The organism is Nonomuraea sp. NPDC002799, assembly GCF_053592075.1.
The window spans coordinates 1-56,361 of the sequence record NZ_JBSFVA010000047.1 but is presented as its reverse complement, the minus strand read 5'-3'; the positions used below and the strand labels follow the sequence as shown (position 1 = coordinate 56,361).

Genomic DNA, 56,361 nt, shown 5'->3' with positions numbered 1-56,361 from the left:
AACCCCGCTACCGCGCTGGCCACGGTCTTGGTGGACGAGCTGGTGCGCTGCGGCCTGACCGACGTGGTGGTGGCGCCCGGCTCGCGCTCGGCCCCGCTGGCGCTGGCGCTGCACGCGGAGTCGCGGGTGCGCCTGCACGTGCGCGTCGACGAGCGTTCCGCCTCGTTCCTGGCGCTCGGGCTGGCCAAGCGCTCCGAGCGGCCGGTCGCGCTGATCTGCTCCTCCGGCACCGCCACCGCCAACTTCCATCCGGCCGTCATCGAGGCCAGCGAGTCGGGCGTGCCGCTGCTGGTGCTCACCGCCGACCGCCCGCCGGAGCTGCGCGGCACCGGCGCCAACCAGACGATCGACCAGATCAGGCTGTACGGCACCGCGACCCGCTGGTTCGCCGAGGTCGGCGTGCCGGAGAACCGCCCCGGCCAGGTGGCCTACTGGCGCTCGCTGGCCTGCCGCGCCTACCAGCGCGCCTCCGGCCCGGCCAACCCCGGCCCGGTCCACCTCAACCTGGCCTTCAGGGAGCCGCTGATCCCCGACGGCGACACCACGTGGTGCGAGCCGCTCGACGGCGCCGCCAACGGCCCCTGGGTGCGGGCCAGGGTCGCGCCCCCGCCGATCGCCCTGCACATCCCGCCGACCCGGCGCGGCGTGCTCGTGGTCGGCGACGGCGCCGTCAACGTGCGCCGCTACGTCGCGGCGGCGGGCATGGCGGGCTGGCCGGTGTTGTCGGAGCCGAACGGCGGCGGCCGCTACGGCGACCACGCCATCTCGACCTACCACTACCTGCTGGGCACGCCGGAGTTCGCCGACGCGCACCGGCCCGACGTGGTCGTCACCCTCGGGCGGCCGGGGCTGAGCCGGCCGTTGTTGTCGTGGCTGCAACGGGCCGGCGAGCACATCGTGGTGGCCCCCGACCTCGACCGCTGGCCCGATCCGACGCGGTCGGCCACGCAGGTGGCGCAGGCGGTGGAGATCCCGGTGGCCTCCGGCGACGACACCTGGCTGCACGCCTGGCGGCAGGCCGACCGGGCGGTCAGATCGGCCCTCGACGAGGCGCTCGACGTGTCGGGCACCAGCGAGCCGCGCCTGGCCAGGGACCTGGTGGACCTGCTGCCGAACGGCGCGCTGCTCTACTGCGGCTCCTCGATGCCGATCAGGGACCTGGACCAGGCGATGCGGCCGCGGCGCGGCATCCGGCTGATGGCCAACCGGGGCGCCGCCGGCATCGACGGGCTGGTCTCGGCGGCGATGGGGGCGGCGCTGGCGCACAACGGGCCCTCCTACGCGCTGCTGGGCGACCTGTCGTTCCTGCACGACCAGAACGGGCTGATCCTGGGCCCCCGCGAGCCCCGGCCCGACCTGTGCTTCGTGGTGGTCAACAACGACGGGGGCGGCATCTTCTCCCTGCTTCCGCAGGCGGCGGTGCGCGATCCGTTCGAGCGGGTCTTCGGCACGCCGCACGGGGTGGACCTGGGTTACGTGGCGGCGGCGACCGGCACGCCGTACACGCTGGTGAGCGACATCACCGAGCTGCCCAAGGCGATCCGCGGCGAGGGGCTGCGCCTGGTCGAGGTGCGCACCGACCGCGAGGAGAACGTGCTCGTGCACGCCCGCCTGCGCGAGGTCGCGCAGGAGGCCGTCCGAGGCGTCGCCGGGGAATGGCACGCGGCGGAGACCCCGGAGACCGGCGCGGGGGATTAGGCGCTCAGGGCGTCGAGCAGCCGGTTGAGCGGGCTGTCCAGGCCCCAGCGGTCGGCCAGGCGCACCAGCGCGTCGCCGTCGCGCGGCTTGGCGGGCAGGGCGAGGTCGGCGGCGGGCAGCGGCGCGTCGGGAGCCACCTCGACGACGGCCGGAGCGGCGCTGAGATAGTCGCGGGCGGCGGCCAGCTTGGTGCGGCTGCCCGCGGGGAAGCCCTCGGCCGCGCCCGCGTCCAGGGCCGCCAGCAGGGCGTCGAGGGTGCCGAACCGGGTGATCAGGGCGGCGGCGGTCTTCTCGCCGACGCCGGGCACGCCGGGCAGGCCGTCGCTGGGGTCGCCGCGCAGGGTGGCGAAGTCGGCGTAGGCGCGCCCGGGGATGCCGTATTTGGCGGTGACGAACGCCTCGTCCACGATCTGCAGGTTGCGGATGCCGCGGGCGGTGTAGAGGACGCGGACCGGGCGGGCGTCGTCGACGAGCTGGAACAGGTCGCGGTCGCCGGTCACGATGTCGACCGCGCCCCGCGCCCGGTGGGTGAGCGTGCCGATCACGTCGTCGGCCTCGTAGCCGGGCGACTCCAGGCGCGCGATGCCGAGCGCGTCGAGCACCTCCTCGATGACGGCGATCTGCGGCACGAGCGTGGCGGGCACCTCCTCCACGTCGCCGTGGGCGACGCGGTGCGCCTTGTACGTCGGGATCGCCTGGACGCGGAAGGCGGGCCGCCAGTCGGCGTCCATGGTGGCCACGAGCTCGGTGGGCGAGTGCCGGCGCACGAGGGTGGCGATCATGTCGATGAGGCCGCGGACCGCGTTGACCGGCGAGCCGTCGGGCGCCTTGATCGACTCCGGGATGCCGAAGAAGGCACGGAAGTAGAGGGACGGGGTGTCCAGAAGCATGAGCACGCCTCTATGGTCGCATTCCTCGCGGCTCCGCGCCGGTGCGCGCCCGTGGGGGCTGCTCGCCGCCCAGGACGCCGACCGCCAGCAGGCAGGCGTCGTCCTCCGGGTTGGGGCCGCCGATGTCGATGAGGAGGCGATCCAGCCCGGCGTCGAGGTCGCGGCCCGGCACGTCGCGGGCGGCGGTCAGGGCCAGGCCGAGGCCGACGTCGATGTCGCGGGTGCGCCGCTCGACCAGCCCGTCGGTGAACATCAGCAGCAGGTCCCCCGGCAGCAGCTTCGTGGTCGCCAGCTCGTACGGACGGCCGGAGGTGGCGCCGAGCAGCACGCCCCTGGGCTGGGCGAGCTGGCTGGCGACGCCGTCGCGGACCAGGATGGGCGCCAGGTTGCCCGCCTGGCTCCAGGCGAACACGCGCGTCTCCGGATCGAGGTGGCCGATGATCGCGGTGGCGGTGGTGTCCTTGAGCTGGTGCAGGACGAGGTCGTTCAGCCAGGCCAGCAGCCGGTGGGCGGGCCGGCCGGTCATGGCCAGGCCGACGAGGGCGTGGCGGAGCTGGGCCATGTGGGCGATGGCGGGCAGGCCGTGGCCGGAGACGTCGCCGATGGCCAGCAGCAGGCGGCCGTCGGGCGTGGGGGCGGCCTCGAACCAGTCGCCGCCCAGGTTGGCGGTCTTCTCGGCCGGGACGTAGCGCACCGCGATCCTGGTGTGCGGCAGGTCGTGGCAGACCGGCTCGGGCAGGATCGCGTCGCGCAGGGCGAGCATGACGTGGCGCTCCTCGGCGGCCCGCTCACGGGTCTCCAGGAGCTGGCGGCGCGACGCCGACACCATGCGCTCGGCGCGGCGGCGGCCGGTGATGTCCTGGATGACGCCGTGCAGGCCGGCGGGGCCGTCCGGGGCCGTCAGCGGTTCGAGCACGACCCGCAGGTCGCGCAGCTCGCCGCTCCTGCGGATGCGGAACTCCGCCTGGACCGGCTCGACGCCCTGCGCGGCCGACCACAGCAGCCGGTCGAGCGAGCCCACGTCGGCCGGCTCGACGTACTCGGCCAGCTCGGGCAGGGAGACGGGGCCGTCGGCCGGGTCCCGGCCGAAGATCACGTAGACCTGGTCGGACCAGATCGCGCCGCCGGTGTGGAGGTGCCACTCCGCCCAGCCCATGTTGCCGAGCCGCTGGGCGTGCGCCAGCCGTACGGCGAGCATCTCGGCGTCGCTCTCGTGGCCGAGCAGCTCGGCCGCGCCTATGACGTCGACCATCGTCTCACTCTCAACTACGGGTGGATCTGGACAATTGACCCCACACTACGTGACCGTCATGGGACAGAGCGTGGTGATGGGTTGCCGTGTTGTGAGACCTTTTCGCGGATTTTAGGAGGCGTGGTCCGAGTAGATTATCCGCTGTGACGTCCTCAGACTTGTATCCCGTGTCCCGTCTGGCCGCCGTTCAGGAGGCCACCGCCAAGGCCGGGCTCGACGCCCTGCTGCTCACTCCCGGCCCCGATCTGCGTTACGTGAGCGGTTACGAGGCCAAGCCGCTGGAGCGCCTGACGTGTCTCGTGGTGCCCGCGGCCGGGGAGCCGTACATGATGGTGCCGCGCCTGGAGCTGCCGGCCGCGCAGGCATCGCCCGCCTCCCGGCTGGGGCTCGATTTCGTGGCGTGGGACGAGACCGACGACCCGTACGCGATCGCGGCGGCCCGCCTGGGCCGGGTGGCCAAGGTCGGGCTGGCGGACCGGATGTGGGCCATGTCCTCGCTGCGCTTCCGCGCGGTGCTGCCGGAGGCCGAGCAGGTGCTGGCCGGAAGCGTGCTGCGGGAGTTGCGGATGCGCAAGTCGCCCGCCGAGACGGCGGCGCTGCGCGAGGCGGGCGAGGCGATCGACTCGGTGCACCGGCTGGTGCCCGGGCTGCTGCGCGCCGGGCGCACCGAGCGGGAGGTGGGCAGGGACATCGCCGAGGCGATCCTGGCCTCCGGGCACGACACGGTCGACTTCGTGATCGTCGCCTCCGGCCCCAACGCCGCCAGCCCGCACCACGAGGTGTCCGACCGGGTGATCCAGGCAGGCGAGCCGGTCGTGGTCGACATCGGCGGCCAGCTCCACAACGGCTACTGCTCCGACTCCACGCGCACCTACGGCGTGGGGGAGCCGCCCGCGGAGTTCGCCGCCTACTACGAGGTGCTGCGGCGGGCGCAGGACGCGGCCTGCGCGGCGGTGCGGCCCGGCGTGTCGTGCGAGTCGATCGACGCGGCCGCCCGCGACATCATCGCCGAGGCCGGCTACGGCGACTACTTCATCCACCGCACCGGGCACGGCATCGGCATCGAGACGCACGAGGAGCCCTACATCGTCTCCGGCAACGGCGAGCCGATGGAGCCCGGGTTCGCCTTCTCCGTCGAGCCGGGCATCTACCTGCCGGGCCGCCACGGCGCCAGGATCGAGGACATCGTGGTGTGCGGGCCCGACGGCGGCGAGCGGCTGAACAACACGCCGCGTGAGCTGGTGATCGTCTGAACGCGGGCGGGAGCGCCCGTCAGGCCGGGGCTGCGGACCGCTGACCCGTCATGTTCGCTGAGGTCGTGTACGCCACCAGCCCCGGCTCCCGGCGGCCCAACGAGGACCTGGTGATCGCCGGGCCGTCGTGGATCGTCGTGCTCGACGGGGCCACGGCGGCCGACGGGGTGGACGGCGGGTGCGCGCACGACGTGCCGTGGCTGGTCGCGCGGCTCGGCGGCGCGCTGTCCGCCGGGCTGTCCGCCGATTCCGGCACGCCGCTGCCCGCACTCCTGGAGGCGGCCATCGTGGACACCATGGCCGCGCACGGGGGCGCCTGCGACCTGGCCGACCCCGACTCGCCGTCCGCGACCGTGGCCCTCGTCAGGAGCGGCCCCGAGCGGGTGGAGTGGCTCGTGCTGGGCGACTCGCCGGTGATCCTGTCGCGCGCGGGCGGCGGGATCGAGGTGATCGGGGACGACCGGCTGGAGCGGCTGCCGGGCGGGCGGCCGTACTCGCTGGAGCTGGTGCGCCGGACGCGCAACGCGCCCGGCGGGTTCTGGGTCGCCGGCGCCCGGCCCGAGGCGGCCGGCCAGGCGGTGCACGGCGCGGCGGACGCGCGGGAGGTGGCCGCCGCGGGGGTGTGCACCGACGGGGTCACGCGGCTCGTCGAGTGGTACGGCTGGAGCTGGGACGACCTGGCGGCGGCGCTGGCCGGGCCGGGCCCCGAGGCGGTGATCCGGGCGGTGCGCGACCTGGAGGGCGCCCGCGGGCCGGTGCGCGGGAAACGGCATGACGACGCCACCGCGGTCTGGGGCCGGGTGCGTCCGCGCTGAGGTGTATCAGAGCAGACCTCCGGTGCTCTGGGAAGGCGAAGGGCGGCGGAGGAGGTGCGCCATGTTCGTCGGCAGGACGGCGGAGACGTCCCTGCTGCGCGCGGAGTCGCGCGCGGCGGGCGCGGGCCGCGTCAGAAGGGTGGTCGTCGAGGGCCCCGAGGGCATCGGCAAGACCGCGCTCGTCCACCACGCGCTCGGCGGGGAGGCGGGCGTGCGGGTGCTGGCCGCCAGCGGCGAGCAGAGCGAGCGCCGGCTCTGTCTCGGCGTCGTGCGCCAGCTCGCCGACGAGGCGGGCCCGCGCAGGGTGGCGCCCGCGCTCGGCGGCGCCCGGCGTGACCCCTGCGCCGCCGGGCAGGCGCTCTGCGACGTCATCGGCACCCTGCAGGCGGACGCGCCGCTGGTCGTGCTCGTCGACGACGCCCAGTGGGCGGACCGGCCGTCGTTGCGCGCCCTCGGCTACGTGCTGCGCCGCCTGCGGACCGGCCGCGTGCTCGTGCTCATCGTCTGCCGCGACCTCACCGGCCCGTGGCTGCCCGACGGCCTGCGGCGGCTGCTGACCGGCGACGACACCGTCCGCCTCACGCTGGACGGCCTGAGCGCCGCCGACCTGACCGCCCTGACGCCCCTGACCGGGCAGATCCGGCCGACGGGACCGACGGGACCGACGGGATCAACGGGATTGACGGGACCGGCAGCGTCGGCGGGCCGGATCGGGCCGTCCGGCTCGGCCGGTCCGGAGCCGGGCCTCAGCGCCGCGGCGGCCACCCGGCTGCACGACCACACCCTGGGCAACCCGCTGCACGCCCGCGCCCTGCTGGCGAGCGTGCCCGCGCCGGTGCTCGGCGACCCCGGCGCCCGCCTGCCCGCCCCCGCCACCTACCTGCGGTCCTTCCTCCGCCGCCTCAGCGCCTGCACCGACGGCGCCCGGCAGCTCGTCGCCGCCGCCGCCGTGCTCGGCGGGCGCTGCCCGCTGCACGTCGCCGCCACCGTCGCCACCGCTCCCGGCGAGCCGCTGATCGCTCTGGAGGAGGCCGTCGCCGCCGGGGTGCTCCGTGAGCTGCCCGGCCGCCTGGTCGACTTCCCCGAGCCGCTGGCGCTGGCCGCCGCCTACGACACCCTCGGCGCGGGCACCAGGGCCCGCCTGCACCTGACCGCCTCGCTGCTGGCCGACGACACCGGCACGGCGCTGCGGCACCGGGCCGCCGCCGCGGGCGGCCCCGACGAGGCCCTGGCCGAGGAGCTGGCCGGCTTCGCCGCCGAGGCCGCGCGGCACGGGCGGTGGCCGGACGCCGCCGCCTGCCTTGACCTGGCCGCCGGGCTCACCGAGTCGGCGGCGCGCCGCGACGAGCTGCGCACGGCCGCCCTGGAGCACGTCCTCATCGGGGGCGATGTGATCCGGGCGACCGAGCTCGCCGCCGTGCGCAACGCCGACCCGCGCCCGGTACGCGGATATGTGCTGGGGCGGCTCGCGCTGGTGTCCGGACGCTTCGAGGAGGCGTCCGAGCTGCTGGCCGGGGCGTGGCGGCACAGAGAGCCCGGATTCGCCGCCGACGTGGCCGAGCAGCTCGCGTGGCTGCATCTGGTCACGGGAGAGCGGGGGGCGGCGGTGAGCTGGGCCCGCCTGGCGCTCGAGCAGCCCGTCGAGGGCGCGGTCGCCCGGCCGTACGACGTGCTGGCGCTGGGAGGGGCACCCAGCGCCGGCGCGCCCGCCGACAGCCTGGCTGCGGCGGTCGCGCACCTGGCGCGGGACGCGCCCGAGCAGGCGGTCGCGGTGCTCAAGCGGGTCGTGGCCGCCGCCGCGCGGGCGGGGGTGCCGCATCACTGGCTGCAGGCCGCCGCGCTGCTGGCCGTCGCCGAGCACAGGACCGCCCGCTGGGACGGCGCCGCCGCCCGGGCCGAGCAGGCGCTGCGTGAGGCGGCGGCCCTCGGGCAGCGCTGGCTGCTGCCGTGCCTGGAGGCGGTGTGCGTGGCGCCGCTGGCCGCCCTGGGCGAGCACGAGCGCGCCCGCGCCCACGCGAGCGCCGCCAGGACCGCCGCCCGCGAGCTGCGGCACGCGCTCGGCGAGCATCAGGCCGACCTGGCGGCGGCGCTGCTCGGCGTCGAGGGCGCCCCGGCGGGGGCCGATGACGCGTTCGTGCCCGACCCGAGGCCGGTCCGGATCGAGGCGCTGGTCGCCGACGGGCGGCTGGAGGAGGCCGAGCGGACACTCGCCGCGTTCGACCAGAGCGGCTCGGCGCGGCGGGCCGGTCCGCGCGGGCAGGCCGAGCGGATCAGGCTGGGCGGCCTGCTGCTGGCCGCCAGGAACGTTCCAAGACAGGCCGAGGAGGGCTTCGCCCGCGCGCTGGCGCTGGTGGAGTCGGGGGTGTGCCCGCTGGAGGAGGCGCTGGTGCTGCTCGACCTCGGCCGGCTGCTGCGCCGCACGGGCCGGCGCAAGGCGGCCGCGGAGCGGCTGGCCGCCGCCCGCGCCATCTTCGAGCGGCTCGGGGCTCGGCCGCTGGTGGACCGGTGCGCGCGCGAGCTGGAGGCCTGCGGGCTGGAGCCGCCGGCCACAGTACGCCTCGGGCTGACGCCGCAGGAGCTCAGCACCGCCACGCTGGTGGCCGGCGGGCTGACGAACCGGCAGATCGCCAGGGAGCTGCTCATCAGCGTCAAGACCGTCGAGTACCACATCGGCAAGATCTACACCAAGCTCGGCATCGGCTCGCGCGTCGCCCTGGCCGCCAAGCTCGCCGCGATCGGCCAGGCGGCGAGCTGAGGCCCGCGCTCACCCCCCGCCGCCGGAGGGCACGAGGTGTCGTTCACAGCCATCGGAGCAGGCTGAACGGCCACGCTGCTGATACCTTGATCGATACTGTGTGATCATGAAACAATTCTCAGCAGGTGTGCACCTCCGGCTGTTGAAGGGTCGTCGCCCATGACGCGCGAGCCGAGCGAGCGGCGCTAGGGTGCCGGACGACGGGCTGGACGACGCGTTCGAGCTCGGCAGGACCTGCGCGCTGGCCGCCGAGTGCGGCAGGGATCTGCGGCACTGCGCGCAGATGTACGGCGGTCTGTTCCCGCCCGCCGCCTTCGGCGCCGATCTCTACCACGCCCTGACCCTGGGCACGGCCTTCAGCGCCCCCTGGGCCGCCGCCTCCCGCCTGCGGGTCGTCAACAGGAGCACGTTGTGGGTGCTGGCCCTCGACCGGCTCGTCGACCACACCGCCACCACCCGCGAACAGGTCAACCGCCTCACCCGCGAATGCCTGTCGGTCGCCGACGGCGCCGTGCCCCGCTCGGCGGTCACCCGCTTCCTGGCCGACCTGCGCGACGAGCTGGCCACGGTCAAGGACTTCGAGGACCTGCAGTGGTTGTGGCGCGACCAGCTCGCCCGGATGCTGGCCGGCATGGCCAGGGGCTGGGTGTGGCGCGACACGCAGGCCGTGCCCACGCTGGCCCGCTATCTCGACAACGCCGACAGCCGCGGCACGTGCTTCGTGGACGTCTCGCACTGGATCTACACGGCCGACGACTGGACCAGGGCGCATCTGGAGGACCTGCGGGCGGTCAGCAGGCACGTACAGCGCTATCTGCACCTGCTGGGCGACGTCGCCTCCTATCGCAGGGACGTGAGCTGGGGCGATCTGAACGTGCTGGCGCTCGGCGTCAGCCGCGCCGAGGTGACGGAGGCGATGGCCGGCCTCGCGCACGAGGCGGCCCACCTGATCGAGCCGGTACGCGAGCACAGCCCCCGCACGGCCGCCTACCTAAAACGACAAATGGGATTCCACGCTGGTTTTCACGGCATTTCCGGCTAGTTCCGGACGCGGTTATGGTCTTGTCGGATAGCATGACAACGCCCTTTGACTGCGGCGCGGCCGGGTCGGCGATTAACGGGGCTAGAGACGACAAACTGTGACATTTTGTTTCTTGTAAAAAATTGCGACTTGAGTGCAAAATGTGGCGTTGCTAGGGTGGCTCGTTGCCAGGCATGTGGATCGACCTTCTCAACGCGCCTTGACAGGTACCACTGACCACGGCACCTCAGGGGCGGGGTTGAGCTTGCGCGGAAATGTACGGGCGGTGCTGCATGGAATTCGGTCGCTCTGACCATTGGCGGCTGCCGACGGCGATCAAGATCTTGGTCGCCGGAGGATTCGGCGCGGGCAAGACCACCATGGTGACCGCCGTCTCCGAGACGCGGCCACTGCGCACGGAGGAGGCGCTCACCCAGATCGGGACGCACGTCGACGACCTCGACGGGGTCGAGCGCAAGCTCACGACCACGGTGGCCATGGACTTCGGGCGGATCACGATCCGCGACGACTACATGCTCTACCTGTTCGGCACGCCGGGCCAGGAACGGTTCTGGTTCGTGTGGGACGAGCTGGCCATGGGCGCGCTGGGCGCCGTGGTGCTGGCCGACACCCGCCGCCTCGACGACTGTTTCCCGGCGGTCGACTACTTCGAGAAGCGCGAGCAGCCGTTCATCGTGGCGCTCAACGCCTTCGACGGCGTGATGCCGTTCACCGTCGGCGAGGTGCGCGGCGCGATCGGCCTGGAGCCGGACATCCCCATCGTGCGCTGCGACGCCCGCAGGCGCGACTCCGGCAGGGAGGTGCTCATCACGCTGGTGGAGCATGCCATGCGCAGGGGCGCCACCCCGGTCGGGACCATGTCGTGACCATGACCGGCTACCTTTGACCGATGGAGGAGATCGACCGCCGGATCGTCACGCTGCTGGCCCAGGACGGCCGTATGAGTTTCACCGACCTGGCCCGGGAGACCGGGCTGTCGGTCTCAGCGGTGCACCAGCGCGTACGCCGTCTGGAGAAGCGCGGGGTCGTCCGCGGATACGCCGCGATCATCGACCATGACGCGGTGGGGCTGCCGCTGACCGCGTTCGTGTCGATCAAGCCGATCGATCCCGCCGCGCCCGACGACGCCCCCGAGCGGCTGGCCCACCTGCGGGCCATCGAGGCGTGCCACAGCGTCGCGGGCGACGAGAGCTACATCCTCAAGGTGCGGGTCGCCTCGCCGGTGGGGCTGGAGGACCTGCTGCAGCAGATCCGCGCCTCGGCCAACGTCTCGACGCGCACCACGGTCGTGCTCAGCACCCCCTACGAACATCGTGCCCCCGAGGTCGCCGGCGAGCCCGCGGCCACTCCGGACGGACACGTCTGACGGGGCCCTGACGGCTTCCCAGGGCTCTACAGGCTCCACCCAAGGGCGGCAACGGCTTCAGGCCGCCCCCGAGGGCGCGTAACAGGCGCGCCGCGGCGCCCTCGGCCGCCCCCAGCCGCGGCGACCGCCAGAGGGACGAAGCGCACGGGGGTGCCTCCTGCCAGGCGGATGGATCAGGTGGGATCGGCGCGCGCCGATCGCGGCGGGCCGGTCGTGGAGCCGAAGATCTCCTCGCGCACGGTGTCGAGGGCGAGGTCGAGCGCGCCGGCCAGCACGGGATTGCCTTCGACGCTCGACAGGCGGACCTGGGGCTGGGGGATGGTCAGCGCGTGCAGCTCGTGCTCGACCAGCTCGCGCAGGGTCTCGCCGCCCGGCAGCACGACGCCGCCGGTCAGCACGATCAGCCCGGGGTCGATGACGGAGGTGACGGCCGCCAGGCCCACGGCCAGCCGGGCGGCGACGTCGCGCAGCCCGGCCCGGGCGTCGTCGGACCGCTGGCCGGAGCCCTGGGCCGCCCGCACGGCGTTCGCGACGGCCTGGCCGAAGCCCGCGCCGCGCACGCCGTACGAGCGCAGCAGCTTCAGCACGGCGGGGCCGCCGGTGAGCGCCTGGTAGCCGTGGCTGGCGTAGCGGCCGGACTCGCGGGCCGTCGGCGCGCCCGGGGTCGGCATGTAGCCCACCTCGCCCGCGCCGCCCGTCGCGCCCCGGTGCATGCGCCCGCCGAGCACGATGGCCGAGCCGATGCCCTCGTCGGCCCAGAGCAGCACGAAGTCCCGATGACCCCGGGCGGCCCCGTGCGCCTGCTCGGCGAGGGCGACGAGGTTGACGTTGTTCTCCACGCTCACGGGCACGCCGAGGCCGGCGCTGAGCGCGGGGACCAGGTCGGGGATGTGCCAGCCCGGCACGTCCTTGGCCGCGGCGTACCCGAGCCCGCCGGTGGACGGGTCGATCGCGGCCTGCACCCCGATCACGACCCGGCGCAGCTTGTCCGGCGGGTCCGCGCCCCGCAGGGCGGCGCCGAGCCGCTCCACCAGGTCGCCGTGGGGGCGGCGCGGCGTCGGCAGGACGTGCTCGCCCACGACCGTGCCGGTGATGTCGGCCACCTTGGCCTCGATCCGGCCGGGGGTGACGTCGAGCGCGCCCACGTACGCCGCCGCCGGGTTGATCCGGTAGACCTCGGCCGTACGCCCCGGCAGGCCCTCCCTGATGCCGTCCAGAACGACCAGCCCCGCCTCCTGCAGCCGGGACAGGAGCTGGGACGCCGTCGGCTTGGACAGCCCGGTGAGGACGCCGATCTCGGGGCGGGTCAGCGGGCCGCGGTCGAGGAGGGCCCGCAGCGCGGCGCGATCGTTGATGGCGCGTAGCAGACTGGGGGTCCCCGGCACCGGACCGCTCACGGCGACTCCTTGATCGTGAGTTAGGAAACTTTCCTAACTGCTCACGAACATAGGAAGGCTCTGTGTAACGGTCAAGGGGCGAATGTCAGACGTAATCGGAGGAGCGTTAGGGGGAAAGAAGGGGAGAGTGCCTCAACAGGCATGCTAATGTCGTCGTTTGTCGTAACAACAAGCAGAATGGCCCGGAGTGTCCCATTAACCACAATAATGGTCAGGCGGCAACTCGTCAAACAGAGCTCGCCAGAGAGCAGGCGTACGTCACCCTGCTCTACGACCGGCTCGACGAGCTGCGCGAACGTACCCAGCGGCAGCTCAAGGAGGTGCTCGCCACGGGCGCTGTCGGCACGCTGCAGAACCGGTCGGAGCGCGACACGTTCGCCGACATGTACGCCGCCCGGCTCGCCCGCCTCTGGGCGGTCGAGCGCGGCCTCGTCTTCGGACGTCTCGATCACGTCGACGAGGGCCGGCTGTACATCGGCAAGCTCGGCCTCACCGACGACGAGCAGCAACGCCTGCTCATCGACTGGCGGGCGCCGGTGGCGCAGCCGTTCTACCGCGCCACCCCGGCCGCGTCCATGGGCGTGACCAGGCGGCGCCACCTGCAGACCAAGGGGCGGGCCGTGGTCGGCGTGGACGACGACCTGCTCGACTTCGACTCGCTCACCGACGACGACCGCGCCACCCTCAACGGCGAGGCCGCGCTGCTGGCCGCGCTCGACGAGCGGCGCACCGGCCGCATGCGCGACATCGTCGCCACCATCCAGTCCGAGCAGGACCGCGTCATCCGCGCCGACCTGAACGGCGTCCTGGTCGTGCAGGGCGGCCCCGGCACCGGCAAGACCGTCGTGGCGCTGCACCGCGCCGCCTACCTGCTCTACACCCACCGTGAGCGCCTGGAGCGCCGGGGCGTGCTCATCCTCGGGCCCAACCTCACCTTCCTGCGCTACATCGAACAGGTCCTGCCCTCGCTCGGTGAGACCGACGTGCTGCTGTCGACGGTCGGGGAGCTCTATCCCGGCGTGACCGCCACCACCAGGGAGCGCCCCGAGGTGGCCGCGCTCAAGGGCGACCTGCGGATGGCCGAGGTGCTGGCCAATGCCGTGCGCGACCGGCAGAAGGTGCCGCGCAAGCCCATCGACCTCACGATCGGGCGCATCACCCTCACCATCGACCGCTCCATGCTGGAGGGTGCCAGGAACAAGGCGGCCCGCACGCGCCGCCCGCACAACCAGGCCCGTGCCGTGTTCGTCAGGTCGCTGCTCAACGCCCTGGCCAGGCAGCAGGCCCGCAAGATCGGCAAGGGGCTCATCGACGATGACGACCTGGCCGATCTGCGCGAGGAGTTGCGGACCGAGCCGGTGGTCAAGTCCGCGCTCAACCGGCTGTGGCCCTACCTGACGCCACAACGCCTCCTGCTCGGCCTCTACGGCTCCCCCGAGCGTCTCGGTTACGCCGCCGCCGATCTGAGCCCTCAGGAGCGTGCTCTGCTGCGCCGGGACGGCGGCGCGTGGACCGAGTCCGACGTGCCGCTGCTCGACGAGGCCGCCGAGCTGCTCGGCGAGATCGACGAGCAGGTGCTGCGGGCCAGCGCGCTGCAGGCCGAGGAGGAGCTGGCCGCCGCCAGGCAGGCCGAGGAGAGCGAGCGCGAGGCCGAGCTCTCCTACGCCCGCGAGGTGCTGGAGCTGACCGGCCTGTCCGACGTCGTGGACGCCGAGCGCCTGGCCGAGCGCCAGCGCGGCGGGGGCCCCTACCTCACCACCGCCGAGCGCGCCGCCGCCGACCGCACCTGGGCCTACGGGCACGTGATCGTGGACGAGGCGCAGGAATTGTCGCCGATGGCGTGGCGGGTGCTCATGCGGCGCTGCCCGACGCGTTCCCTGACGATCGTCGGCGACATCGCCCAGACCGGTTCCGCGGCCGGGGCGCGGTCGTGGAAGGAGGCGCTCGACCCGTACGTGGCCGGGCGCTGGCGCCAGGAGCGGCTCACCGTCAACTACCGGACGCCCGTCGAGCTGATGGCCGTCGCCGCCCGGGTGCTGGCCACCATCGACCCCGGACTGCGGGCGCCCACCTCCGTCCGGGAGGTGGGCGTGGAGCCGTGGTCGGCGCCGCTGTCGGCCCTGCCCGAGCTGGTCAAGGCCGAGGTCGGCGAGGGCGGCAAGATCGCCGTGGTGGTGCCGGACGCGCTGCTGTCCGCTGTGGGGGAGCAGGTCACGCGGGCCGTGGCCGGGGCGGTCGTGGTGACGCCGGGAGAGGGCCGGGCCAAGGGCGCGGCGGCTCTCGACGCGCCGGTGGCGGTGCTGGGCGTGACGGACGCGAAGGGCCTGGAGTTCGACTCGGTGATCGTGGCCGAGCCGGATCTCATCGCGGCCCAGTCGCCGAGAGGTCCCAGCGACCTGTATGTTGCTCTGACCCGGGCCACGCAACGGCTCGGGGTCGTTCACGAGCGGCCGCTGTCGCAGGCTCTGCAGGGCTTGTCAAGCCGCTCGCCGACACCGGCAAATGGGCTTTGACTCCTTTACCTCATATGTCCCACCTGCGGAAACTTGATGTTTCTGCTGATCGGGACACGGTTGACATCTGAGGTGGAGTCGGTAGTTTGCTGCGCAGTCCAGCACGGGACTTGGCCGGTTGGCCGTCTCTGACATCGCCGGATCCTGCGTCCGTGACGGAGTGTGACTTCGTCCACACAGCCAGGTGCAGGGCCGTCGGTCCGTCGAGTCGGGGCACCCCAACCGGGCGGGGGGTTGGACCCGGGACGGGCCCGGGAGCCCAGTAGACAACGGAATTCCGCGCTCGCCGCCGACGAGACGGGTCCGGTCCGAAGGGTTTCCGGGCCCTCTTCCCGCTCTCGTGTGCCGGGCCGCCATCGCGCCGGGTGGTCCCGCCGTTCGCGGGATCACCCTGCCGCCCCCGTTTCTCGGCTCGGGGCGGCCAATTTCTGATCTTTCCGGAGGCCGCGCGGGCTTGAGCGCCGCCGTGGGGCGGTAGCGTTTTCGCAAGCAGGCGTGCGAATTTCTGGCGAGGAGACCCCGGAGTGGTTCAGGACAGGACGAGCCATCCGCCCACACCCGGGCGCGACCCGGCCCGTGCGTCCGGGCCGTCGGCGGACACGCCCGAGTCCCAGGGGCCCGCCGAATCCGTGGCCGCGTCCGGCGGCTCCGGCGGCTCCTCCGGCGACGTGCCCGGAGGGGCGGCGGCGCGGGGCGTCGCCGGCGCCGGGCTCCGGTCGCGGCTCGTGCTGCCGGCCAGGGTCGTGGCCGCCGTGGCCGGCGGATTGGCGCTCTACGCGTCGTTCCCCCCGCTCGACTGGTGGTGGTGCGCGCCTGCGGGCATCGCGCTGATCATCGGCTCGCTCTACGGCACCCGGCCCAGGCGGGCCGCCTGGCTCGGCTATCTGAGCGCCCTGGTGTTCCTGCTCCCCACGCTCGCCTGGGTGCGCACCATCGGCGACGACGTCTGGTTCATGCTGGTCGGCACCGAGAGCGCCTTCTACGCCGTCATGGCCGCCCTGGCGGCGCCGGTGTTCAGGCTGCGGTGGTGGCCGCTGTGGTTCGGCGGGTTGTGGGCAGGCATGGAAGGGGCCCGCAGCCTGGTGCCCATCGGCGGGTTCCCCTGGGCGCGGCTGGCGTTCAGCCAGGGTGAGTCGCTGTTCACCTCCTACGCCGCCCTCGGTGGCGCGCCGCTGGTCTCGTTCGCCGTCGCGGTGTGCGGCGCCCTGCTCGCCCACGCCGTCCTCGTCCGGCGGGCCACGACGCTGACGAGGGCGGTTCCGGTCGCTCTGGCGCTGGCCGTGCCCGTGCTGAGCTTCGCGGTGCCCAGGGCCGGCGATGAGGGCCGTACGGTCAACGTCGGCATCGTGCAGGGGAACGTCCCGGGCCGGGGCATGCACATCCTGGGCGACGAACCCGCAGTGGTCCTGAAAAATCATGCCAACGAGACCAAACGCCTGGCGCAGGCCGTACGCGAGGGCAAACTGCCCAAGCCCGACCTGGTCGTCCTGCCGGAGAACTCCACCGACATCGACCCTTACCGTGACGCGGTGGCCCGCCAGATCATCCAGGACTCCGTCCAGGACGTCGGCGTGCCCACGCTGGTCGGCGCGGTGGTGGCCATCGGCGACGAGAACCGCGCCACCCGCAGCCTGGTGTGGGACCCGGTGACCGGCCCCGGCGACTACTACGACAAGCAGCACCTGGTGCCGTTCGGGGAGTACACGCCGTTCAAGGAGATCGTGCTGGCGCTGTGGGAGCGGGCCGGCCTGGTGGGCAGGCAGTCGGTGGCGGGCGGCAAGCCGGGCGACCTGAAGCTGGGGCCGGTCACGATCGGCGCGGTCAACTGCTACGAGGTGGCCTACGACGACACCGTACGCGGCACCGTGCGCGCCGGCGGCACCCCGATCGTGGTGCAGACCAACAACGCCACCTACGCCGAGTCGAACCTGCCTCCCCAGCAGCTCGCCATGTCCAAGCTGCGCGCGGTCGAGCACAACAGGGCCGTCGTGACCGCCGCGACCACCGGCATCTCCGCCTATGTGACGCCTGACGGTAAGGTCTCCTGGCAGACCCGCGAACTGGTCGCGGACATGACCGTGGTCAAGGTGCCCGTGCGCACCCGGGAAACGATCGCCACCAGGGTGGGCGCGCTTCCCGAATGGGCATTGACAGTGATGGGAGCCGTGGCCGCCGGAGTCGCCGTGTGGCGTGGCAGGCGGCGAGGCGACCGGATGAGGAACGAGTGAAGATGGAGACTCTCGGCCGGGTGCTCGTCGTCGTGCCCACCTACAACGAGCGCGACAACCTGCCCATGATCGTCGAGCGGGTGCGCGAGGCGGTGCCCGACGCTCACGTGCTCGTGGCCGACGACGACAGCCCCGACGGCACCGGCGAGATCGCCGACGAGCTCGCCGCGGCCGACGGGCAGGTGCACGTGCTGCACCGGCCCGGCAAGCAGGGGCTCGGGGCGGCCTACATCGCCGGTTTCCGGTGGGGGCTGCAGGAGGGCTACGACGTCCTGGTGGAGATGGACGCCGACGGCTCGCACCAGCCGGAGGAGCTGCCCAAGCTGCTCGACGCCCTGGCCGACGGAGCCGACCTGGCGATCGGCTCCCGCTACGTGCCCGGCGGCAAGGTGGTCAACTGGCCGCACCGGCGCGAGCTGCTGTCCAAGGGCGCCAACGTCTACACCCGGGTCATGCTGGGCCTGCCCGTCCGTGACGCGACCGCCGGGTTCCGCGCCTACCGCGCGGCGACCCTGGAGAAGGTGGGTCTGTCGGGCGTGGAGTCGCAGGGCTACTGCTTCCAGGTCGACCTGACCCTGCGCACGGCCAGGAACGGGCTGCGGGTGGTGGAGGTGCCGATCACGTTCGTGGAGCGGACGGTCGGCAAGAGCAAGATGAACGGGAAGGTCATGTCCGAGGCGTTGTGGCGGATCGGCCTGTGGGGCGTCACGGGCCTGCCCAGACGCCTGCGCGGCAGCGGCCACGGCCGGCCCTGACGCCTGGCCCGTGCCCCGGCTGAGGGCCGGGCCGCCCGCGCCGCCCGCGCCGGCAAGCCGGGGCGGGCAGCGTGGCGACGCCAGAGGACGCCGGGCCGCCGGCTCAGCCTGAACGTGGCCCGGCCTGAACGTGGCCCTTCTGGGCCGGAACGGTTTGCGGGCGCCGGACGTTGTCCCTGCTGTACGCGTGTGCGAATCGAGGAAACGATGCGGCTCCTGCTCTTTCTGGCCTTTTTGATCATTCCGGTCCTGGAGATCTGGCTGTTGATCCAGGTCGGCTCGGTGATCGGCGGCCCGGCGACCGTGGCCCTGCTCATCGCCGACAGCCTGCTGGGAGCTTGGCTGGTGCGCCGCGAGGGCCGCCGGGCCTGGCGGGCGCTGCAGGAGGCTCTCCAGGGCGGCAAGGTGCCCGACCGCGAGCTGGCCGACGGCGCTCTGGTCCTGGTGGGCGGCGTGCTGCTGGTGACCCCCGGGTTCTTCTCCGACGTGCTCGGGTTCCTGTGCATCCTGCCGGTCACCCGTCCGCTGATGCGCCGCCTGGGGGCGTGGTTCTTCGACCGCCGGGTCAAGCGGATGGCGGCCGCGTCGCCGTACGCGAACCTTTTCCCGCCGAGTCAGGACCCCGGCGTTCCGCAGGGCGGCGGCCGGGTGGTGCACGGCGAGGTCATCCGCGAAGAGCACGACTCCTAGCGCACCAGCCCCCGCAGACCGCTGCTGGGCCGGTCAGGGCTGCCGAGTCACTCACTTGTCCTGCGGCGGATCGGCCACGGTCACCTCGTCCGGGCCCGGAGGGGCCAGAGCCGTCCTTGGACCGCTCGCTGGGCGGTGTCGCGCGCCTGGAAAGGCTGCTGTCGGCCGCAAGCGCTGCAGGCCGCTCGGTGGGGCGGTGTCGCGCCCGGGAAGGTCGCAGCGGCCCGTAGGGCGGCATCGGCCCCGGGAGAGGTCGCGCTGGGGTGGTGTCACGCCCGGAAAGGCCGCTGTCAGCCGTAAGCGCTGCGGGCCGCTCGCTGGGGCGGTGTCGCGCCCGGGAAAGCCGCAGCGGCCCGCAGGTCGCCGGTGGGACGACGGCGTCAGCCTGGGAGTGGCCGCTGCCGGCCGTAGATCGTCCGCCTGGCGGCGGTCTGTTCCGGGTGGGGGCATGAAGGAACCCCCGGGCGCGATGCCCGGGGGTCTTCTGCCGTGAGAAGTGTGTCAGGCGCTCTTACGACGCTGGGCCCGCAGTACAGCGAGCCGCTCGTTGAGCACCTCCTCAAGGTCTTCGATGGACCGCCGCTCCAAGAGCATGTCCCAGTGCGTCCGCGGGGGCTTCGTCTTCTTCGATTCCGGCTGCTCGCCGTCCACGCGAACCGCGGTCGCGCCGCACATGCGGCACTCCCAGGTCGCGGGAATCTCAGCCTCGGCTGCAAGCGGAACCTCGAAGAGATGGCCCTTGGGACAGGTGTAAGACACCTCCTGGCGCGGGGCCAGATCCGTGTTACGGTCGTTCTCGTAGCTGGTTGCCCCGAGCCGGGTGCCACGAAGCGCGCGCTCGCCCATGTCTAAATGCCTCCTACAGGGCCCCCATGCGTGGGGGGTCTGTCTCCCACGGTGTCTAACGCTTGGTACCGTGATGGGATTCCCACCCGCGAGGTGATCCAATCGCGGTTGAGGCTTCGGTTCTTCACCCGGTTGCCCACCAGGCCCGCTCCGCAGGCGAATTCCGCTCCCGCCGGCGGTGAGAAGACGTGCTCCGCAGGGCTCCGGCCAGCCATTGCCGCCCCGGTCATGATCGACAGGCCGTTGGCGATCCGCTGCCGACAGGGGCCGAAGAACTGCGGGACGAACAGTGCCATTTTCCCCGTGAGCGCCATTTCGGCTCTCTCGCGGCAGCACGCCTGACCGCCACATCCGCCACCGCGGCCGTGCCGGACGCCCGCGCGGGCTCCGCTGACGCGGCCGCGCACCGGGCGCGGCGCATGCGGCGGAACGCGATGGAACGCCCTGAAGGACGACGACACCCGCGTTCCATCCGCCCCTCGGAGCGAGCCCATGAACACACTCCGCCGCATGGCCCGTACGATCGCCGTCACCTGCGCGAGCCTCGCGATGGTGGCCGGACTGTCCGCCGGGCCGGCGAACGCCGTCACCGAGATCCACTGCCAGCTCGGCATCTCCTTCTACAACCCCGAGCAGGACACGTGGCTGGTCCAGATCTCCGTCCACCTGCCCACCAACCGCTTCGACGGCGTCGGCTACGTCGTGAACGGGGCGCGGATCCAGCTCAAGGTCTACGGCCAGGACACCTTCTCCGACGACTTCCTGTTCGGCGCGGGCACGTACTCGGGGTTGTCCAGTCTCGTGGTGGACGACGACGGCATCCACCTGAGCGTGGCTCTGCCGCCCATCACGAGTGACTCGCTCGACGAGGACTGGGCGGACTCCGACGAGGTCTACGCCACCGCCAAGTGGATCGACGGCGACGGCGGCACCCTGCAGACCCGATCCAACGTCGTCCGCGGCTCGTTCTAGGAAGCGCCGCCGCGCCGCATCAGCGCGGGTCCGCCGCGCCGCACCGGCCGGTTCCGTCGTACCCCATGAGCCGGGGTCCGCCGCGCCGCCTGCACCGGCGGCGCGGCGGTCACCCTCAGACCCTCTCGGGGACCTCGTTGCCGGCGGCGCGGATGGCCTTGGGCAGGTTCGTCAGGGCCAGCAGGACGAACCCGACGATGAAGAAGACGATCATGGAGACGATGGCGATGCGGTAGCTGTTGGTGAGCTGCAGCGCGATCGTCACCGTGAGGGAGCCGATGAACGCCGACCCCTTGTCGCTGATCTGCAGCAGGCTGAAGTATTCGGCCTCCCGCCCCTTCGGGATCACCTGCGAGAACAACGACCGCGACAACGCCTGCGTGCCGCCCAGCACGATCGCGATGGCGAAGGCCATCAGGTAGAACTGCAGCGGCCGGCCCGCCTCGACGAACAGGGCGGCCACCACGATGATCGTCCACAGCACCAGGCTGGCCAGGACGGTCCGCTTGGTGCCGAAGTCGCGGGCCAGCCGGCCGAGCAGCAGCGCCCCGAAGAACGCCACGAACTGCACCATCAGGATCGCCGTGATCTGCACGGTCTTGTCCAGCTTGAGCGCTTCGGAGGCGAACGCCGCGCTGTTGCCGATGACCGTCTGCACGCCGTCGTTGTAGACCAGGTAGGCCACCAGGAACAGCAGCGTCAGCGGGTAGCGGCGCAGCTCGGACAGAGTGCGGCCGAGCTGGCGGAAGCTGCCGCCGACCGAGCGCAGCGCCGTGGTCTCGTGGACGGCCACGGGCCGGTTGCGCAGCCGCAGCAGCGGGATGATCGTGAACGTGGCCCACCACAGGCCCGCCGACATCATGCTGATGCGCACCGACATGCCCTCGCTCAGGCCCAGGCTCTCGTGCTGCAGGTAGAGCACCAGGTTGAGGGCCAGCAGCAGGCCGCCGCCCAGGTAGCCGATGGCCCAGCCGCGCGAGGACACCCCGTCGCGCTCGGCGGCCGTGGAGATCTGCGGCAGGAACGAGTCGTAGACCACGACCGAGGAGCCGTAGGCCAGGTTGGCCAGGATGAACAGCAGCCCTCCGAGCAGGTAGCGGTCGCCCTCGACGAAGTAGAGGCCCATCGTGGCCAGTGCCCCGACGTAGGCGAAGACGCCGAGCATCTCGCGCTTGCGCCCGGTGTGATCGGCCAGCGCGCCCACCACGGGCAGCACGACGATCTGCAGGAAGACCGCGATCGTCAGCGTCAGCCCGAAGAACGCGGCCGGCCTGATGTCGGCGCCGAGCACGTCCACGTAGCCGAGGCCGGGGCTGGCCTCGGCGAGCTTGTCGAAGTCGGTCACGCACGTGGCGGAGGCGATGCCGGGGAAGTCCTTGGCGCAGGCCGCCGTCTTGGCGACCGGGATGAGATAGGGGCCGAGGAAGACCGAGATGATCGTGGTGTAGAAGGCGGAGTTGGCCCAGTCGTAGAAGTACCAGCCGCGTTGCTCGCGTCTGCGGGCTGCGGGGGAGTCGTCGAGAGCCGCGGGGGGTGCGGGTGCGGGCATGGTGTCGTGTCGCTCCTCTGCGGGCCGGGCGGCCGGGCCGTGGCCCGTGGCCGGATGGCCGGGCTGTGGCCCTGCGGCCGGGCGGTGAACTCCCGCGGCCGGATGGCCGCGGCTGTGCGGGGTGGCTTGTCAGGCGGCCATCCGGCCGGGGTGCCATTGCCCGCGACGCTGCAGCACGTCGCGCAGGCCGGTGACGTTGTCGGTCATGAGGCCGTCGACGCCCAGATCGAGCAGGTGCTCCATGCGGGCGGTGTCGTTGATGGTCCACACGTGCACCTGCATGCCGATGGCGTGCGCGGTGCGTACGAGCCGTCTGGTGGTCACGCGCAGGCCGTAGAAGCCCACCGGCACCTGCGCGCACGGGATCCCGGCGCGGGACAGGCGGGCCAGCAGGCGGCCGTAACCGGAGGTGGCCGCGGCGGCGCGCAGCATGGCCACGCCGCGCGGCCCGAGCGCCGAGCACACCTCCTTGCCCAGCGCCGCCCTGGCCAGGGCCAGCCGCTCGTCGGAGAAGGAGGTCAGGCAGATCCGGTCATAGGCGTTGGTGTGCCGGATCGCCTCGGCCAGCGGGGCGATGGCGGCGGCCTCCTTGACGTCGATGTTGAACCGGACCTCGGGCCAGGAGCCGAGCAGGTCGGCCAGCAGCGGGATCTCGTGGACCCCGCCGATGCGCGCCTCACGGACGGCCCGGTAGGGCAGCTCCGAGATGCGGCCCCGGTGGTCGGTGACGCGGTCGAGGGTGTGGTCGTGGAAGGCGAGCAGCACCCCGTCGGCGGTGGCGTGCGCGTCGGTCTCCAGATAGGTGTAGCCGAGCGCGACGGCCCTCTCGAAGGCCGCGGCGGAGTTCTCGGCGCCTTCCGCGGCGCCTCCGCGGTGTGCGAAGGCCAGCGGGCCCGGATGATCGAGAAAGGGGAATCGACGGCTCAGCACGTCCTGAAGTATGCCTTCCGTGGGTGAACGGATCGGTTACGAATCGGGGAGATTTTCCCATTCCTGGCGGCGCGCGTCGGACAGCGCGATGGCCGCGGCCACCGCCACGTTGAACGAGCCCACCCGGCCGACCTGCGGGATGTAGCAGGCGCCGTCGACGGCCTCCAGGAGGGCGGGGGAGCAGCCGTGGTCCTCGCTGCCGACCACCAGGCACACGTCGCGGTTGAGGTCGGCCTTGTGCAGCGGCAGGGCCTCGGCGGTCAGCTCGATCGCCAGCACCGTGAAGCCCGCCCCCCTGGCCGCCTTGACCGCCTCGACGGCCGGCACCGGCTCGTGCCAGGTGACCAGCCGCTCGGTGCCGAGCGCGGTCTTGCCCGCCTTGGGATTGGTCGGCGGGGTGGCGTTGCCGGCCAGCCAGATCTCGTCCACGCCGAACGCGGCGGCGGTGCGGAAGATCGAGCCGACGTTGAACGGGCCGGTGACCGACTCGACGATCAGGCCGAGCCGGTTGGCGGTGTTTCTGCGCCAGGTGCGGTTGAGCCGCTTGACGTCGGTGGGGCGCAGTTGCCTTCTCATCGGGTCACCTTCAGGATGCGGTAGGCGGCCCGGCTGGTCTCGCGGGAGACCTGCCAGCCCTGCTCGCCGAGCCAGCGCTGCAGGGAGTCCGAGCCGAGGTGTTTCTGGACGACCAGGTGGGCGACGCCGTCGGGCGTCAGCCTCGTCAGCCACCTGGTGAGCATGTCGTGCAGGGCCTGCTTCCCGATCCGGATCGCGGGATTGGACCAGATGGCGCGGAAGCGCACCTCGTCCGGGACCTCGTCGGCATGAACGCACCTTACTTTGTAAAGGCGCGCGGCCTGAGCGTTTCTGGCGGTCAGCTCCAGGCTGCGCCGGTTCACGTCGACGGCCCACACCGTCGCCCCGGGCGCCCGGGAGGCCATCGTCAGCGCGATCGGCCCGTAACCGCAGCCCAGGTCGAGCAGGTCGCCCTCCTGCGCCGGCGGCGGAACGCTCTCCAGCAGCACGCGCGTGCCCAGATCGACCCGCTCCGGGGAGAACACGCCACTGTCGGTCTCCAGGCGCAGGTGCAGGTCGGGCAGGACGAGATCGACCGACCCCGGCCTGCTCGCGGTCTTCGGCTGCTCGGAGAAGTAGTGGGCCACGTGGCAGAACGTTACGGGATCCGGGAACCGAACAGGACCGCCGCGCCCGCCACCACCAGGCCCGCCAGGATCGCGGCCACGATGAACCACTGGGTGATCTCCTGGTTGACCAGCTTGTAGCCGAGCGAGGTGCCGATCTGCTCGTAGACCTCCCGCAGCTCGCTGCCGGACTCGGCGGCGTAGGCACGGCCGCTGGTGCCGTCGGACAACGACTGCAGGGTCTGCTTGTTGACCGGCACGTTCACCGGCCTGCCGTCGATGTCGACGGTGCCCTCCTGGGTGCCGTACGCGATGGTGGAGACGGGGACGCGGGCCTGCTGGGCGGCCTCGATGGCCTCGTTGACCGATCGGCCGGAGGTGTTGTCGCCGTCGGAGAGCAGCACGATCGCGGCCGGCGGCGGGTCGGTGGCGGCCTGCTGGTCGAAGGAGCGCAGCGAGTCGAGCGCGTTGAAGACGGCCTCGCCGATCGCGGTGCCCGGGCGGGTGGTGAGGTTGCCGATGGCGGTGACCACGGCCTGGTGGTCGGTGGTGGGGGAGATGACCACGTTGGCGGAGCGCGCGAAGGAGACCACGCCGACGTTGAAGCGGTCGGGCAGCTCCCTGGCGAACGCCTGCGCGGCGGCCTTGGCGGCGCTGATCCGGTCGGGCTGGACGTCGTCGGCGTCCATGGACAGGGACACGTCCAGCGCGATCATGATGGTGGCGCGGTCGCGGGGCACGCGTACCTGGTCGGCGGGTTTGGCGGCGCCGATGACCAGGAAGGACATCATGACGAGGAAGAGCACGGGGGCGACGTGGCGGCGCCAGCCGGGGCCGGCGGGGGCGACGAGGTCGAGCAGGGCCAGGTTGGTGAAGCGCACGGTGTAGCGGCGGCGCGCGAACATGGACACGATGTAGCCGGCCACCAGCAGGCCCAGCAGGAGGAAGAGCCACAACCAGCCAGGAGCCAGGAAGGTCATGAGGGTCTCCTGTGAGCGAGGTGGCTCATGCGGCGCTGGCGCAGGACGAACTGCGCGATGTCGAACACCCAGTCCCGGTCGGTCCGCAGCACGAGGTGGGCGATTCCGGCCCGGCGCAGGGCCCGGCGGGTGCCCTCACGCTGCGCGGCGGCCGCTTCCGCATACGCTTGCCGAACTTTGGGAGAAAGGTGCACCTCGCGTACGTGCCCGGTCTCGGGGTCGGCGAACGCGACCCGGCCCACGTCGGGCAGTTCGAGCTCGCGCGGGTCGATCACCTCCACCGCCAGCACCTGGTGGCGGGCGGCCAGGCGCCTGATGGGGCGCTCCCATGGGCGTTCGGCGGCGGGGTCGAGGTCGGGCTGGGCGTCGAGGAAGTCGGAGACGATCAGGCGCATGCCGCGCCGGCGCCGGCTGGCCGACAACACCTCGATGCCCTCGGCGAGGTCGGGCGGGTCGGGCACGACGCTGCCGCGGGGGGCGTCCATGAGGGAGTGCAGCAGGCCGTAGAGGGCGGGGCGGCCGGTGCGGGCGGGCATGCGGTGCACGTACTCGTCGTGCAGGACGAAGACACCGAACCGGTCACCGAGCCTGCTGGACAGGAACCCGATGGCGCCCACCGCGGCCACCACCAGGTCGCGTTTGTCGGTGTCGGCGGTGCCGAAGTCCATGCTGGGCGACAGGTCGGCCAGCGCCCATGTCTCCAGCTCGCGGTCGGCGACGAGGTCGCGGACGTGGGGGACGGTGGTGCGCGCGGTGACGGCCCAGTCCATGCGGCGCACGTCGTCCTCGCCGGGCACGTACACGCGGCTGTCGCCGGCCTCGCTGCCGGGGCCCGGCAGCAGGCCCTGGTGGGCGCCGTGCAGCAGCCCGTCCAGCCGCCGGGTGACGGTCAGCTCCAGCCGGCGCAGCGCTTGCTCTGCTGTGGTGGTCAACGGTTCTGGTTCCAGACGACGAGGGGCGGGGGTACGGCCTGCAGGATCTGCTTGACGACCTGTTCGGGGTCGACGCCGTCGGCCAGGGCGTCGAAGGTGAGCATCAGCCGGTGCGACATGACGTCCACGGCCACGTCGCGTACGTCGTCGGGCAGCATGTAGTCGCGCCCGCGCAGCAGGGCCAGCGCGCGGCCGGCCGAGACCAGGCCCAGCGTGGCGCGGGGGCTGACGCCGATCTCGATGGTCTCGGCGAGCTCGGACAGGCCGTACTCGGCGGGGTTGCGGGTGGACATGACCAGCCGTACGACGTAGTCGGCGACGAGCTGGTGCACCGAGATCTGCTCGGCCGCCTCCTGCAGCGCCAGCAGTTTGCCCGGGTCGAGCACCCGCTCGGGAACGGGCGGGGTGACGCTCATGCGGTGGAGGATCTCCAGCTCCTCGTGCGCGGTGGGATGCGGTACCCGCACCCGGAACAGGAACCGGTCACGCTGGACCTCGGGCAGCGGGTAGACGCCCTCGGACTCGATCGGGTTCTGGGTGGCGAGCACGATGAACGGCCTGGGCAGCGGATGGGTGACGCCGGCCAGGGTGACCTGGCGCTCGGCCATCACCTCCAGCAGCGCGGACTGGACCTTGGCGGGGGCACGGTTGATCTCGTCGGCGAGCAGGAAGTTGACGAACACGGGGCCCAGCTCGACGTCGAACTTCTCGTTGGAGGGGTGGAAGACGCGGGTGCCGACGATGTCGCTCGGCACGAGGTCGGGGGTGAACTGGATCCGGGCGAACGTGCCGCCCACGACGGTCGACAGGGTGGCGGCGGCAAGGGTCTTGGCGACGCCCGGAACTCCTTCGAGCAGGCAGTGCCCGCGGGCCAGCAGGGCCACGATCAGTCTTTCGACCATGTGCTCCTGTCCGACGATGACACGCCGGACCTCGTCGAGACTCTGACGCAGCAGGGCGGCGTCGTTCCCGCCTGGCAACTCTTCGGCGACGCTCATGACGCCATTCCACCAAACGCGCCGCAAACGTGCACGACGCCACGTCTGTGCTTTCATGGCAAACGTGGCAAGTCCCCTGCAGTACGGCGATCCGCCCCGGCTGGGGCCCTACGTGGTGCAGGCCCGGCTGCACACGGCTCCGGCCGGTTTCGTGTACCTGGGCCAGGCGCCTGACGGCCGCGCGGTGTCCCTGGCCGTCCTGACGAGAGGCGCCGCCTTCGACGCCGCGGCGCGCGAGAGGTTCCTGACGGCGGCCAGGCAGGCCGGGGGCGAAAGGTCCGGCATGCGCGCCTGGTTCCTGCGGCCGAACCGGCCGCGGGGCTCGGTGCTGGACGACGCGCCCGAGGTCCTCGACGTGCACGCGGGGCAGGCGCCGTGGGTGGCGGTGCCGTACGTGCCGGGCCGGCCGGGGGCGGAGCGCTTCCTGGAGCCGGTGATGGTGGGCGGGACGTTCATCGGGGAGGCGCATGGGCCCGACTTCGTCCCGTACTGGCTGACCGACCGCGCTCCGGCGCTGCCGGGGCCGACCAGGCAGCGCCGGCCGCGGACCGAGACCCGCAAGCGGGTGCTGCTGGCCGCGCTGGCGGTGGTGCTGCTGCTGATGCTGGTGACCACGATCCTGCTGCTGTTGCTGCTGGGCCGGCAGAACAGCGAGCCGCAGCCCCGGCAGCTGCCGCCGACGGTGTTCGTGCCGACGCCGCCGCCGACGCCGCAGTCGTCGGAGCCGCAGCCGTCGCCCTCGCAGTCGTCGTCGCCGACCGAGTCGGGGCAGGGCACGCCGGGCCGCTCGCCGGGGGAGGACCCGGGCGAGGAGTCGCCGCTCTGAGGTTCACCGCTCGCCGAGCGGCCCGCCGTCCGGATGATCGCGGCTCGCCTGCGCGGCGGGTTCCCTCTCACATCCGCGTTTGCCTGTCGATGATTTTTCGCGCTGAGTGGAATGCGCCAACAGAGAAATGCGCCCCCAGCGAAAAGGTTCCGTAATTCGGGTCGTCCGGGTCTAGCGTTTTTTCGCAGGAATACCTCGCACGGAAAGGCGACCCTCATGACGGAAACCCAGCGCGCCACGTGGCCTGACCAACTCAGTGACCGCCTGTTGCGGCAGCGCATCGTCGTCCTGGGCGAAGAGGTCGACGACGCGATTTGCAATCGGCTGTGCGGTGAGCTGCTTTTGCTGGCGGCCGAGGATCCGGCCAGCGACATAACGCTTTACATCAATTCGCCGGGCGGTTCGGTGTCCGCCGGGATGGCACTCTACGACATGATGCAGTTCGTTCCGTGCGACGTGGCGACGGTGGCGATGGGATTCGCCGCCTCGATGGGCCAGGTGCTGCTGGCGGCGGGCGCCAAGGGCAAGCGTTACGCCCTGCCCAACGCCCGTGTCGTCATGCACCAGCCGCTGGGCGGCATCGGCGGCTCGGCCACCGACATCCAGATCCAGGCCGAGAACATGATCCACACCAAGCGCCGGATGGCCGAGATCATCGCCCACCACACGGGCCAGCCGCTGGAGCGCATCCAGGCCGACTCCGACCGTGACCGCTGGTTCACCGCCCAGCAGGCGCTCGAGTACGGCATCGTCGACCACATCGCGGAAGGGATGAACTGAAGATGAGCGGCCGTTACATCCTGCCGTCCTTCACCGAGCGCACCTCCTACGGCATCAGGGAGATGAACCCGTACAACAAGCTGTTCGAGGACCGGGTCATCTTCCTGGGTGTGCCCATCGACGACACCGTGGCCGACGACGTGATGGCGCAACTCCTCACGCTGGAGTCGCTCGACCCCGACCAGGACATCAACATCTACATCAACTCGCCGGGCGGGTCGTTCACGGCGATGACGGCCATCTACGACACGATGCAGTTCGTCCGGCCGGAGATCCACACGGTCTGCATCGGCGAGGCGGCCTCGGCGGCGGCCGTCCTGCTCGCGGCCGGCACGCCGGGCAAGCGCGCCGCGCTGCCGCACGCCCGGGTGCTGCTGCACGAGCCGCACGCCGACGGCGGGCGCGGGCAGGGCAGCGACCTGGAGATCCAGGCCAGGGAGATCCTGCGGATGCGGGATCAGCAGGAGGAGATCCTGGCCCGGCACACCGGGCGGGGCGTACAGGAGATCAGGAAGGACATCGAGCGGGACCGGATCTTCACCGCCGAGCAGGCCCGTACCTACCGGCTGATCGATGACATCTACGCGTCGAGGAAGCGCACCCTGGTCCCGGCTCGCTGACCTCTCCCCGCTCCGGCAAGGCGCGTCGCCCTCCGGGCGGCGCGCCTTCTCGCTGCCGGGCGGCTCGTTCAACGCGAGGTAGATTTTTGCCGTTTTAGCCAGAAATTCGGGGATAGCGTCATCTTCAGCTTGCTTTCGGGGGATTCCGTCAGTAAGCATGGCAGTCATGCAAGAAGCCGTCCAAGCCGATGAGCTGGACCGCGCGATCGTCGCGGCCCTCCAGCTCAACGGGCGGGCCCCCTGGAGCCTCGTCGCCCGTCTCGTCGGCGCGAGCGAGTCCACCGTGGTCCGCCGCGCCACCCTGCTCGCCGAGAACGGCCTGCTGCGCGTCATCGGCGTCGTCGACGTGCTGCGCTGCGGGCTCGGCGTGCCGGTGCTGAGCCGCTTCCGCTGCCGGCCCGGCACCACCTACGACGTCGCCGCCGCCGTCGCCGACCGGCCCGAGGCCCGGTTCGTCGCGGTGGTGTCCGGCAGCGCGGACTGCGTGGCCGAGTTCGTCGTGCCCACCCACGCCGCGATCGGGCGGGTGATGGTCGCCGACGTGCCCGGCGGGGAGCGGGTCACCGAGAGCGAGACGCACGCGGTGATCCGCACGTTCGTCTCCAACCACGACTGGAACCCGGGCGTGCTGGACCAGCGGGCCACCGCCGAGCTGCGCGACGCCGCCGAGCCGCCGTTCGAGGACCACTTCAGGGGCGAGGCCACCGAGCGGCTGGACGAGCTGGAGCTGGCGATCGTGCGCGCGCTCGGCGAGGACGGGCGGATGTCGTACAAGGCGCTGGCCCAGCGCGTCGGCGCCAGCGAGTCCACCGCCAAGCGGCGGGTCGAGTCGCTGGTGCGCCGCGGCTGCCTGCGCTTCCGCACCCTCACCGAGCCCGAGGTCCTCGGCTACGCCGTGGAGTTCATGATGTGGCTGGAGGTCGAGCCCGGCCTGCTGGAGCGGGCCGGGCAGCAGCTCGCCGCGCATCCCGGCACCCGCTACCTGTCGGCCACCACCGGACGCTTCAACCTCGCCGGGCAGGTGGCGCTGCGCCACTACGGCGACCTGTTCCGCTACCTGACCGACGACGTCGGCTCCCTGCCCGGGCTGCGGGCCGCCGACGTCACCCTCCAGCTCACCACGCTGAAGCGGGCCTGGGTCCCCACCCCGTCCGCACGCCCCCAGACGGCCCCCGCACGAACGGAGACACCATGACCGAACAGCAGCCCTGGCAGTGGGACGAGCAGACCTGGCGCGCCCATGTCGGCCGGGTGCGCGCGGGCCGCAGCCTGCGCCCGGCGTCGTGGCCCGGCGGCGCCCGCGTCGCCGTCGCCCTCTCCTTCGACTCCGACCACGAGACGATCCCCCTGCGTGACGGTGAGACCCGGCCGGGCAAGCTCGCCCAGGGCGAGTACGGCGCCCGGGTCGGCGCGCCGCGCGTCCTGCGCCTGCTGGAGCGCTACCGCATCCCGGCCTCGTTCTTCATGCCGGCGGTGTCGGCGCTGCTGCACCCCGGCGAGGTCCGCGACTACGTCGCCGCCGGTCACGAGGTCGCCATGCACGGCTGGATCCACGAGCGCAACATGACGCTCGACCCGGCCGACGAGCGCGACCTGGCCCTGCGCGCCGCCGACACCCTGGAGAGGCTGGGCGGAGTGCGCCCGGTCGGCATCCGCACGCCGTCGTGGGACTTCTCCGACCACACCCTGGCCATCACCCGCGAGCTCGGCCTGCGCTACGACTCCTCGCTGATGGCCGACGACGAGCCGTATGAGCTGCTGGCCGACGGCGAGCCCACCGGCATCGTGGAGATCCCGGTCGAGTGGATCAGGGACGACGCGCCGTACCTGATGATGGAGCGCTACGCGTCGTTGCGGCCGTACACGCCGCCGCGCGACGTGATCGGCATCTGGCGCGACGAGTTCGACGCCGCGTACGCCGAGGGCGGGCTGTTCCAGCTCACCATGCACCCGCACATCATCGGCCACCGCTCCCGCATGACGGCGCTCGCCGAACTGCTCGACCACGTCGCCGCCCACGAGGGCGTCTGGTACGCCACCCACGCCCAGATCGCCGAGTACGTCCTGGAGCAGTCATGACCGCCACCACCGCGACCACCGTCTCCACGCGGCTGACGCCCGCCCAGCGCAAGGCCATCGTCGCCGGCGCCATCGGCAACACCGTCGAATGGGTGGACTGGGCGATCTACACGACGTTCGCCTCCGTGTTCGCCAGTCAGTTCTTCCCCCAGGGCGACGACACCGCGAGCCTGCTGTCCACGCTGGCCGTCTTCGCCGTCGGCTTCCTCATGCGCCCCATCGGCGGCGCCATCCTCGGCGCCTACGGCGACCGCCACGGCCGCAAGAAGGGCATGACGCTCACCATCTCGCTGATGGCGGCGGCGTCGTTCGTGATCGCCATCTGCCCCTCCTTCGAGACCATCGGCGTCGCAGCGCCCATCGTGCTGGTGCTGGCCCGGCTGGTGCAGGGGTTCTCGGCGGGCGGCGAGTTCGGCACGTCGTCGGCGTTCCTGGTGGAGTCGGCGGCGCCCGGCCGGCGGGCGTTCGCCGGATCCTGGCAGCAGGTGTCGGTGGGCGGCGGCGTGCTGATCGCCTCGGCGTTCGGCGCCGTGCTCACCTCGACGCTGGACGAGGCCGCGCTGCAGAGCTGGGGCTGGCGGATCGCGTTCGTGCTCGGCGGCCTGCTCGGGCTGATCGGCCTGTGGTTGCGGGTGTCGGTGCCGGAGACCGAGGCGTTCGCCAAGGTCGAGTCGTCCGGCCGCAAGCGCGCCAACCCGCTGGTCACGATGTTCAAGGAGCACCCGAAGGCGGCGCTGCGGGTGGCGGGCGTGACCATCGCGGGAACGCTGCTCTACTACATCTGGGTCAGCTACATGCCGACGTACGCCCACCTCGACACCGGCATCCCGCTCAACCAGGCGCTGCTCGCCAACACCATCGCGGTGCTGGTGTTCCTGATCCTGCTGCCGTTCGGCGGGCTGCTGTCGGACCGGATCGGGCGCAAGCCGACGATGCTCGCGTTCGCCGCCGGGTTCCTGGTGCTGGCCTGGCCGGCCTTCCAGTTCCTCGACGGCGGGTTCGGCTCGCTGCTCGTCATCGAGATCATCGGCATGGTGTTCATGGTCGGCTACTCCGCCAACTGCGCCGTCATCATGGCCGAGCAGTTCCCCGCCGAGGTGCGCACCACCGGGATCGGGCTGCCGTACGCGCTGGCCGTGGCCGTCTTCGGCGGCACCGCCCCGTACGTCACCACCTGGCTCAGCTCCAACGGCTACCGCGACCAGGTCTGGATCTACGTGGCGGCGGCCGCCGCCGTCGGCGTCCTGGTCTACGCCACCATGCCAGAAACCAAGGGAAAGGAACTGACGTGACAGCGCACGTGCTGGTCACCGGCGCGGCCAGCGGCATCGGCGCCGGGGTCTGCGAGTTGTTCGCGACCGCGGACGGCGCCCGCGTGACCGCGGACGGCGCCCGCGTGACCGCGGTCGACGTACGGGCCGAGGCTCTGTCCGAGCTGGCCGGCAAGCTGGGCGCGCACCCCATCGCGGCCGACCTGGCCGACGAGCGGGCCGCCGGAGAGCTGGTGGAGCGCGCCTGGCAGGCGAACGGCCCCGTGGACGTCGTGGTCAACGCGGCCGGCATCTACCCGGCGACGCCGTTCCTGGAGATGACGGCCGCGCAGTGGGACCGGGTGCAGCACGTCAACGTGCGCGCGCCGATGCTGATCACCGCCGCGTTCGGGCGGGCCTGCGCCGCGAGCGGCCGCGGCGGCTCGGTGGTGAACATCGCCTCCGGCGCCGCCTTGCGCGCCCGCCCCGGCGCGGCCCACTACTGCACGTCGAAGGCGGCGCTGGAGATGCTCACCAAGGCCGCCGCCGTCGAGCTCGGCCCGATCGGCGTCCGCGTCAACGCGGTCAGCCCCGGGTTCGTCACCGTGGACAGCGACGCCAACCCCGTCACCGAGGAGTACGCCGCCGCCGTCTCGGCCAACCCGCTGGGCCGCCGCGGCCTGCCGCCGGACGTGGCCGCGGCGGTGCGCTGGCTGGCCGGCGCCGAAGCCGGCTGGGTGACGGGCGCGGTGTTGCGCGTGGACGGAGGGGCATCGGCGGGCACCACCGCCCTGCCCCTGCACTGGACGGGAACGAGCGAGGTACAGCAGGCATGAGCGACACGAGCGGATACACGATCGTCGGTGGCGGGGCCATCGGCGGGACCATAGCCTTCCACCTGGCGAAGGCCGGGCACGACGTCGCGCTCATCGACGCCGACCCCGCGCACGTCGAGGCCGTCAGGAAGAGCGGGCTGAGGTTGCGGCGGGCCGGCGGCGACGAGAGCGTCCAGGTCCGCGCCGCCACCCCGGCCGAGGTGGATGGGCCGCTGCACCGGGTGCTGCTGTGCGTCAAGGCGCAGGCCACCGACGGGGCGGCCGCCTGGATCGCGCCCCGGCTGGCGCCCGGCGGCTACGTCGTGTCGGTGCAGAACGGGCTCAACGAGCAGCTCATCGCCTCCTACGTGGGCGAGGAGCGCGTCGTGGGCGCGTTCGTGAACATCTTCGCCGACGTGGCCGAGCCCGGCGTGATCAAGGACGGCGGGGCCGGCGCGTTCGTGATCGGGGAGCTGGACGGCTCTACCAGCGCTCGTGTCGCCGCGCTGGTGGCCGACCTCGCCCCGCTCGGCGCCCAGGCGACCGCGAACGTCGGCGGCTACCTGTGGTCCAAGCTGGGATTCGGCGCCATGCTGAGCGCGACCGCGCTGGCCGACGCGCCCATGGCCGATCTGATCGACCGGCACCGGCCGCTGATGCACGCCCTGGTGGCCGAGGTGTTCGCGGTGGCCGGGGAGCGGCCGCTGGAGTCTTTCGACGCCTTCACCCCCGCCGCCTACCTGCCCGGGACGGCGCGCGAGGCGCGGGAGGCGGCGACCGATCGGCTCACCGCCTGGCTGCGTACCCAGCCCAAGGACCGCAGCGGCATCTGGCGCGACATCGCCGTCCGGCACCGGCCGGTGGAGGTGCACGACCACTACCGGCCCGTCTTCGCCGAGGCCGGCGCGGCCGGGGTGGCGACGCCGCTGCTGGGCGGCATGCTCGCCAAGCTGGCCGAGGTGGAAACCGGGCGTACGCCCATGAGCGAGGATCATCTCAGCGACTTGGAGGCCACCCTGTGAAGACCGAAGACCTGCGCGCCTGGATCGAGGACCACCGCGCCGAGCTGCTCGCCGACCTGTCCGCTTATGTCGGCCTGGAGACTCCCAGCAACGACAAGGCGCTGCTCGGCGCGGGCCTGGACTGGCTGGACGGCTACCTGGAGGCCCGCGTCGGCGCGCCCGCCGCCACCCGCCTCGTCCCCGGCGGCGCGTACGGCGACATCCGCGTCAACGACTACCCCGGCCAGGGGGGCGAGCCGGTCCTCGCGCTGGCCCACTACGACACCGTGTGGCCCGCCGGCACGCTCGCCACCTGGCCCTTCACCGTCGAAGGCGACCGGGCCACCGGACCCGGCGTGTTCGACATGAAGGCGGGCCTGATCCAGCTCGTCTGGGCGCTGCGCGCGCTGGAGGCCGCCGGGCTGCCCCGCCCGCCGCTGCGGTTGCTGCTCAACGGCGACGAGGAGATCGGCAGCCCCGCTTCCCGGCCGCTGATCGAGGAGGCGGCCGGAGCGGCGGCGGCGGTGCTGGTGTTCGAGGCGAGCGCGGACGGGGCGCTGAAGACCGAGCGCAAGGGCGTCGGCATCTTCCGCCTGACCTTCACCGGGGTCGAGGCGCACGCCGGACTCGAACCGGCCAAGGGCGCCAGCGCCATCGACGAGCTGGCCAGGGCGGTGCGCGTGCTGCACGATCTCACCGACCTGACCGCCGGCACGACGGTGAACGTCGGGATCGTCTCGGGCGGCACGGGGACGAACGTGATCGCCGGCTCGGCCCGCGCCGAGGTGGACGTGCGCGTTGCCAGCCAGGGCGAGGCCGCCCGTGTGGACACGGCCCTCGCCGCCCTGCGCCCGCACGACCCGCGCGCCTCGATCGAGGTGAGCGGCGGCTGGAACCGGCCCGTCATGGAGCGCTCGCCCGGCACCGGCCTGCTGTTCGAGCGGGCCCGCGTCGTGGCCGCCGAGCTGGGTGTCGACCTGCGCGAATGCTCGGTCGGCGGAGCCAGCGACGGCAACTTCGCCGCCGCACTCGGCCGGCCCGTCCTGGACGGGCTGGGCGCGGTGGGCGCGGGCGCGCACGCGCGTCACGAGCACGTCAGCGTGGACGGCCTGGTCGAACGGGCCGCCCTCACCGCCGCGCTCCTCACCGCGCTGGCGGCTGATGCCGGGGTGGCGGAACCCGCCTGAAGCCCGAACTGATGCCGGGGTGGCGGAACCCGCCTGAAGTCTGACTTGTACACTCCAGGGGTTTCTTGGGGGATATCGGGGGAGTGGCGTGCCGCTGGAGCAGGTCCTCGTGCTGCTGTTCGCGGCGGCGGGCGCGGGGTGGATCGACGCCGTCGTGGGCGGTGGCGGGCTGTTGCAGCTCCCCGCCGTCATGATGACCGGGATGCCGCCCGTGGAGGCGATGGCCACCAACAAGTTGTCCTCGGTGTTCGGCACCACGTCGGCGGCCGTGGCCTACGCGCGCTCCACCAAGGTGGACCGGGACGTCGCGCTGCCCGGCGCGGCGCTGGCCGTGCTGTGCGCGGGCCTGGGCGCGTGGGCGGCGGCGGCGATCTCGGCCGAGGTGCTGCGCCCGGCCGTCATGGTGGTGCTGCTCGCCGTCGCCGCGTTCGTGACGCTGCGGCCCGCGATGGGCGCCGTGCCGATGCCGCACCTGCGCACCCGTCCCCGGGTGGCCGCCGCGGTGGTGACGGCCGGCGTCGGGATCGCGTTCTACGACGGCATCATGGGTCCTGGCACGGGAACGTTCCTGATCATCGCCTTCACCACCATTCTCGGGCTCGACTTCGTCGCGGCCTCCGCCTCAGCGAAGATCATCAACATCGGCACCAACCTGGGCGCGCTGGCGGTGTTCGCGGTGCAGGGGCACGTGCAGTGGGCGCTGGGGCTGAGCATGGCCGTGTGCAACGTGGCCGGTGCCCAGCTCGGCGCCCGGATGGCGCTCAAGCGGGGCACCGGCTTCGTCCGGATCGTGCTGCTGTGCGTGGTGGCGGCCATGGTGGTCAGGCTCGGCTGGCAGCAGTTCGGCTGAGCGGCCCGGTCAGGCAGGATCGGCCGGACAGGCCGGCCGGATCAAACAGGCGGGGTCAAGCAGGCCGGGCCGGTCAGGCGACCGGCGTACGGGTGCGCAACGCCGGGGCGGCGAGCGCCACGAACGCGGCCAGCACCGCCGGAATGGCCAGCGCCCTGGGCAACCCCATCAGCTCGGCGGCGCCCCCGATGAACACCGGCCCCGACAGGAATCCCAGATATCCGATCGCGGCCACCCGCGCCAGCGCCCGCCCCGCGAACGCCGGATCGCGATGCCCGGCCGCCGAGAACACCTGCGGCACGATGCACGACAACCCCGCTCCGAAGCAGGCGAACCCGGCCACTCCCGCGACCGGATGGCCGCCGAGCAGCGCCAGCCCGAGCCCCAGGGCCGCCAGCAGCCCGCAGCAGCGCACCAGCGGCACCGGCCCGAACCTGGCCGCCAGCCGGTCGCCCGCCAGCCGCCCCGCCGTCATCATGACGGAGAACGCGGCGTACCCGGCCGCGGCGAACCCCGGCGAGGCCGCCAGGTCCTCGTGCAGGTAGACCGAGCTCCAGTCGGCCGCCGCGCCCTCGCCCACCAGGCAGCACAGCGCCAGCACCCCGAGGAACACGATCCCCTTCGGCCGCCCGGCCCGCCCGGCGGCGGCGTGCGCCGGCGCGGGCGCCTGGCGCAGCGCCCACCGGGCCGCCCACACCGCGAGCACCGCGATGAGCGCCCCCACCGTCAGGAACGTGGCCGAGGGCGGCAGCGCGGCGTGCGCGAACAGCCCGCCCGCCGTCGCCCCGGCGAACCCGCCGATGCTGTAGACGGCGTGGAAGGAGGACATGATCGGCCGCCCGGCGGCCCGTTCGACCTCGACGGCGTTGGCGTTCATGGCCACGTCGAGTATGCCGTGCACGATCCCGAACGCCAGCAGCGTCCCCGCCAGCAGCGCCAGGTCCGGCGCGTAGGCGGGCGGCACCAGGACCACGCCCTGCAGCAGGGCGGCCGGGATCATGACACGGCTGCTGCCGTAGCGGTCGACCAGGCGGCCGACGGCCGTCATGCCGATGACGGCCCCGGCCGCGATGGCCAGCAGGGCGAGGCTGAGCTGGCCGTCGCCGAGCCCGAGGTGCTCCTTGATGGCGGGGATGCGGGCCGTCCAGGTGCCGATGGCGGCACCGGCCAGGAAGAACAGCAGATAGACGGCCGTACGTTCGCGCCTCATGCGGCCAGCCTGACCGCTACGCCCGCCGCCACCAGCGCGTCGCGCTCCTCGCGCGGTATGCCGGCGTCGGTCACCACCACGTCCAGCCGCGAGATGGGGCAGACCGCGCCGAACGCCGTGCGCGCGAACTTGCCCGAGTCGCAGGCCACGATCACCCGCCGGGCCGAGGCGATGGCCGCCTGCTTGACCGCGACCTCGGGCAGGTCGTGCGCGGTCAGCCCGTGCTCGGCCGACAGGCCGCAACAGCCGATCACCGCGGTGTCGAAGCGCAGCGCCTTGATCGAGCTCTCGGCGAGCGGCCCCATGACGTTCAGCTCCCCCTGGCGGACCTCGCCGCCGGGCAGCACGAGCCGTACGCGGGGCGCCGCCGCCAGCATCGACACCGACTGCAGCGCCAGCGGCAGCACGGTCACCCGGCGGCCGAGCAGCGCGCGGGCGACCTCCAGCGCGGTCGTGCCGCCGTCGAGCAGCACCGCCTCGCCGTCGGCGATCAGCGCGGCCACCTCCGCGCCGATGCGCCTCTTGGCCTCCACCGCCTCCCGTTCGCGCACGCCGAACGGCGGCTCCTCGCCGCGCAGCAGCAGCGACAGCGCGCCCCCTCTGACCCGGCGCACCACGCCCTGCTGGGCCAGCTCGTCCAGGTCCCGCCTGATCGTCATCTCCGACACTCCATGCTCGGCCGCCAGCTCGGCGACCGACACGCTGTCCTGGGTACGTAACGCGCTCATAATGGCCAGAAAACGTTCCATGCGTTCAAATAAACACGCCAAATGTGCGCAATACAATGGGAAATATGCGTGCCAGCCGCCTGCTCTCCTTGCTTCTGCTCCTGCAGACACGGGTGCGCATGACCGCGCCCGAGCTGGCCGCCGAGCTGGAGGTGTCGGTCCGCACCGTCTACCGCGACGTGGAGGCGCTGTCGGCGGCCGGCATCCCCATCTACGCCGATCGGGGCCCGCTGGGCGGCTACCAGTTGCTCGACGGCTACCGCACCAGGCTCAACGGGCTGACGGCCCAGGAGGCCTCGTCGCTCTTCCTGGCGGGGCTGCCGGGCCCGGCGGCCGAGCTGGGGCTGGCCGAGGTGGCGGCCAACGCGGAGCTGAAGCTGCTGGCCGCGCTGCCGCCCGAGCCGCGCTCGCGCGCCTCGCGGATGCGCGAGCGCTTCCTGCTGGACGTGCCGAGCTGGTACCGCTCGGCCGACGACGTGCCGCATCTGAGCGAGGTGGCCGAGGCCGTGTGGTCGCAGCGGCCCCTGCACATGACCTACCGGCGCTGGGGGCGGCAGGAGGTCGATCGGGTGGTCCACCCCTTCGGGCTGGTGCTCAAGGGCGGGTCCTGGTACATGGTGGCCTCGCCCCCGGAGGGTGGTCCCCGTACCTATCGGGTCTCGCGCGTCCTGACCGTGGAGACGCTGCCCGGGCATTTCGCGCGGCCGGAGGAGTTCGATCTGAGCGCGTTCTGGCAGGTGTACGCCAAGGAGTTCCGCGAGAAGATGTACACCGGCGAGGCCGTCGTCAAGCTCGCCCCCGGCCGGGAGGAGCTGCTGGCGTACACGATGGGCGGCGAGGTCGTCGCCGCCGCGCTGGCCGCCGCGCCCGAGCCCGACCCGGAGGGGTGGCGCACGCTCACCGTGCCGGTCGAGTCGATCACCCACGCGCGCTGGCTGCTGCTGCGCATGGGGGCCGACGTCGAGGTGCTCGGGCCGCCGGAGCTGCGGGCGCTGATGGCCGAGGCGGTCACGGCGCTGGGCAAGATGTACGGATGATCCAGCCGCCGGGCCCGGCATCCGTCCCGAGAAGATCGGCGGGCGTCGCTGGACTACCTTTAGGGCATGACGAACGACCTGGCGACCCTCATGAGGCAGGCGCAGGACGACGATCCGCTGCTGGCCCTGCACGCGACGACCGCGCTGCGCCGCGAGATCGAGCGCCTGGAGGCGGTCCAGGTGCGGCGGGCGCGTGTCGCCGGGCTGGCCTGGGCCCAGATCGCCGACGCGATCGGGGTCAGCAAGCAGGCCGTGCACAAGAAGTACGGGCGCCGCTGACCGTGCGCCCGTGGTGCTCCCGGGTGGTGCGGTCCGAGGCGTTCTAGTCGGGCGCTTTGATGGTGGTGATGCCGAGGGTGCTGGTCATCGGCAGGATCCCGGCCCCGAAGACCGCGCCGAGGAACGGGGAGGCGAGCTGGACCAGCCGTCCGGCGCGGTCGGCGCCGAGCAGCCGCCAGGGCTGCGCGGCCAGCTCGTCCGTCATCCGCTCGACCTGGTCGCGCAGCGCCCGGCCCTGCTCGGTGGCCTGACCGCCGGAGTCCACCAGGCCGCGTGCGGCGAGGCGCTCCTGGGCGGCGGCCCACTCCTGCTCGCTCCAGCCGCGCCCGGCGAAGTTCGCCACCGGCGCGGCGCCGACCGCGGCGAACGACACCAGCGACTCGCAGCCGTCCAGGTCCGCGGCCAGCAACGCGGCCAGGTGACCGTCTCCGCGGTGCTCGCGCAGCACGGTCGCGGCCTGCCACAACACCAGGTGCGGCTCCTGCGGCCAGGGCAGGTCCAGGTTCGCCGCGGTGAACGGCCGCCCGGCCACGCTCACGCTCTCGGCGGCCCGCCTGGCCAGCTCGGCCGCCTCCCGCGCCTCCGGCCCGGCCACCTGCTCTCCGAGCAGGTGACGGTAGGTCCGGTCGACCGCCTCAAGCCGCGCCTCCAGCACCCGCTCCGGCGAGGCCACCTTCCACACCTCGGGCACGTGCGCGGCGATCGTCTCGGGGCTGAAGCTGTAGTAGGCCGCCGTGGCCAGCCGCGTGCCGGCCCGCCCGAGCGGCGCCGTGCGATAGGCGAAATAGCTGGGCCAGCGCGACTCGACGTCGTAGCCGAGCGCCGCGGCCGTCTCGAACGCCTGGGGCGAGAAGTACAGCGCGGCGTGGATCGGTTCGAGCTGGTGCCACATCTGGCGGGCAAGTCTGGACGCTTCACTCACGAGAACCCTCACTATCTAGATAAGCTTTGCCAGTGACGATAGAGGCCTGGCGCATCACTGGTCAAACCCAAATAGACAGTTATGTCGGGAGGTGGGCGGAGCTGGCCGTCATCCTGGTGAACGAGCTGGCCGTCCTCCAGGTCCGGGGCCGCACCGTCGAGCCGCCCGCCGACCGCAAGGCGGCGATCGAGGCGGCGTTCGTCCGTAAGGGCTGGACGCCCAGCCGCGCGCTGACCGCCGCCGACGCCGACCGTCTCGCGGACGTGGCCGCCGAGCTCCGCCCCGCCTTCGCCGGCGCGCCGGCCGCGCTCAACGAGTCGCTGCGACGTCACGCCGCCGTCCCCAACCTGCACGGCGACCCGCCCGTCCTGGCCTTCCACACCTCGGACGCGAGCCTCGTCGACGCCTGGGCCGCCGACGCGGGCACGGCGCTGGCCATGGTGGTCGGGGTGGGGCAGGGGGTGCGGTTGCGCTCGTGCGAGGCGGGCGGATGTGAGCTGGTGTTCTTCGACGTCACCCGGAACGCTTCGCGGCGCTTTTGCGGGCTGTCCTGCCAGAACCGCGCCAAGGCCAGCGCCTACCGCGCCCGCCACCGCACCTGACCCGTCCCGGGCTTCCGGATTCTGTCGGTGCCGCCGGACATGATGGGCGCCATGGCTTCATGGCAGGAGTTCGACCGGCAGGCGCCGGAGCTCGCGGGGGTGGCGCGGCGCCTGATGGACGCGCGCAAGCACAAGGTGCTGGCGACGTTGCGCAAGGACGGGTCGCCGCGGGTCAGCGGCACCGAGACGATCTTCAAGGACGATGAGCTGTGGACGGGCTCGATGGCGGGCGCGGTCAAGGCGCTCGACCTGCGGCGAGATCCCCGGATGGCCGTCCACGTGACCTCGGCGGACCCCGAGGACTCCGATCCGTCCGCATGGGAGGGCGATCTCAAGCTGACCGGGCGGGCGGTGGAGATCCTCGATGAGGAGGTGCTGGCGTCGTTCGGGCTGCCCGGCACCGGCTCGCACCTGTTCCGGATCGAGCTGACCGAGGCGGTGTGGACGAGGGTCGAAGGCGACGAGCTCGTCATGGACACCTGGATCGAGGGGGTGGGGGCACGCCAGATCCGCCGCAAGTGATCTACAATGTAAAGGCGCCCGGCTCGGTGCAACCACCGCCGCCGCCGCCTCCAACGGCTCCAGCGAGGCGCCGGAGCCGGGTCGGCCCTGGCCCTCGGGAATCCGTCAGCGCCTTCGGCGGCAGCGGTTGCACCGAGCCGGCGGTGGTGATCGCCATGAGCGCGGGGGTGGTCATGGCGGGCTGTGTTCCCGGGTGCGCGGGGTCTGATGTCTCACCAGAGCCGTCCCTTAGTGGACGGCGAAACCGCCGTCGACGAAGAGCATCTGGCCGGTGACAAACGCGGAGGCGTCACCGGCCAGGAAGACGGCGGCTCCGGCGAAGTCCTCGGGCAGGCCGTTGCGCCGGACCATGTGACGGGCGGCGAGGGCTTCGACGCGGCCGGGGATGGCCTGGGCCGGCTCGGTCAGCGGCGTCAGCACGAATCCGGGGATGATCGTGTTGACGCACACGCCGCTGGGCGACCAGGCTTCGGCCTGCGAGCGGGTCAGGCCGGCGACGGCGGCCTTGGCGGCGCCGTACACACCGCTGTCGCCGAACGCGCTGACGGACTGCTGCGAGCCGACGTTGATGATGCGTCCCCAGCCGCGGCCGGCCATCGCGGGCCCGAAGTGCTGGCCGAGCAGGTAGGGGGCGGTGAAGTTGACGGCGATGGTGTGCTCGTAGTCGTCGTCGGTGAGGTCGGCCATGGGCTTGCGGATGTTGTTGCCGGCGTCGTTGACGAGGATGTCGATGTCGCCCGCCGTGGCGCAGACGCGCTGGACGTCGGCGCGGGAGCCGAGGTCGGCGCTGATCCGGGAGGCGGTGACGCCGTGCGAGCGCAACCGGCCGACGGCCTTGTCGAGTTCGCTCTCGCGGCGGGCGACGAGGACGACCTCGGCGCCGGCGCGTCCGATCGCCTCGGCCATGAGCAGTCCGATGCCGGAGCTGCCGCCGGTCACGAGCGCACGCCGGCCGTCCAGGGAGAAGAGTTCCCGCAGGTAGTCAGACACGACCTGAAAAGCTAGCATCCCGCCCGCCCCGGAGTTCGCCCGCCCCGGAATGGGGAACGATTTCCGGCTTTGGCGGGGTGTTTCGCGGGGTGGGCGCGGCGGGTGGCGGGCAACGTTGCCCGCGCCGGGCGGGTGGCTCGTACAATCGGCACGTCCAACGGAGAGGCGGGCGGATGAGCACGCGCGAACGGCGGCGGCGGGTGACGATCGCCGATGTGGCGCGGCACGCGGGAGTGTCCACCACCGCGGTGTCGAAGGTGCTGCGCAACGCCTACGGGGTCAGCGCCGCCATGCGCGACCGCGTGAAGGCCGCCATCGACGAGCTCGGCTACCGCCCGCATGCCGCCGCCCGGGCGATGCGCGGGCGCACGTACACGATCGGGGTGTTGCTCCCCGACCTGCGCAACCCGTTCTTCCCGGACATCCTCGACGGCCTGTACGAGCAGCTCGCCGGCACCGACTACCAGGTGATCATCGTCACCGGCGGCCCCGACGCGAAGGCGGAGACGCGGGCGATCGACGCGCTGGTGGACCGGCAGGTGGACGGTGTGCTCATGGTGGCGCCGCGGGTGGCGCGGGCCCGGCTGGAGGACGTCGCGTCGGGGTTGCCGACCGTGGTGCTCGGCCCGCACGAGAAGTCGGCGCTGTACGACGCGGTCCTGGACGACGACGAGACGGGGGCCGAGGCGGTGGTCCGGCACCTGATCGGGCTGGGGCACCGCCGGATCGCGCACATCGGGCACCATGAGGAAACCCGGCGGCGGGCGGCGGTGATGTTGCAGACGATCAGGGCGGCGACGTACGAGCGGGTGATGCGCGAGCACGGGCTCGCGGATGAGATCGCGGTGGCGACGACCTCCTACAGCGAGGAGGGCGGCTACCGGGGGGCGCGCGAGCTGCTGGCCCGGTCGCCGCGGCCGACGGCGATCTTCGCGGGGGCCGACCTGGCGGCGTTCGGGGCGCTCACGGCGCTGCACGAGGCGGGGCTCACGGTGCCGGACGACGTGTCGCTGGCCGGCTATGACAACACGCGCCTGGCCGCGCTGTCGAACATCTCGCTGACCAGCGTGGACCAGGACGGCGACGTCATGGGGCGGACGGCCGGGCGGCTGCTGCTGGAGCGCATCGAGGGGCGGACGTCGTCGGTGCGCTTCTCGGTCACCCCGACGCTGGTGCCGCGCCGCTCCACCGGCCCGCCCCCGCCGCAGGCGTAGCCGAGGGGTGCCGCCCGGTTGGCGGGCGGGGGCGGCTGGGGGAGAATGTGAGGTTCTTCGCTGTGTCGTGCGACGAGGGTGATCATGAGCGTGGAACGCACCCGTTCCGGTGCCGAGCGGTCGGACGGTGACCCGTTGCGCGCCGCGGTCGGGGCCGCGCGCTGGATCAGGAGCGCGGCGACCGGCGGCGCCGGGGCCCGGCGCTGGCTGGCCAACCCGGACGCGAGCGGCCGGTCGGCGCTGGCTCCCGAGCCCGCCTCCCTGTACGCCGGCGCGCCCGGCATCGTGCTGTTCTTCCTGGAGCTGGCGGCGGCCACCGGCGACGACGGTTATCTGGAGGACGCGCGTGCCGGCGTGCGGTATCTGGCGTCGGCGTGGCGGGAGACCGGGGACGTGACGTTCCATCACGGGCTGGCCGGCATCGCGGTGGCGTTGTGCGAGGCGGGGTGGGTGCTGGGCGACGGCGACGGCGAGGAGGCGGCGTCGGGGGCGCTGGAGCGGGTGGCGCGGGCGGCGCGCCCGATGGAGGGCGGCCCGGGGTGGTCGGGCGATCCGGCGCTGCGCGGCGACGGCGGGGTGGTGCTGGCGTTACTGCACGGCGCGTCGATGCTGGGCGTGGCGTCGTTCGCGGACCTGGCGGTGGAGGCGGGCGCGCGGGCGGCGCGGCTGGCGGTGCCGGGGCATCGGTTCGGCGACTGCCCGAACCTGCCGCGGGACGCGGTCACGCCGGGTTTCCTGATGGGTACGGCCGGGACGGCGTTCGTGCTGGCCCGTCTGTACGGGGTGACGGGTGAGGCGGAGTTCCTGGAGGCGGCTCGCCGGGGCGCGGCTTTCGTCCGGGCGGTGAGCGTGGTGGCGGGGCGGTGCGCGTGGGTGCCGCACCATCTGCCGCAGGGCCGGGGCCTGCACTATCTCGGGTTCTGCTCGGGATCGGCGGGGGTGGCGCGGATGTTCTGCGAGCTGTACCGGGTGGCGGGCGACGCCGCCGACCTGGAGTGGGCGGAACTGCTGGCGGGCGGGGTGCTGGCCAGCGGGGTGCCGGGCCGCCGGGTGGCGGGGTTGTGGGACACGGCCTGCCAGTGTTGCGGCGTGGCGGGGCTGGTGGAGCTGTTCACGGGGTTGTGGGCGGTGACGGGGCGGGCGGCGTACCTGGAGTTCGCCGGACGGCTGGGCGCGGACCTGGCCGGGCGGGCCAGCGGCGGCGGTGGGGGGCTGCGCTGGTATCAGGCCTATCGCCGGTCGCGGCCGGGTGAGGTGAGCGCGGACACCGGTTACATGGCGGGTGCGGCGGGCATCGGGGCGGCGCTGCTGCATCTGGAGGCGACGGCGCGGGCGCGGCGCATGATCCTGCTGCCGGACAACCCGTTTCCCTGCATCGCGGCACCGGCGGGAAAGCCGCCCGGTTAGCGGGGTTTGCGCCCGAGGCGGTGGAGGGCTAAGCTCGAATATCCACCCTCAAAATGGTCGAGTTTTCACAGCACTCCTGATAGGAGTATAACACCGAATGGCTAATCGTCAAGAAGGTCTTGCGGGAGCCCTTGACGCCGAGCAGCGCGCCGTGGCGTGGCTGTACGGCCGGCTCGACATCGCCAGGGAGCGGGCGCGGGCGGCGCTGCGCGAGGTGCACGGCAGGAGCGGTGGCACCCGTCAGGCGATGGTCGAGCGCGATGCGCTGGCCTCGGAGCAGGCGCGGCGGCTGGGGCAGCTCGGCGCGGTCGAGCGGGGCCTGTGCTTCGGCCGCATCGACGACGGTGCGGGGCGCAGCACCTACGTCGGCCGGATCGGGCTGCGGGACGAGCGGCACGAGTCGGTGCTGATCGACTGGCGGGCGCCGGCGGCCCGGCCGTTCTATGTGGCGACGGCGACCGATCCGGGCGCCGTGGTGCGCCGCCGGCATCTGCATCTGAAGGACCGCCTGGTCGTCGGCATCGACGACGAGGTGTTCGACCTGGACGGGATGAGCGACGGCGATCGGCGCACGCTGGTGGGCGAGGCGGCGCTGCTGGCGGCGTTGCGGCGGGGCAGGACGGGCCGGATGGGCGACGTGGTGGCGACCATCCAGATCGAGCAGGACCGGGTGATCCGGGCTTCGTGGCAGGGGGCGCTGGTGGTGCAGGGCGGCCCGGGGACGGGCAAGACGGTGGCGGCGCTGCACCGGGCGGCGTACCTGCTCTACACCCACCGCGCCACGCTGGAGCGCCGCGGCGTGCTGGTGGTGGGCCCCCATCCGATGTTCCTGCGCTACATCGGCCAGGTGCTGCCCGCACTGGGTGAGACGCAGGTGGTGATGACCACGGTCGGCGAGATGTTCCCGGGGGTGCGGGCGAGCGCGGTGGACACCCCGGCGGCGGCGGTGGTCAAGGGCGACGTGCGGATGGCGGAGGTCGTGGCCGGCGCGCTGGCGCTGCGTCAGGGGGCGCCCGACGGCGACCTGGTGGTCGAGCTGGACGGGCTCGCGCTGCGGGTGCCGCGCGAGAGCTGCCTGCGGCTGCGTGAGCGGGCGCGGGCGGTGCGGCTGCCGCACAACATGGCGCGCAAGCTGTACGTGACCGAGATGCTCAAGGAGCTGGCCAGGGCGGAGGCGCGGGCGCTGGAGGAGTCGCTGCACATCGAGGAGCTGGTGATCGAGGACGAGCCGGAGTTGTCGGAGCCGCTCGACCTGGAGGGCGACCTGGACGAGCTCGATCTGGAGCTGGCCTCGGGGCGGTTGTGGGGCGAGCCGGTGGTGCGGGCGGCGGTGGAGGGGCTGTGGCCCGAGCTGACGCCGCAGCGGCTGATCGCCGAGCTGCTGTCGTCGTCCGCCACGTTGCGCTCGGTGGCGCCGGCGGGCCTTGCGTGGCGGGAGCTGCTGCGCCCGCCGGAGGCCGAGTGGACCGTGGGGGACGTGCCGCTGCTGGACGAGGCGGCCGAGCTGCTGGGTGCGGACGACTCGGCGCGGCGGGCGGCGCTGCGCGCGTCGCGGGAGGACTGGGCGGAGCGGGAGCTGTACGCCCAGGAGGTGCTGGAGTCGACCGGCATGCTGGAGGAGGGCATCTTCGACCGGGCCGACGTGCTGGCCGGGTGGCACGCCGACGACGACGACGGCCTGACGACGGCGGACCGGGCGGCGGCCGACCGCACGTGGGCCTACGGGCACGTGATCGTGGACGAGGCGCAGGAGTTGTCGCCGATGGCGTGGCGGATGGTGATGCGGCGGGTGCCGGCCAAGTCGCTGACGCTGGTGGGCGATCTGGCGCAGACGGGGTCGGCGGCGGGGGCGCGCTCGTGGGCCGAGGTGCTGGACCCCTACTTGGAGGGCCGGTGGCGGGAGGAGCGGCTGCTGGTCAACTACCGCACGCCGGTGGAGATCATGCGGGTGGCGGCCGACGTGCTGGCCGCGTTCGCGCCGGAGCAGCAGCCACCGGAGTCGGTGCGCGAGGGCGGCTCGCAGCCCCGGGCGGTGCGGATGCCGGTGGCGGGGCTGCCGGCGCTGGTGGCGGCCGAGCTGGCGGCGATCGGCGCGGAGGCCGGCACGGCGGAGGCCGGTGGGGGCGCCGGTGCGGGCCGGGTGGGGGTGGTGACGTCGGACGCGCGGCACGCGGAGGTGGCGCGGTTGTTCCCCGCGGCGGATCTGGACGCGCCGGTGGCGGTGCTGACGGTCGGGCAGGTCAAGGGGCTGGAGTTCGACGCGGTCGTGGTGGTGGATCCGGCGGGGATCGTGGCGCAGTCGCCGCTGGGCGGCCAGGACCTGTACGTGGCGGTGACGCGGGCGACGCGGCGGCTGACGGTGGTGCACGAGGACGGCCTGCCGGAGGCGCTGTCCCGCCTCGCTTAGAAATCTACAATGTAAAGGCGGCGGCTCGGGGGGGTGTGCCGCGAATCACCTCCGGAAAAACCCTCGCCGGCGAAACCCGGGCGGCGCGTCAGTCGTTGGACAGCTTGCCGGCGACCTCGCCGATGGTGCGGGTGACGTGGTCGAGGGCGCGGAGCGTCTCGGTGTCGAGGTGATCCATGATGCGGCGGTAGTGCCCCAGGCCGGCGTTGTTGATCTCTTCGATGAGGGCGGCGCCTTCGGGGGTGAGCTCGACCCGGCGGACGCGGCGGTCGTGGGGGTCCTCGTGGCGGCTGACGAGGCCGTGGGCGACGAGGCGGTCGACGATGCCGGTGACGGTGCCGAGGCCGACGCCGAGGTTGTGCGCGAGGTCCTGGCCGGAGGCGGAGCCGTCGGCGGCCAGGATCATGACGACCTTGAGCTGGCGCATGGTGAGGTTGGAGGTGAACAGGGGGGATTGGTGCTGGGCGAACAGTCGCCCCAGGCCGCGCTGGGCCTCGATGATCCGGCGGATCAGGTCTTCGCGTTCGTTGCTCACGCTCACCTCTCGCTTCCTGAGAAGGTTATCAGGAATGCTTGAGTGATCTAAATATTCGTATAAGGCAAAGTGTTAGTCTGGGGCGAACTCTTGGAGGGGAGCCTATGACCGCTTTCGCCCGGTTGAGCCTGGTCAACCGAACTCTTGTGATCTTGGTGGCGTTCGTGCTCACCGCCTTCGGCGCGTTCACGATCCCGCAGTTGAAGCAGCAGCTACTGCCTTCTCTTTCCTTCCCCGGCGCATTCGTGGTGGCGTCCTATCCTGGCGCCTCGCCGGAGATCATCGAGGACCAGGTCACCGGGCCGATCGAGGACTCCTTCCAGGGCTTGGCCGGGATGGAGCAGATGACCTCGACGTCGAAGGAGGGCCTGGCGCAGATCCAGGTGGCCTTCGAGTTCGGCACCGACATCGAGTCGTCGCTGAACAAGATGCAGCAGGCCATCGACGGCGTCCCGCTTCCTGACAACGTGGACCCGCAGGTGGTGGCCGGCAGCACCGATGACATCCCGGTGCTGGTGCTGGCGGTGGGCGACGGCGGTGACGAGCGGGCGATGGCCGACAAGCTGCGCCGGCTGATGGTGCCGGAGCTGCAGGCCGTGGAGGGTGTGCGGGAGGCGGCGGTCACCGGCACCCGTGACGAGGTCGTGACGATCGAGCCGGACGCCAAGAAGATGGCGGCGGCGGGCGTGTCGGCGGCGCAGATCCCCGAGGCGCTGAAGGCGAACGGCACGCCGATCCCGGCGGGCACGCTGACCTCCGACGGCAAGTCGCTGACGGTGCAGGTGGGCGCGCGGGTCGACTCGGTGGCCAAGCTGAAGGCGCTCTGGCTGACGCCCGCCCAGCAGGCCCCGCAGCAGACGCCACAGCAGACGCCACAGCAGGCGCGCCCGCAGACCGGCCAGCCGCAGAGTCAGGCGCAGGCGGCGCTGGCCGCGCAGCGGCAGGCGGCGGCGCCGAAGCCGCTCAAGCCGGTCCAGCTGGGTGACGTCGCGCAGATCACGCGCGGGCTGGCGAACTCGACGACGATCACGCGGACGGACGGCAAGACGAGCCTCGGCGTGTCGGTGACGATGGTGCCCGACGGCAACGCGGTGTCGATCTCGCACGAGATCCGGGACAAGCTGCCCGAGCTGACCAAGTCGCTGGGCGACTCCTCGGACACGGCGGTGTCGGTGGTGTTCGACCAGGCTCCGTACGTGGAGGAGTCGATCGAGAGCCTGACGACCGAGGGCCTGCTCGGGCTGATCTTCGCGGTGCTGGTCATCCTGGTGTTCCTGCTGTCGATCCGGTCCACGCTGGTGACGGCGGTGTCGATCCCGCTGTCGGTGGTGATCGCGCTGATCGTGTTGTGGGCCGGCGACTACTCGCTGAACATGCTGACCCTGGGCGCCCTGACGATCGCGGTGGGCCGGGTCGTGGACGACTCGATCGTGGTCCTGGAGAACATCAAACGCCATCTCGCCTACGGTGAGGCGAAGCTGCAGGCGATCCTGGCGGCGGTGCGCGAGGTGTCGGGCGCGGTGACGGCCTCGACGTTGACCACGGTGGCGGTGTTCGCGCCGATCGCGGTGGTGGGCGGCATGGTGGGCGAGCTGTTCAGCCCGTTCGCGGTCACGGTGGCGGTGGCGTTGCTGGCGTCGCTGGTGGTGTCGCTGACGGTGGTGCCGGTGCTGGCGTACTGGTTCCTGAAGGCGCCGGAGCTGACGCCGGAGGAGGCGCGCAAGCAGCGTGAGGTGGCCGAGGCCAAGGAGCTGCGCTCGCCGTTGACGCGGGCGTACCTGCCGGTGTTGCGGTTCGCCACGCGGTTCAAGCTGGTCACGGTGCTGATCGGGGTGGCGGTGTTCATCGGCACGATCGGCCTGGCCGGTGGGCTGCAGACGAACTTCCTGGACTCCTCCGGGCAGAACACGATCTCCTTGTCGCAGCGGATGCCGGTGGGCACCGATCTGGCGACCACCGATAAGGCCGCCCAGCAGGTGGAGGGTGTGCTGTCGGGCCTGGAGGGCGTGGAGACGTACCAGGTGAACGTGGGCGGCGGCAACGCCATGGGCGGTGGCGCGGTCGGCGGTGGTGCGGACCGGGCGTCGTACTCGGTGACGCTGAAGGAGGACGCCGACACGGCGAAGGTCGAGCAGGAGCTGCGGGACAAGATCGCGGGCCTGTCCGGGGCCGGTGAGGTGACCGTCGGCGGCTCCGGCGGAGGCGGTTTCTCCTCTGACACGATCGACGTGATCGTGCAGGCGCCCGACGCCGAGACGCTGCGGACGGCCGCCGAGTCGGTCACGGCGGCGATGGGCCAGGTGTCCGGGCTGCGTGACGTGTCCTCGAACCTGGAGGCCAGCGCGCCGCGGGTGGAGGTCGTGGTCGACCGGGAGGAGGCCGCCGAGCGGGGTCTGTCGGAGGCGCAGGTCGGTCAGGCGGTGGCGCAGGCGTTCCGCGGCGCGCCGCTGGGGCAGATCACGCTGGACGGCCGCACCAGTGACCTGGTGCTGCGCGGCGCGGACGCGCCGGACGACATCAAGGCGATCGAGGACCTGAAGCTGCCGACGGCGGCGGGTCTGGTCAAGGTGTCGTCGGTGGCGGATGTGCGCGAGGTGGCGGGGCCGACGCAGGTGTCGCGGATCGACGGCGAGCGCTCGGCCACGGTGTCGGCCAAGGCGGACGCGGCCGATCTGGGCAGCTTGACGCAGACGCTGACGACGAAGCTGGACGAGCTGAAGCTCGTCTCGGGCGCCACGTACGTGATCGGCGGGGCGTCGGCCGATCAGGCGGACGCGTTCGCCGATCTCGGGCTGGCGATGCTGGCCGCGATCGCGATCGTCTTCCTGATCATGGTGGCGACGTTCCGGAGCTTCATTCAGCCGCTGATCCTGCTGGTGTCGATCCCGTTCGCGGCCACGGGCGCGATCGGGTTGCTGGTGGCGACCGGTACGGCGATGGGCGTGCCGGCGTTGATCGGCATGCTGATGCTGATCGGCATCGTGGTGACGAACGCGATCGTGCTGATCGACCTGATCAACCAGTATCGCGAGCAGGGCATGGGCGTGGTGGAGGCGGTGATCGAGGGCGGCCGGCGCCGGTTGCGGCCGATCCTGATGACGGCCGTGGCCACGATCTGCGCGCTGACGCCGATGGCGCTGGGGGTGACCGGCTCCGGCGGGTTCATCTCGCAGCCGCTGGCGATCGTGGTGATCGGCGGGCTGATCTCCTCGACGCTGCTCACGCTGGTGCTGGTGCCGACGCTGTACACGGTGGTGGAGCGGGCGAAGGAGCGGATGCGGCGTAAGCCGGCCGCGCCGAAGCACGAGGCCAAGGTGCTGACGCCGGCGTCGTGACCGGTGGTGGATGAGCTGCGCCCGTACGGACTGTCCGTGCGGGCGCAGCCGTGTGCGCGGCCTCTTTCCGCCGGCGGTGCGGGGCGCCGCGCCAGTGCCGTGCTCGGGCGGGCTGCGTGCCTGGTGAGGCGCGGGGTGTGAATACACTTGTCCAACGTGACTTCCAAGCCGCGTATCCCTGATGTCCTGGCCGCTCGTTATGCCTCGCCGGAGCTGACCCGCCTGTGGTCCCCCGAGTACAAGATCGTCGCTGAGCGGCGGTTGTGGCTGGCGGTGTTGCGGGCGCAGGCCGAGCTGGGTGTGGCGGTGCCGGAGCAGGCGGTCGCCGACTACGAGAAGGTGGTCGAGCGGGTCGACCTGGAGTCGATCGCGGCGCGGGAGCGTGTCACCCGTCATGACGTGAAGGCGCGCATCGAGGAGTTCAACGCGCTGGCCGGGCACGAGCAGGTGCACAAGGGCATGACCTCGCGCGACCTGACCGAGAACGTCGAGCAGCTTCAGGTGCGTGACAGCCTGCTGCTGGTGCGCGACCGGGTGGTGGCGCTGCTGGCGCGGCTGGCGGAGCTGGCCGAGGAGCATGAGGCGACGGTGCTCGCGGGCCGTTCGCACAATGTGGCGGCGCAGGCCACGACGCTGGGCAAGCGGTTCGCGTCGGCGGCCGATGAGCTGCTGGTCGGCTACCGCCGGCTGGAGGAGCTGATCGGCCGTTATCCGCTGCGCGGGGTGAAGGGTCCGGTGGGCACCTCGCAGGACATGCTGGACCTGCTGGGCGGCGACCGCGGCAAGTTGGCGGAGCTGGAGGGGCGGGTGGCCGCCCATCTGGGGTTCGCGCACCGGTTCACCAGCGTGGGGCAGGTCTATCCGCGTTCGCTCGACTTCGAGGTCGTCACGGCGCTGGTGCAGCTCGCGGCGGCGCCGTCGTCGCTGGCCAAGACGATCCGGCTGATGGCCGGGCACGAGCTGGTCACCGAGGGGTTCAAGGAGGGCCAGGTCGGCTCGTCGGCGATGCCGCACAAGATGAACACCCGCTCGTGTGAGCGGGTCAACGGGCTGGCGGTGGTGCTGCGCGGTTATGCCTCCATGGTGGGCGAGCTGGCGGGCGACCAGTGGAACGAGGGCGACGTGTCGTGCTCGGTGGTACGCCGGGTGGCGTTGCCGGACGCGTTCTTCGCCTTCGACGGGCTGGTGGAGACGATGCTGACGGTGCTGGAGGAGTTCGGCGCGTTCCCCGCGGTGATCGCGGCCGAGCTGGGCCGTTACCTGCCGTTCCTGGCGACGACGAAGATGCTGATGGCGGCGGTGCGGGAAGGGGTGGGCCGCGAGCAGGCGCACGAGTTGATCAAGGAGCACGCGGTGGCGTCGGCGCTGGCGATGCGCTCGCGCGGCGCCGCGAACGAGGTGCTGGACCGGCTGGCCGCCGACGACCGGTTCCCGCTGGACCGCGAGCGGCTGGAGGCGCTGCTGGCCGACCGGGTGTCGTTCACGGGGGCGGCGGCCGACCAGGTGGAGGCGGTCTCGCGGCAGGTGGGCGAGATCGTGGCGGCGCATCCCGAGGCGGCCGCGTACCGTCCCGGCGCGATCTTGTGATGCCGCGTCCCCGGCCCCGCTATGGGGCGGGGGGCTGAGCCGCCGCCGCGGGGCCCTCGACGATCTGCTCCAGGCAGTCGCGGAACAGGTCGTCGACGGTGCGGCCGGGTTGGAAGTATTCGGCCACGCCGGCCACCACCGTGGGGTGTGTCTCGGCGAAGGTGGCCAGGTCGAAGCCGCTGAGTGCCTCGGTGTCGGGACGGGGAGCCTGCTCCTCCAGGACGTAGCCGACGGTGAAGCGCTCCACCGTGAAGACGATCAGGCGGGCCTGGCGCAGGGGGAGGCCGCGCGCTACCAGGGTGCTCATGGCCAGCTCGGAGATCGCGGCCATCTTGAGGGAGAGCTGGGAGATCGAGATGACGCGGGCGCCGTCCGGATGGGCGAGCAGCGCGCGGCGTAGCCGTTCGGCGAGGCCGATCAGCCAGTCCTGCCAGCGTTCGGCCGGCTCGGGTGGCGTCAGCTCGGGGAACTGCTGTTCGAGGATCGCCTCGGCGATCGCGGTGATCAGGGCCGCCTTGTTGGGGACGTGCCAGTACAGGGTGGGCGATTGCACGCCGAGCCGTGCGGCCAGTTTGCGCGTGGTCACGCCGTCGAGACCTTCGGCGTCCAGCAGGGCCACGGCCTCGGTGACGATCCGCTGTCTGTTCAGCGTCAATGTCGGTACCTCCCACGTCACTTTATCAGTGCTAGAGTCTCTCTATCGCTGATAGAGACGGCGATGCGTTCGTACGTCACAGGAGGGCGAAGATGACACGGCAACACTCGCTCCACGACCTGCTGCACGGGTTGACCCATCGCATTGCGGGGGTTCCCCCGCACGCCGAGCGGCCGGCCGGGCACCAGGGCACGGCCCGCCACCACCATCACCACGCGCGGCAGCAGCGCAGAGGGAACCACTCCTCAGCCCGTCCGCCGCGCGTACTGGTGACATGGCAGCGCCGGATCGCCGCCCTGTTCGGTCAGGAGCCGTGATGAAGGCGGCGGTGTTGCACGAGATCGGCGGCATCCCCCGGTATGAGGACTTCCCGGACCCGGTGGCCGGCGAGGGAGAAGTGATCATCGACGTGCGGGCGGTCGCCGTCGAGAACGTCGACAAGGCGATCGCGGCCGGCACGCACTACGCGAGCGAGAAGTTCGTCAGCAGGTTGCCGGTGATCCCCGCCTTCGACGGCATCGGCACGCTGCCTGACGGCACCCTCGTCGGGTTCGGCAATCCCCGCCTGCCCTACGGCGCGCTCGCCGAGAAGACCGTGGTGTCCGGCGACGCGTTCGTCCCGGTCCCCGCGGAGGTCGATCCGGCCGTGGCGACCGTGCTGGGCACGGCCATCACCGGCATGTCCATCAAGACCGCCGCGGGTTTCGTCGCCGGTGAGACGGTGCTGGTGCAGGGCGCGACCGGGGTCGCCGGGCGGCTCGCGGTCAAGGTGGCCCGGCTGCTCGGCGCCGGGCGGATCGTCGCGACCGGCCGCGACGACGACCAGTTGCGCGAGGTGGCGGCCATCGGCGCGGACGTGGTGATCAACACGGCGGTCTCCGACGATGAGCTGGCGCGGGCGTACACCGACGCCAGGGGCGACGGCTACGACGTCGTCGTGGACTATCTCTGGGGCCGGCCCACCGAGATCCTGCTGCGCTCGCTGGTCCCGAAGTCGTTCTCGTTCCCGAAGCCGACCCGCGTCATCCAGATCGGCGAGTCGGCCGGAACCGAGCTAGCCCTGGCCGCCGGGAGTCTGCGCACCTCCGGGGTCGAGATCTGCGGCGCGGCCAAGGGGCTCGGCCCGCAGACCATGCAGGAGGTGTACGGGCAGATCGTGCGGTGGGCGCAGTCCGGCGAGCTCACGTTCGAGGTGGAGAGGGTCCCGCTGAGCGACATCGAGACCGCTTGGCAGCGCACCGATCTCCAGGGCAGGCGGCTCGTCATCGTGCCGTGACCGGCGCGCCCCGCCGCGATAGCCGCAGGCGATCGCGGCGGGGAGAAAATCGGGTGAGGTTCCGGCGGCGCTGGGGCACAGTTGACGGCGTGATGTCCGACTTTGTGCCTGGTATCGAATTGTCCCAAGCCTTCTATGGTGAGGTGGTGGCGCCGTTGGTGTCCGGGGTGGTGCACAGTGCCGCGCTGGTCGGGCCGGGGTCGGAGGTGCTGGAGTTCGACACCGCCCGCTCGGCCGACCACGACTGGGGGCCGCGGGTGCTGCTGTTCGTGGCGGCGGAGGCGGTGGCCGAGGTGGAGGCGAAGGTGGCGGCGGGGCTGCCGGAGCGCTTTCGCGGGTATCCCACGGTGTTCGGCTACCACGGGCAGGTGCGGCCCGGGGTGACGGTCGCGGAGCCGGGGGCGTGGCTGAGGGAGCGGCTGGGGTTCGATCCGCGTGCGGGCGTGTCGCTGCTGGACTGGTTGTCGGTGCCGTGGCAGCGGCTGGCGGAGGTGACCAGCGGGCAGGTGTTCCATGACGGGCTCGGCGATGGCGGTCTGGAAGCGGTGCGGGCGGCGTTGCGCTGGTATCCGCAGGACGTGTGGCGCTATGTGCTGGCGTGTCAGTGGCGGCGGATCGCGCAGGAGGAGGCGTTCCCGGGCCGGTGCGGGGAGGTGGGCGACGAGCTGGGGTCGGCCGTGGTGGGGGCGCGGCTGGCGCGGGAGGTGATGCGGCTGGCGCTGCTCCTGCGCCGGCGCTATCCGCCGTACGCGAAATGGCTGGGCAGCGCGCTGGCGCGGATGCCGGGCTCGACCGAGCTGGGGGAATGCCTGGGGGCGGCGGTGGCGGCGCGGTCGTGGCGGGCTCGGGAGGAGGGCTTGTCGGGGGCGTACGCGCGGGTCGCCGCGTTGCAGAACCGTCTCGCGCTGGCGGAGCGGCTGGACGAGGGGCTGCGGGGGTTTCACGACCGGCCGTTCCGGGTGATCGGCGGGGACCGGTTCGCGGAGGCGTTGATGGCGTCGGTGTCGGATCCGGTGATCCGTGGCCTGCCGGTGACGGGGTGTGTGGATCAGTGGTCGGATTCGACGGATCTGCTGCTGACCCCGGGGCGGGCTCGGGTGGTGACGGCTTCGCTGCTCGGGCTGGTCGCTTAACGTGATCTACAATGTAAAGGGCGTCGGACGTGGGCATTTTTCAGCATGCTGAAAAATGCCCACCAAACCAAAAACGCAGCGGGGGGACGCGGTGCGGGTGGGGGGCCCCCG

At 72.5% G+C, this 56,361-nt stretch carries 52 protein-coding genes (2 of these 52 cut by a window edge); 35 read left to right on the top strand and 17 right to left on the bottom strand.

The annotated features are described in order from the left end of the window. Position 1 carries a 1-nt sliver of an o-succinylbenzoate synthase gene (locus ACWD0F_RS45725; protein WP_449888495.1) on the top strand. The gene continues 893 nt to the left of window position 1, outside the view, so only 1 of the gene's 894 nt is visible here; its start codon lies off the left edge, out of view; only part of the stop codon is in view: it crosses the left edge, with 1 base visible at position 1. Then, positions 1-1,698 carry the 3' portion of a 2-succinyl-5-enolpyruvyl-6-hydroxy-3-cyclohexene-1-carboxylic-acid synthase gene (gene menD, locus ACWD0F_RS45720; RefSeq protein WP_449888472.1) on the top strand. Its footprint begins 3 nt before the window's first position, so only the last 1,698 of its 1,701 coding nucleotides appear in the window; the start codon falls outside the window, past its left edge; the stop codon is at positions 1,696-1,698. The genes ACWD0F_RS45725 and menD overlap by 4 nt, the downstream gene beginning before the upstream one ends. Here menD and ACWD0F_RS45715 read toward each other — a convergent pair. Together ACWD0F_RS45715 and ACWD0F_RS45710 are read right to left on the bottom strand one after the other, a co-directional pair. Further along, the gene (locus tag ACWD0F_RS45715; protein WP_449888493.1) at positions 1,695-2,588 is read right to left on the bottom strand and encodes a 5'-3' exonuclease; all 894 of its coding nucleotides are present in this window, start codon (positions 2,586-2,588) and stop codon (positions 1,695-1,697) included. The two genes, menD and ACWD0F_RS45715, sit on opposite strands and share 4 nt — an antisense overlap. 10 nt (positions 2,589-2,598) lie before the next feature. After that, complete coding sequence (locus ACWD0F_RS45710; RefSeq protein WP_449888470.1) at positions 2,599-3,840, bottom strand: PP2C family protein-serine/threonine phosphatase; 1,242 nt, start codon at positions 3,838-3,840, stop codon at positions 2,599-2,601. A gap of 158 nt (positions 3,841-3,998) precedes the next feature. Here ACWD0F_RS45710 and ACWD0F_RS45705 point away from each other — a divergent pair, with 158 nt between their 5' ends. From ACWD0F_RS45705 to ACWD0F_RS45680, 6 genes are all read left to right on the top strand, one after another. Next, positions 3,999-5,093 carry a M24 family metallopeptidase gene (locus ACWD0F_RS45705; RefSeq protein ID WP_449888491.1) on the top strand — a complete coding sequence of 365 codons (1,095 nt, stop codon included), beginning with the start codon at positions 3,999-4,001 and terminating at the stop codon, positions 5,091-5,093. A 50-nt stretch (positions 5,094-5,143) separates the two neighbouring features. Next, the gene (locus tag ACWD0F_RS45700; protein ID WP_449888467.1) at positions 5,144-5,908 is read left to right on the top strand and encodes a protein phosphatase 2C domain-containing protein; all 765 of its coding nucleotides are present in this window, start codon (positions 5,144-5,146) and stop codon (positions 5,906-5,908) included. Positions 5,909-5,969: 61 nt separating this feature from the next. Further along, positions 5,970-8,663 (top strand): AAA family ATPase, encoded by a 2,694-nt coding sequence (locus ACWD0F_RS45695; protein ID WP_449888464.1) that lies wholly within the window; start codon positions 5,970-5,972, stop codon positions 8,661-8,663. A gap of 190 nt (positions 8,664-8,853) precedes the next feature. Continuing rightward, entirely contained in the window at positions 8,854-9,705 is an 852-nt protein-coding gene (locus tag ACWD0F_RS45690; protein ID WP_449888461.1) for a terpene synthase family protein, read from the top strand. Between the two features lie 272 nt (positions 9,706-9,977). Next, on the top strand, positions 9,978-10,571 hold the full coding sequence (locus ACWD0F_RS45685; RefSeq protein ID WP_449888458.1) for a GTP-binding protein: 594 nt from the start codon (positions 9,978-9,980) through the stop codon (positions 10,569-10,571). Between the two features lie 23 nt (positions 10,572-10,594). After that, entirely contained in the window at positions 10,595-11,071 is a 477-nt protein-coding gene (locus tag ACWD0F_RS45680) for an Lrp/AsnC family transcriptional regulator (protein ID WP_449888456.1), read from the top strand. A 173-nt stretch (positions 11,072-11,244) separates the two neighbouring features. Here ACWD0F_RS45680 and ACWD0F_RS45675 read toward each other — a convergent pair whose 3' ends face one another. Further along, positions 11,245-12,468: an ROK family transcriptional regulator gene (locus ACWD0F_RS45675; RefSeq protein ID WP_449888453.1), complete on the bottom strand. Its 1,224-nt coding sequence runs from the start codon at positions 12,466-12,468 to the stop codon at positions 11,245-11,247. A 320-nt stretch (positions 12,469-12,788) separates the two neighbouring features. On the opposite strand from ACWD0F_RS45675, the gene ACWD0F_RS45670 reads away from it, so the two are divergent. The 4 genes from ACWD0F_RS45670 to ACWD0F_RS45655 all read left to right on the top strand — a co-directional run bounded on the left by ACWD0F_RS45670 (position 12,789) and on the right by ACWD0F_RS45655 (position 18,654). Continuing rightward, positions 12,789-14,981, top strand: a complete 2,193-nt coding sequence (locus ACWD0F_RS45670; protein ID WP_449888451.1) for a HelD family protein — start codon at positions 12,789-12,791, stop codon at positions 14,979-14,981. A 524-nt stretch (positions 14,982-15,505) separates the two neighbouring features. Further along, positions 15,506-17,209: an apolipoprotein N-acyltransferase gene (lnt, locus tag ACWD0F_RS45665; protein ID WP_449888448.1), complete on the top strand. Its 1,704-nt coding sequence runs from the start codon at positions 15,506-15,508 to the stop codon at positions 17,207-17,209. Between the two features lie 2 nt (positions 17,210-17,211). Continuing rightward, positions 17,212-17,964, top strand: a complete 753-nt coding sequence (locus ACWD0F_RS45660; protein WP_449888489.1) for a polyprenol monophosphomannose synthase — start codon at positions 17,212-17,214, stop codon at positions 17,962-17,964. Positions 17,965-18,153: 189 nt separating this feature from the next. Then, positions 18,154-18,654 carry an FxsA family protein gene (locus ACWD0F_RS45655; RefSeq protein WP_449888446.1) on the top strand — a complete coding sequence of 167 codons (501 nt, stop codon included), beginning with the start codon at positions 18,154-18,156 and terminating at the stop codon, positions 18,652-18,654. A 501-nt stretch (positions 18,655-19,155) separates the two neighbouring features. On the opposite strand, the gene ACWD0F_RS45650 is transcribed toward ACWD0F_RS45655, so the two are convergent. Beyond that, the gene (locus ACWD0F_RS45650; protein WP_449888444.1) at positions 19,156-19,500 is read right to left on the bottom strand and encodes an RNA polymerase-binding protein RbpA; all 345 of its coding nucleotides are present in this window, start codon (positions 19,498-19,500) and stop codon (positions 19,156-19,158) included. Positions 19,501-20,010: 510 nt separating this feature from the next. On the opposite strand from ACWD0F_RS45650, the gene ACWD0F_RS45645 reads away from it, so the two are divergent. Then, positions 20,011-20,472 carry a hypothetical protein gene (locus ACWD0F_RS45645; protein WP_449888441.1) on the top strand — a complete coding sequence of 154 codons (462 nt, stop codon included), beginning with the start codon at positions 20,011-20,013 and terminating at the stop codon, positions 20,470-20,472. A gap of 115 nt (positions 20,473-20,587) precedes the next feature. Here ACWD0F_RS45645 and ACWD0F_RS45640 read toward each other — a convergent pair whose 3' ends face one another. The 7 genes from ACWD0F_RS45640 to ACWD0F_RS45610 form a co-directional block, all read right to left on the bottom strand. Further along, positions 20,588-22,021: an MFS transporter gene (locus ACWD0F_RS45640; protein ID WP_449888439.1), complete on the bottom strand. Its 1,434-nt coding sequence runs from the start codon at positions 22,019-22,021 to the stop codon at positions 20,588-20,590. A gap of 129 nt (positions 22,022-22,150) precedes the next feature. Further along, positions 22,151-22,948 carry a glycerophosphodiester phosphodiesterase family protein gene (locus tag ACWD0F_RS45635; protein ID WP_449888488.1) on the bottom strand — a complete coding sequence of 266 codons (798 nt, stop codon included), beginning with the start codon at positions 22,946-22,948 and terminating at the stop codon, positions 22,151-22,153. A gap of 39 nt (positions 22,949-22,987) precedes the next feature. Continuing rightward, positions 22,988-23,527 carry a TrmH family RNA methyltransferase gene (locus ACWD0F_RS45630; RefSeq protein WP_449888437.1) on the bottom strand — a complete coding sequence of 180 codons (540 nt, stop codon included), beginning with the start codon at positions 23,525-23,527 and terminating at the stop codon, positions 22,988-22,990. Next, positions 23,524-24,114: a class I SAM-dependent methyltransferase gene (locus ACWD0F_RS45625; RefSeq protein ID WP_449888434.1), complete on the bottom strand. Its 591-nt coding sequence runs from the start codon at positions 24,112-24,114 to the stop codon at positions 23,524-23,526. The genes ACWD0F_RS45630 and ACWD0F_RS45625 overlap by 4 nt, the downstream gene beginning before the upstream one ends. A gap of 11 nt (positions 24,115-24,125) precedes the next feature. Continuing rightward, the gene (locus tag ACWD0F_RS45620; RefSeq protein WP_449888432.1) at positions 24,126-25,073 is read right to left on the bottom strand and encodes a VWA domain-containing protein; all 948 of its coding nucleotides are present in this window, start codon (positions 25,071-25,073) and stop codon (positions 24,126-24,128) included. Further along, entirely contained in the window at positions 25,070-26,005 is a 936-nt protein-coding gene (locus ACWD0F_RS45615) for a DUF58 domain-containing protein (RefSeq protein ID WP_449888431.1), read from the bottom strand. Before ACWD0F_RS45615 ends, ACWD0F_RS45620 begins: the two co-directional genes overlap by 4 nt. Then, complete coding sequence (locus ACWD0F_RS45610) at positions 26,002-27,003, bottom strand: AAA family ATPase (RefSeq protein WP_449888428.1); 1,002 nt, start codon at positions 27,001-27,003, stop codon at positions 26,002-26,004. The genes ACWD0F_RS45615 and ACWD0F_RS45610 overlap by 4 nt, the downstream gene beginning before the upstream one ends. 55 nt (positions 27,004-27,058) lie before the next feature. On the opposite strand from ACWD0F_RS45610, the gene ACWD0F_RS45605 reads away from it, so the two are divergent. From ACWD0F_RS45605 to ACWD0F_RS45560, 10 genes are all read left to right on the top strand, one after another. Then, entirely contained in the window at positions 27,059-27,829 is a 771-nt protein-coding gene (locus tag ACWD0F_RS45605; RefSeq protein ID WP_449888426.1) for a hypothetical protein, read from the top strand. Between the two features lie 216 nt (positions 27,830-28,045). Beyond that, positions 28,046-28,609, top strand: coding sequence for a ClpP family protease (locus ACWD0F_RS45600; RefSeq protein ID WP_449888424.1), 564 nt, complete (start codon positions 28,046-28,048; stop codon positions 28,607-28,609). Positions 28,610-28,611: 2 nt separating this feature from the next. After that, on the top strand, positions 28,612-29,229 hold the full coding sequence (locus ACWD0F_RS45595; protein WP_449888423.1) for an ATP-dependent Clp protease proteolytic subunit: 618 nt from the start codon (positions 28,612-28,614) through the stop codon (positions 29,227-29,229). Positions 29,230-29,386: 157 nt separating this feature from the next. Beyond that, positions 29,387-30,424, top strand: coding sequence for an Lrp/AsnC family transcriptional regulator (locus tag ACWD0F_RS45590; protein ID WP_449888421.1), 1,038 nt, complete (start codon positions 29,387-29,389; stop codon positions 30,422-30,424). Continuing rightward, a complete protein-coding gene (locus ACWD0F_RS45585) occupies positions 30,421-31,308 on the top strand; it encodes a polysaccharide deacetylase family protein (protein ID WP_449888419.1) in 888 nt (295 codons plus the stop codon). Before ACWD0F_RS45590 ends, ACWD0F_RS45585 begins: the two co-directional genes overlap by 4 nt. After that, positions 31,305-32,600 (top strand): MFS transporter, encoded by a 1,296-nt coding sequence (locus ACWD0F_RS45580; protein ID WP_449888417.1) that lies wholly within the window; start codon positions 31,305-31,307, stop codon positions 32,598-32,600. The genes ACWD0F_RS45585 and ACWD0F_RS45580 overlap by 4 nt, the downstream gene beginning before the upstream one ends. Then, positions 32,597-33,394, top strand: a complete 798-nt coding sequence (locus tag ACWD0F_RS45575) for an SDR family NAD(P)-dependent oxidoreductase (protein ID WP_449888414.1) — start codon at positions 32,597-32,599, stop codon at positions 33,392-33,394. Before ACWD0F_RS45580 ends, ACWD0F_RS45575 begins: the two co-directional genes overlap by 4 nt. Next, the gene (locus tag ACWD0F_RS45570; protein ID WP_449888412.1) at positions 33,391-34,395 is read left to right on the top strand and encodes a ketopantoate reductase family protein; all 1,005 of its coding nucleotides are present in this window, start codon (positions 33,391-33,393) and stop codon (positions 34,393-34,395) included. The genes ACWD0F_RS45575 and ACWD0F_RS45570 overlap by 4 nt, the downstream gene beginning before the upstream one ends. Then, positions 34,392-35,561: a M20 family metallopeptidase gene (locus ACWD0F_RS45565; protein ID WP_449888409.1), complete on the top strand. Its 1,170-nt coding sequence runs from the start codon at positions 34,392-34,394 to the stop codon at positions 35,559-35,561. The genes ACWD0F_RS45570 and ACWD0F_RS45565 overlap by 4 nt, the downstream gene beginning before the upstream one ends. Positions 35,562-35,649: 88 nt before the next feature. Then, entirely contained in the window at positions 35,650-36,411 is a 762-nt protein-coding gene (locus ACWD0F_RS45560) for a TSUP family transporter (RefSeq protein ID WP_449888407.1), read from the top strand. Between the two features lie 73 nt (positions 36,412-36,484). On the opposite strand, the gene ACWD0F_RS45555 is transcribed toward ACWD0F_RS45560, so the two are convergent. Both ACWD0F_RS45555 and ACWD0F_RS45550 read right to left on the bottom strand, forming a co-directional pair. Then, on the bottom strand, positions 36,485-37,621 hold the full coding sequence (locus ACWD0F_RS45555; RefSeq protein ID WP_449888405.1) for an MFS transporter: 1,137 nt from the start codon (positions 37,619-37,621) through the stop codon (positions 36,485-36,487). Next, positions 37,618-38,349 (bottom strand): DeoR/GlpR family DNA-binding transcription regulator, encoded by a 732-nt coding sequence (locus ACWD0F_RS45550; RefSeq protein ID WP_449888404.1) that lies wholly within the window; start codon positions 38,347-38,349, stop codon positions 37,618-37,620. Before ACWD0F_RS45550 ends, ACWD0F_RS45555 begins: the two co-directional genes overlap by 4 nt. A 65-nt stretch (positions 38,350-38,414) precedes the next feature. Between ACWD0F_RS45550 and ACWD0F_RS45545 the strand changes: the two genes are divergently transcribed. Continuing rightward, positions 38,415-39,386 (top strand): helix-turn-helix transcriptional regulator, encoded by a 972-nt coding sequence (locus ACWD0F_RS45545; RefSeq protein ID WP_449888402.1) that lies wholly within the window; start codon positions 38,415-38,417, stop codon positions 39,384-39,386. Between the two features lie 66 nt (positions 39,387-39,452). After that, on the top strand, positions 39,453-39,665 hold the full coding sequence (locus ACWD0F_RS45540; protein ID WP_080040151.1) for a hypothetical protein: 213 nt from the start codon (positions 39,453-39,455) through the stop codon (positions 39,663-39,665). Positions 39,666-39,708: 43 nt separating this feature from the next. On the opposite strand, the gene ACWD0F_RS45535 is transcribed toward ACWD0F_RS45540, so the two are convergent. Then, a complete protein-coding gene (locus tag ACWD0F_RS45535) occupies positions 39,709-40,587 on the bottom strand; it encodes an SCO6745 family protein (RefSeq protein ID WP_449888399.1) in 879 nt (292 codons plus the stop codon). A 32-nt stretch (positions 40,588-40,619) separates the two neighbouring features. Between ACWD0F_RS45535 and ACWD0F_RS45530 the strand changes: the two genes are divergently transcribed. Together ACWD0F_RS45530 and ACWD0F_RS45525 are read left to right on the top strand one after the other, a co-directional pair. Then, positions 40,620-41,189: a CGNR zinc finger domain-containing protein gene (locus tag ACWD0F_RS45530; RefSeq protein WP_449888396.1), complete on the top strand. Its 570-nt coding sequence runs from the start codon at positions 40,620-40,622 to the stop codon at positions 41,187-41,189. A gap of 51 nt (positions 41,190-41,240) precedes the next feature. Continuing rightward, positions 41,241-41,711, top strand: coding sequence for a pyridoxamine 5'-phosphate oxidase family protein (locus ACWD0F_RS45525; protein WP_449888394.1), 471 nt, complete (start codon positions 41,241-41,243; stop codon positions 41,709-41,711). Between the two features lie 228 nt (positions 41,712-41,939). On the opposite strand, the gene ACWD0F_RS45520 is transcribed toward ACWD0F_RS45525, so the two are convergent. Next, complete coding sequence (locus ACWD0F_RS45520) at positions 41,940-42,701, bottom strand: SDR family NAD(P)-dependent oxidoreductase (protein WP_449888392.1); 762 nt, start codon at positions 42,699-42,701, stop codon at positions 41,940-41,942. A gap of 173 nt (positions 42,702-42,874) precedes the next feature. Between ACWD0F_RS45520 and ACWD0F_RS45515 the strand changes: the two genes are divergently transcribed. The 3 genes from ACWD0F_RS45515 (at position 42,875) to ACWD0F_RS45505 (ending at position 47,729) form a co-directional block, all read left to right on the top strand. After that, a complete protein-coding gene (locus ACWD0F_RS45515) occupies positions 42,875-43,915 on the top strand; it encodes a LacI family DNA-binding transcriptional regulator (RefSeq protein ID WP_449888390.1) in 1,041 nt (346 codons plus the stop codon). Positions 43,916-43,999: 84 nt separating this feature from the next. Continuing rightward, positions 44,000-45,322, top strand: coding sequence for a lanthionine synthetase LanC family protein (locus ACWD0F_RS45510; RefSeq protein WP_449888389.1), 1,323 nt, complete (start codon positions 44,000-44,002; stop codon positions 45,320-45,322). 97 nt (positions 45,323-45,419) lie between these two features. After that, entirely contained in the window at positions 45,420-47,729 is a 2,310-nt protein-coding gene (locus ACWD0F_RS45505; protein WP_449888387.1) for a HelD family protein, read from the top strand. Between the two features lie 88 nt (positions 47,730-47,817). On the opposite strand, the gene ACWD0F_RS45500 is transcribed toward ACWD0F_RS45505, so the two are convergent. Continuing rightward, entirely contained in the window at positions 47,818-48,264 is a 447-nt protein-coding gene (locus ACWD0F_RS45500; RefSeq protein WP_449888385.1) for a MarR family winged helix-turn-helix transcriptional regulator, read from the bottom strand. A gap of 104 nt (positions 48,265-48,368) precedes the next feature. On the opposite strand from ACWD0F_RS45500, the gene ACWD0F_RS45495 reads away from it, so the two are divergent. Both ACWD0F_RS45495 and purB read left to right on the top strand, forming a co-directional pair. Beyond that, a complete protein-coding gene (locus ACWD0F_RS45495) occupies positions 48,369-51,599 on the top strand; it encodes an efflux RND transporter permease subunit (RefSeq protein ID WP_449888383.1) in 3,231 nt (1,076 codons plus the stop codon). Positions 51,600-51,755: 156 nt separating this feature from the next. Further along, positions 51,756-53,186, top strand: coding sequence for an adenylosuccinate lyase (gene purB / locus ACWD0F_RS45490; RefSeq protein WP_449888382.1), 1,431 nt, complete (start codon positions 51,756-51,758; stop codon positions 53,184-53,186). Between the two features lie 19 nt (positions 53,187-53,205). Here purB and ACWD0F_RS45485 read toward each other — a convergent pair whose 3' ends face one another. Continuing rightward, positions 53,206-53,841, bottom strand: a complete 636-nt coding sequence (locus ACWD0F_RS45485; protein ID WP_449888380.1) for a TetR/AcrR family transcriptional regulator C-terminal domain-containing protein — start codon at positions 53,839-53,841, stop codon at positions 53,206-53,208. 92 nt (positions 53,842-53,933) lie between these two features. On the opposite strand from ACWD0F_RS45485, the gene ACWD0F_RS45480 reads away from it, so the two are divergent. From ACWD0F_RS45480 to ACWD0F_RS45470, 3 genes are all read left to right on the top strand, one after another. Continuing rightward, positions 53,934-54,158, top strand: coding sequence for a hypothetical protein (locus ACWD0F_RS45480; protein WP_449888378.1), 225 nt, complete (start codon positions 53,934-53,936; stop codon positions 54,156-54,158). Beyond that, positions 54,158-55,117: a quinone oxidoreductase family protein gene (locus ACWD0F_RS45475; RefSeq protein WP_449888376.1), complete on the top strand. Its 960-nt coding sequence runs from the start codon at positions 54,158-54,160 to the stop codon at positions 55,115-55,117. The genes ACWD0F_RS45480 and ACWD0F_RS45475 overlap by 1 nt, the downstream gene beginning before the upstream one ends. A gap of 146 nt (positions 55,118-55,263) precedes the next feature. After that, positions 55,264-56,250, top strand: coding sequence for a DUF4037 domain-containing protein (locus ACWD0F_RS45470; RefSeq protein WP_449888373.1), 987 nt, complete (start codon positions 55,264-55,266; stop codon positions 56,248-56,250). Positions 56,251-56,361: the final 111 nt, after the last annotated feature.

Bases quoted from the DNA above. Each gene is read 5' to 3' on its own strand.
- ACWD0F_RS45555 (WP_449888405.1), bottom strand. From the start codon at position 37,621: ATGAGGCGCGAACGTACGGCCGTCTATCTGCTGTTCTTCCTGGCCGGT.
- ACWD0F_RS45570 (WP_449888412.1), top strand. From the start codon at position 33,391: ATGAGCGACACGAGCGGATACACGATCGTCGGTGGCGGGGCCATCGGC.
- ACWD0F_RS45620 (WP_449888432.1), bottom strand. From the start codon at position 25,073: ATGACCTTCCTGGCTCCTGGCTGGTTGTGGCTCTTCCTCCTGCTGGGC.
- ACWD0F_RS45715 (WP_449888493.1), bottom strand. From the start codon at position 2,588: ATGCTTCTGGACACCCCGTCCCTCTACTTCCGTGCCTTCTTCGGCATC.
- ACWD0F_RS45650 (WP_449888444.1), bottom strand. From the start codon at position 19,500: ATGGGCGAGCGCGCGCTTCGTGGCACCCGGCTCGGGGCAACCAGCTAC.
- ACWD0F_RS45610 (WP_449888428.1), bottom strand. From the start codon at position 27,003: ATGAGCGTCGCCGAAGAGTTGCCAGGCGGGAACGACGCCGCCCTGCTG.
- ACWD0F_RS45605 (WP_449888426.1), top strand. From the start codon at position 27,059: ATGGCAAACGTGGCAAGTCCCCTGCAGTACGGCGATCCGCCCCGGCTG.
- ACWD0F_RS45600 (WP_449888424.1), top strand. From the start codon at position 28,046: ATGACGGAAACCCAGCGCGCCACGTGGCCTGACCAACTCAGTGACCGC.
- ACWD0F_RS45660 (WP_449888489.1), top strand. From the start codon at position 17,212: ATGGAGACTCTCGGCCGGGTGCTCGTCGTCGTGCCCACCTACAACGAG.
- ACWD0F_RS45595 (WP_449888423.1), top strand. From the start codon at position 28,612: ATGAGCGGCCGTTACATCCTGCCGTCCTTCACCGAGCGCACCTCCTAC.
- ACWD0F_RS45545 (WP_449888402.1), top strand. From the start codon at position 38,415: ATGCGTGCCAGCCGCCTGCTCTCCTTGCTTCTGCTCCTGCAGACACGG.
- ACWD0F_RS45495 (WP_449888383.1), top strand. From the start codon at position 48,369: ATGACCGCTTTCGCCCGGTTGAGCCTGGTCAACCGAACTCTTGTGATC.
- ACWD0F_RS45695 (WP_449888464.1), top strand. From the start codon at position 5,970: ATGTTCGTCGGCAGGACGGCGGAGACGTCCCTGCTGCGCGCGGAGTCG.
- ACWD0F_RS45525 (WP_449888394.1), top strand. From the start codon at position 41,241: ATGGCTTCATGGCAGGAGTTCGACCGGCAGGCGCCGGAGCTCGCGGGG.
- ACWD0F_RS45680 (WP_449888456.1), top strand. From the start codon at position 10,595: ATGGAGGAGATCGACCGCCGGATCGTCACGCTGCTGGCCCAGGACGGC.
- ACWD0F_RS45515 (WP_449888390.1), top strand. From the start codon at position 42,875: ATGAGCACGCGCGAACGGCGGCGGCGGGTGACGATCGCCGATGTGGCG.
- ACWD0F_RS45480 (WP_449888378.1), top strand. From the start codon at position 53,934: ATGACACGGCAACACTCGCTCCACGACCTGCTGCACGGGTTGACCCAT.
- ACWD0F_RS45550 (WP_449888404.1), bottom strand. From the start codon at position 38,349: ATGAGCGCGTTACGTACCCAGGACAGCGTGTCGGTCGCCGAGCTGGCG.
- ACWD0F_RS45710 (WP_449888470.1), bottom strand. From the start codon at position 3,840: ATGGTCGACGTCATAGGCGCGGCCGAGCTGCTCGGCCACGAGAGCGAC.
- ACWD0F_RS45685 (WP_449888458.1), top strand. From the start codon at position 9,978: ATGGAATTCGGTCGCTCTGACCATTGGCGGCTGCCGACGGCGATCAAG.
- ACWD0F_RS45630 (WP_449888437.1), bottom strand. From the start codon at position 23,527: ATGAGAAGGCAACTGCGCCCCACCGACGTCAAGCGGCTCAACCGCACC.
- ACWD0F_RS45475 (WP_449888376.1), top strand. From the start codon at position 54,158: ATGAAGGCGGCGGTGTTGCACGAGATCGGCGGCATCCCCCGGTATGAG.
- ACWD0F_RS45700 (WP_449888467.1), top strand. From the start codon at position 5,144: ATGTTCGCTGAGGTCGTGTACGCCACCAGCCCCGGCTCCCGGCGGCCC.
- ACWD0F_RS45580 (WP_449888417.1), top strand. From the start codon at position 31,305: ATGACCGCCACCACCGCGACCACCGTCTCCACGCGGCTGACGCCCGCC.
- ACWD0F_RS45540 (WP_080040151.1), top strand. From the start codon at position 39,453: ATGACGAACGACCTGGCGACCCTCATGAGGCAGGCGCAGGACGACGAT.
- ACWD0F_RS45585 (WP_449888419.1), top strand. From the start codon at position 30,421: ATGACCGAACAGCAGCCCTGGCAGTGGGACGAGCAGACCTGGCGCGCC.
- ACWD0F_RS45510 (WP_449888389.1), top strand. From the start codon at position 44,000: ATGAGCGTGGAACGCACCCGTTCCGGTGCCGAGCGGTCGGACGGTGAC.
- ACWD0F_RS45645 (WP_449888441.1), top strand. From the start codon at position 20,011: ATGGCCCGTACGATCGCCGTCACCTGCGCGAGCCTCGCGATGGTGGCC.
- ACWD0F_RS45590 (WP_449888421.1), top strand. From the start codon at position 29,387: ATGGCAGTCATGCAAGAAGCCGTCCAAGCCGATGAGCTGGACCGCGCG.
- ACWD0F_RS45505 (WP_449888387.1), top strand. From the start codon at position 45,420: ATGGCTAATCGTCAAGAAGGTCTTGCGGGAGCCCTTGACGCCGAGCAG.
- ACWD0F_RS45640 (WP_449888439.1), bottom strand. From the start codon at position 22,021: ATGCCCGCACCCGCACCCCCCGCGGCTCTCGACGACTCCCCCGCAGCC.